The sequence below is a fragment of the Stenotrophomonas sp. KH_052 genome, assembly GCF_057838755.1.
On the sequence record NZ_CM174475.1, the window covers coordinates 3179737 to 3235355 of the forward strand.

The window sequence follows — 55619 nt, forward strand, 5'->3', positions numbered from 1 at the left end:
GGTGACAGTGGCGCGCACCTGCCGCCAATGCGCCTGCCACGCCTGGAACATCAGCACGTTCCACAGGTGGGTATGCCACTTGCGCTGGCCGCCGAGGAACTGCTGCCACAGCGGCTGCACGGCCGCCGCCGACAGCACGCCCTCGCGCTCCAGCCGCGCCGGCTGCAACAGATCTTCGGCCCACGGCCGCAGGTCGCCCTTCAGCCAGTCGCTGACCGGCGCGCCGAAGCCACGCTTGGGCCGGTGCACCATCGACTGCGGCACGTAACGGCCCAGCACGCGCTTGAGCAGCACCTTGCTGGTGGTTTCACTGCGCTTGAAGCCCAGCGGCAATGACCAGGCGAACTCGGCCACGCGCCAGTCCAGCAGCGGCGCGCGCGCCTCCAGGCTGACCGCCATCGAGGTGCGATCGACCTTGCACAGCAGATCGTCTGGAAGGTAGGTCACATAATCGGCCAGCATCATCGCGTCGGCCGGGGTGCCTGCACCGTGCAGCGGGTCGGCCAGGTCGTAGAAACTGCCTGCCGCCTGCGCGCCCGGCACCGCAGCGGCCGGGTCACGCCAGCGCGAAATACGGTTGCGGTACACATCGCCAATGCCACGCGCGCCGGACTCGGCCAGCAGCGCGGCCAGGCCACCGGTACGCGAGGCCTCGCCCTGCTGCTGCGCGCGTGCGCCCATCCAGCGCCGCAGCGGGCCCGGCACACGGCCCAGCATCTGCCAGTTGCGCAGCGCACGCACATAGCGGGTGTAGCCGAAGAACAGCTCGTCGCCGCCGTCACCGGACAACGCCACGGTCACGCCCTGCCGTGCCAACCGGGCGACCAGCGCGGTCGGCACCTGCGAAGCATCGGCGAAGGGTTCATCGAACATCGACGGCAGCTGCGGAACCACCGCCAGCGCATCGGCGCCACTGACGTAGAGTTCGGTGTGATCACAGCCCAGATGCGCAGCCAGCTCCCTGGCCAACGGCGCCTCGTCGTGGCCGGAGCCGGTGAAGCCGATGCTGAAGCTGTGCACCGGCTGCCCGCTCTGTGCCTGCATGAGTGCCGCCACCAGCGAGGAATCGGTGCCGCCGGACAGGAACACGCCCACTGGCACATCGGCCACCATGCGCAGCGCAACTGCATCGCGCAGCAGCGCGTCCAGCTGTTCCTCGGCCTCTTCGATGCGGCCCTGGAACGGCGCGGCCAGCGCCGCCTGCATGCGAGCACGCGCATCCCAGTATGGGCGCTGCGCCTGCTCCGGGCGATGCGCGGCCGCACCCGCCGCTACGGCTTCGGCGTCCAGGCGCAGCACGCGGCCCGGCATCAATTTGTAGCAGCGCTGGTGGATGCTGTGCGGTGCCGGGATGTAGTCCAGCCGCAACAGCAGGGTCAGTGCGTCGCGGTCGATGTCGTTGTCGAAGGCCGGGTGCTGCCACAGCGCCTTCAGTTCCGAACCGAACACCAGGGTGTCGCCGGCCCAGCCGTAGTACAGCGGCTTCTTGCCGACGCGGTCGCGGGCCAGCCACAAGCACTGTTCCTGGCGGTCCCACAGGGCGATGGCAAACATGCCGTTACAGCGCTGCAGGGTGTCTTCGATACCCCACTGCAGGATCGACGCCAACAGCACTTCGGTATCCGAGTGGCCACGGAAGGTGTGGCCCAGCGGCTCCAGTTCGGCGCGCAGCGCGGCGAAGTTGTAGACCTCGCCGTTGTAGGCCATCACATAGCGGCCATCGGCCGAGGCCATCGGCTGATGGCCCAGCGGGGACAGGTCGAGGATGCTCAGGCGGCGGTGTGCCAGCGCGATGCCGGTACCGGCATCGACCCAGCTGCCACCATCATCCGGCCCGCGGTGGTGCAGCGCCTCGCCCATGGCCAGGACCTGCGCCTGCAGCACCTCGGCCGACGCCACCGGCGCCGGCAACAACATTCCCGCCAATCCACACATGCATCAGGGTTCCTGCGCCAGTTCAAGGGCGGCGCCAATCACTGCATTGTCGCTTGGAAGCCCGAACATTGCTGCCCCCGCCAGCGGCGTATAGGTATCGGCTCCACAGACCCGGCGCAGCGGCAGGTGGCCGAAGCCGGCCTCGACCAGTGCGGTGACCACGCCCTCGCCCACCCCGCCGCTGTGGCGGCCCTCGTCCAGCACCAGCACGCGCCGGGCGCTGGCGGCCTGTGCGGCGATGAAGCCGGTATCCAGCGGCACCAGCCAGCGCAGGTCGACCACCCGCACCTGCCAACCCAGCTGCTGCTCGATTGCCCGTACCGCACGCAGCGCCATCGGCACGCCGTTGCCATAGGTGTAGACCACCAGGTCGCCGGCGTCCGGCGCGTAGACCCGGCCCTCGCCCGGCACCAGCGCCTGGCCGGGCGCGGGGTAGTCGAACAGCCACTGGCCATCGCCCGGTTCGTGCAGGTCCTTGCTCATGTACAGCGCGATCGGCTCCAGGAATACCGCCACCCGGCCGTCCACCCGCGCCAGCGCGGCCAGCGTACGCAGCATCATCACCGCATCGTCGCCACGCGAGGGGCAGCCGACCACCAGGCCAGGAATGTCGCGCAGCGCGGTGATCGAATTGTCGTTGTGGAAGTGGCCGCCGAAGCCCTTCTGGTAGCCCAGCCCGGCCACGCGCACCAGCATCGGGTTGCGGTACTGGTCATTGGAGAAGAACTGCAGCGAACACGCTTCGCCGCGCAGCTGGTCGATGGCGTTGTGCAGGTAGGCCAGGTACTGGATTTCCGGGATCGGCAGCATGCCCATGTTGGCCAGGCCCTGCGCCATGCCCAGAATCATGGTTTCGTCCAGCAGGGTGTTGAACACCCGGCGCGGACCGAAGCGGCGCTGCAGGTCCTTGCTGACCGTGTAGACACCGCCCTTCTGCGCCACGTCCTCGCCGAACAGCAGGCTCTGCGGATACTTCGCCAGCAGCTCCTGCAGGCCGTGATTGATCTGGATGGCCAGATGCCGTGGCGGTTGCCGTTCCGGCAGGGCGTCGGCACCGCCATACAGCGCCTCGCGCGCGTCGACGGGCGGCCCTCGCTCGGCTTCAACCTGCACCGCTGCCGGCGTGTACGGAGCCAGCGGCGCCATCACTTCTTCCAATGACTGCAGCCGGGGTCGCCCTTCAGCCTCTGCAGCAGCGGCCATGCAGCGCGCGCGCATCGTCTCGTAGGCAACCTCGATCGCCGCCGCGTCCATCCAGCCTGATTCCAGCGCGATCTGCGCCGAGCGCAGCAGGGGATCCTGCGCCTCGGCCGCACACAGCTCCGGCAACGCCCGCCATTCCACTTCGAAGTCGGTACCGGCGTGGCCCATCAGGCGCGTGGTGCGCAGGTGCAGGAAGGTCGGCCGCCGCGTGCGCCGGCAGTGCTCCACTGCGGCCTGCACCTGGGCGTGGCCGACCGCCAGATCCAGGCCATCGGCGAAGAAATAGTCCAGCCCCGGCTGATGGCTGAAGCGCTCGGCGATCCACCCTTCGGGCGTCTTAACCGAGATGCCCAGGCCGTTGTCCTCGCAGACGAACAGGATCGGTGCCGGAAGCTTCTGGTAGGCCGACCACATTGCGGTATTGAACGCGGTCTGCGCGGTGGCATGGTTGGACGAAGCATCGCCGAACGAGCACAGCACGATGCTGTCGGCCGGGATCGGCAGCGGCTGGCCCAGCCGCTTGCCACTCTCGATGGCCAGCGCAGTACCCAGCGCCTTGGGCAGATGCGAGGCGATGGTCGAAGTCTGCGGCAGCACCCACAACGGCTTGCTGCCCCACACCTTGTGGCGCCCCCCGCTGGCCGGATCATCGGCACTGGCGGCGAACGACAGCGCAGCGTCGCGCAGCGGGTCGATGCCCGGAACCTGGCGCGAACGCTCGGCCATGAACGCGCCGGAGCGGTAGTGCAGGAACGCTGGATCGGTATGCCGGCAGGCGCGCGCCAACAACGCATTGCCCTCGTGGCCGGAGGAACCGATGGTGTAGAAGACCTTGTTCTGCACGCGCAGCACGCGCGCCATCAGGTCCAGCTGGCGACTGGCCAGCTGCGAATCGAACAGGTCGTCGAAGGCAGCGGCGGTGAGCGTGCTGCCCGGCAGGATCGGCGCGTCCGGGGCCGGTCGCGGGCGAGGAGTCCCGCGCCAGCCACGCACTGCATCCAGGAAATTGACATCGCACACTTCGGCGCGGTTGAGCACGCGCATGCGTGCGGGAATCGGATCTGGAACCACAGCGAACATCGAACACCCTCCGTGTCGTTGTTGCATTCCGCCGGGCATGGCCCGGCGCTACCCTGTGGGGGTCACCTTGGCGAGAGTCACGCGGCCTCGAATCGTGAGCGCACTTCGGCGGTCACTGCCGGCATCGGCAGAAAGCGCGGTTGCGCGCGCACGCGCTGCAGCCAGCCGCGCACCTCCGGGAAGAGATCCAGCGCGATGCCACCCTCGCCCGCCACATCGGTGTAGGCGAACAGGGCGATGTCGGCGATGCCGTATTCGCTGCCCGTGAACCACTGCGCCTGCCGCAGGTGCTGCTCCATCACCGCCAACGCGTTGGCGGCGCGCTCGTGCAGGCGCGGCAGTTCAGCGCGGCGCGGTGAATCCAGTGCGGTCCAGCCACGGATGAAGCGCGCCACTGCCACGCAGGGCTCGTGCGTGTACTGCTCGAAGAACATCCAGCTCAACGCCTGCGCACGCTCCCAGCCGTCGCTGGGCAGGTAAGGGGTACCTTCGGCCAGCCAGAACAGGATCGCATTGGATTCAGTCAGCACGCGCCCATCGTCGCGGACGATCAACGGCACCTTGGCGTTCGGATTCAGCGCGAGGAATTCAGCGGTGTGGGTCTGGCCATGGGCGCTGTCCACTTCCACCCAGCGGTAACGGCTGCCGAGCTGCTCCAGCAGCAGGCGGACCTTGTGGCAGTTACCCGAGACCGACATGCCATGCACCGTCAGCGGGATGCGCTCTTCCAGCATTGCCTGCTCCATCGAATCCGGCCGGCGGCCGGCTGCGGGCAGTCTGGCAAGCGCACCGGTGAATGCCAAGCGCGGGTGCAGCATGGCACCCTGGTAGTGCCGGCCGCTGGCCGGCAATCGCACGAATCCTGCCAAGAGGTTGCCGGCCAGCGGCCGGCACTACCGGGCAACGCTCAGCGTGCGCGCTGCCGCCACTGCTCGCGCGACTGCCCCCAGATCTGCATCGGCTTGTCGTTGTACGGCGGCGGCAGCTCACCCATGCGCAGCAGCGTGCTGCCCAGCTTGCGCGCGACCACGCGGGAGTTCTCGTTGTCCTCGGCGATGGTGTGGACCACCTCATCCCAACCCAGCGTGTCGAACGCCCAGTCGATCGCGGCCGTGGCAGCTTCCGGCGCATAGCCCTTGCCCCAGCTGGCGCGACGGATGCTCCAGCCGACCTCGGTGCCCGGCCAGTCCTGCGGCTGCCACGGTCCCATCCGGCCGACCCACTCGCCGCTGGACTTCTCGATCACGCTGAACATCGAGAAACCAAACAGCTGCCAGGCACCCGCAAGGCTGCAGAAGCCCCGCCACGCGACCGAGGGCGGCTGCACACCGCCGAGCGTGCGCATCACCTCTTCGTCGGCGCAGAAGGCCAGGTACGGCTCATAGTCGTCACGCTGCGGTGGACGCAGGATCAGGCGCTCGGTTTCCAGGCGCAGGTCGAAGATGCTCATGCCGATTCCATGTCGCAGTGATGGGAAGGCCCATGATGGTAGACCCACATCCGGCGCGGATGAACATCGGCGTCCCCAACGAAACGGGCCGGCATGTGCCGGCCCGTCAGGTACTGCGTGGTGCGGATGGATTACTGGCGGGTCGCGGCGGTAGCACCGGCGGCCGCGGTCTGCGTGACCAGCTGGCCATCGACCACCGGCAGGCGATCGCTGGCCGGCTTGTTGTCCAGGCGCACGGTCTTCTCTGCACCGTCATAGCGATAGGTCACGTTGTAACCCTTGACCACATCGTTGGTGCCCATGGCGATGCGGTTGCCCGGCTTGCTGGCCATGCGCATGGTGCCGGTGGTGCCGTCCTCGTTGCGGTAGGTCACGTTGTAGCCGGTGACGCGGCTCGACTCGGACGTTGCGGTCTCGGTGTGGCACTGGCGCTCGGTGCGGTTGACCACACGGCCACCCACATGGCGCTTGTCGATCTGGTTGCCGATGAAGCCACCGGCCACGGCGCCAGCCGCGGTCGCGGCCTTCTTGCCGTTGCCGCCACCGACCTGGTTGCCGAGCAGGCCACCGACCACGGCGCCGACCACGGTGCCACCGACGTTGCCATCACGCTCCGGCAGGCGCTCCTGCACCGTCACGTCCTGGCAGACTTCATGCGGGGTCTGTGTGGTGGAGGTCTCACGCACCGCATCGGTACCAATCACAGTGGCATAGGCCTTCTGCTTCTCAGTGATCGGGTCGACCTTCAGCACGTCGGCGTATTCCAGGCCGCGCGGCGCCGACGGGTCGAGCGTGTCAGCACGTGCGCCATCGTCAGCGGCGTTGCCGTCGACCAGGCGCGATTCACCATTGGGGGTTCCGGCGCTGATGGAATCGGGCGACGTGTCGCCGCTCTTCATGAAGGCGGCGGTGGCGATGCCACCGACCAGCAGCGCGCCCGCTGCGACCAGGACAGTTGTAGTTGTGCTTTTCATGACCTGCTCCTTGCGGACCGTCCGCAACGTTCTCGGGGCAGATTGCAGCATGCGCTGCCTGAACGGAATCTCCACATTTCCTGCTCATTCCCGTAACCCATTCAGCATCGGGAAATGCTGGGCCCGTGGTAGCGTTTGCATATTCCCCACGAGGACCCCGCGATGGCCAACCCGATGCTGCTGCCGGTACTGCAATGGGCGCGCCGGCTGCGCTACCCCACCCTGTTCAAGCTGACCGCCGGGTTGTTCGTGCTGACCCTGTTCGTTCCGGACCCGATTCCGTTCATTGATGAGCTGGTGCTGGGCTTCGGCACCCTGCTGCTGGCCAACTGGAAGAGCCGCAACACCTCCACGGCGCCTCCGTCGCTGGAACAGCGTTGAGCCTGCTGGTCGACAGCCACTGCCACCTGGACGCCAGCGAGTTCGACCGTGACCGCGCCGCCGTGGTCGAGCGTGCGCAGGCGGCTGGCGTGCACCAGCAGGTGGTGCCGGCGGTGACCGCGGCCAGCTGGCCGAAGCTGCGCGAGGTCTGCCAGCAGGCCCCGGGGTTGTACCCCGCTTATGGCCTGCATCCGATGTTCCTGGCCGAGCACCGGCCCGGGCACCTGCCCCAGCTGCGCGAATGGATCGAGCGCGAACGCCCCTGCGCGATCGGCGAATGCGGCCTGGATTTCTTTGTCGAAGGCCTGGATGCAGAGACGCAGCAGGCGTACTTCATCGGCCAGCTGGAACTTGCCCGTGAGTTCGAGCTGCCGGTGATCGTGCATGCGCGGCGCGCGGTGGATGCGGTGATCGCCGCGATCCGTCGCATCGGCGGCCTGCGCGGCGTGGTGCACAGCTTCTCCGGCAGCCCGGAGCAGGCTGCGCAGCTGCACAAGCAAGGCTTCCTGCTCGGCCTGGGCGGGCCGCTGACCTACGAGCGCGCGCAGCGCCTGCAGCGACTGGTGCGCGAAATGCCGCTGGAACAACTGCTGCTGGAGACCGACGCCCCGGACCAGCCCGACGCCGGCATCCGCGGCCAGCGCAACGAGCCGGCGCGGCTGGCAGTCATCGCCCGCCATGTGGCGGCGCTGCGCGGAAGGGACCTGGATGCGCTGGCGCAGGCCACGACGGAAAATGCTCGGCGGCTGTTCAACCTGCCCACCTGACCGGTAGCGCCGGGCCATGCCCGGCGGCATTGTGCTGGTCGCGCTGTTCGCTCGCCGGGCATGGCCCGGCGCTACCGATCACGCGTCGGCGTGATCCTCGACCGCTTCGGCCTTGACCTTCTTCGGCTCCAGCAGCATTTCCAACGCCTTGCCCACCGCCGCGAAGGCGAACGCGCCGGTGATGTGGGTCGCCGCGCCCAGGCCGGCACCGCAATCCAGCTTCAGTGCCGCATCGGCCCCCAGGTTCGGGCGGAGGCCACAGACACTGCCGTCGGCCTGCGGGTACTTCACGTTCTCCAGCGAGTACACCGCCGGCACGCCGAAGTAGCGCTTGGCGTTCTTCGGGAAGTTGAACTCGCTGCGCAGCTTCTTGCGGATCAGCGCCAGCATGGCGTCGTGCTCGGTGCGCGAGACATCGCGGATCCGCACCAGGGTCGGATCGGTGCGGCCACCGGCGGCGCCCACGGTCAGCAGCGGCAGCTTGCGGCGGCGGCACCAGGCGATCGTCTCGACCTTGACCCGGAAGCTGTCGCAGGCATCGATCACCAGATCGAAACCACGGTCCAGCAGCTCGGTCATGTTGGACACGGTCAGGAACGCCTGCACCGCTTCGACCTCGATCTCCGGATTGATCGCGCGGCAGCGCTCGGCCATCGCCTCGGCCTTGTTGCGCCCGTAGTTGCCTTCCATCGCCGGCAGCTGCCGGTTGGTGTTGGACACGCAGATGTCATCGGCATCGATCAGGGTCAGGTGGCCGACCGCCGAACGTGCCAGCGCCTCCACCACCCACGAGCCGACGCCGCCCATGCCCACCACCGCCACGCGGCTGCCCTGCAGGCGCTCGAGCGCGCCCACGCCATACAGCCGTTCGATGCCGGCAAAGCGTTGTTTGACCTGTTCGTTCATCGGGCTATTTTAACGTGCAGGCGCCGGTGCCTACAGCGCGCTGGCATCGAACCCACCGTTGCACCGGAGAGCCCGCCATGAACGCCAGCCCGCCCCGCCCCCCGTCCACTGCCTATCGATACCTGTTCGTGCTGTGCCTGGGCCTGCTGATCGGGCTGATTGCCACGGTGATGGTGGGCCGTGCCCTGCAGGCCCGCCGTGACCCGTTCCCGGACAGCCTCATGCAGGTGATGCAACGGCAGTCGCAGCTGCTGCAGCAGGCCCAGCAGCAGAACCGCTGCAGCCTGGCCGACAGCGTTCCGCGGCTGCAGGCCATACGCCTGTTGTCCAACGATCTGGACCTGGCCTTTCCCGGGCTGAAGGACAGTGCGCAGTTCCAGCAGCACGCCAGCCAGCTGCGCGGCAACCTCAACAGCGCGCTGGCTGCGCCGCCCAGCGACTGCACCACCTTGGCCAAAGTGGTGGAAACACTGCAGGCGGACTGCCGTGCCTGCCACCAGGACTTCCGCTGACGCGCATTCATCCTGCAGCCGGTCAGGGCACGCATGGTTGGCGCGTTGTTCACGTTCGAAAGGAGAGGATTCGTCCACCCTGCTGCATGACGCAGTACCACCCAACGCACCCGCCTTCACGGCCAGGAGACGCCCCATGAAGATCCAGCTCATCGCTGCCAGTGCCATCGCAACCCTCGCCCTGGCTGGCTGTGCCACCCCCGGCGGCTACGGTGGCGGCGGTTACAACAATGGCTACAACAACGGCGGCTACGGCAACAACGGGGGCTACAACCAGGGCCGTTGCGCCGACTGCGGCATCGTCACCCGCATCAACACCGTGCAGTCCGGCCGCACCGCGCCCAGCGCCACCGGCGCGATCCTCGGCGGCATCGTCGGCGCCGTGGCCGGCCACGAGATCTCCGACCATACCGGCGGCAGCCGTGGCAACAAGAACATCGCCGCCGCTGCAGGCGCGGTCGGTGGCGCCCTGGCCGGCAACCAGATCCAGAAGAACGTGACCAGCGACACCTACGACATCAGCGTGCGCATGGACGATGGCCGCACCATCGTGGTCAATCAGCGTGACCTCGGCGGCATCCGCGAGAACACCTATGTGCGCGTGGTCAACGGCAAGGTCATCCTGCGCTGATCCACGGCGGGCCTTGGCCAGGGAAAACCAGGCCAACGAAAAAGGCCCGCTTGCGCGGGCCTTTTTCATGCCGACTGGCGGCGGGTATTACACCGGCTGGACCTTGTCAGCCTGCAGGCCCTTCTGGCCCTGCACGACTTCAAAGCTCACAGCCTGGCCTTCCTTGAGGCTCTTGAAGCCCTGGGTCTCGATGGCACGGAAGTGCACGAACACGTCCTCGCCATTCTGCCGGCTGATGAAGCCGAAGCCCTTCGCATCATTGAACCACTTTACGGTACCGGTCTCGCGATCAGCCATCTCACTAACTCCCTTTGACTCTCTCTTGTTGTTGGAAACGCCTGTTGGGCGGCTGACAAGCAAGGGGGAAGCGAGGTGCATCGATGCAGCGGATCGGGAAGATCTTGCTTCATCAGGCCACGATCCACGGTGACCTTGCCAAGCTCAGCGACTGCAACTTAACCCGCCCAAAACGAAAAATCAACTGGCAAAATCTTTCACTGTCAACCCCAAAACGGCGACCATACGGGACAGCATGGGACTCTCATTCATCTTATATCTGCTAGCGGTCATTTTTGTCCTCGTCGGCATCGCCGGGATCATCCTGCCGGCCCTGCCCGGCATCCCGCTGGTGTTCATCGGACTGCTGCTGGCGGCCTGGGCCGACGGCTTCGCGCACGTCGGCTGGCCCACGCTGGTCGCGCTGGGCGTACTGACCCTGCTGTCGCTGCTGGCCGACGTGCTGGCCACCGTGGTCGGCGCGCAACGGGTCGGCGCCAGCCGCAAGGCGTTGTGGGGCACCTTCTTCGGCAGCATCGTCGGCCTGTTCTTCATGCCGATCGGCCTGTTCGCCGGGCCGTTGATCGGCGCCCTGCTGGGCGAGTACTGGCACACCCGCGAACTCGGCCGCTCAACCAAGGTCGGGCTGGCCACCTGGCTTGGCATCCTGCTCGGCCTGGCGCTGAAACTGGCCGTGGTGATCGCGATGCTGGGCCTGTTCGCCTTCGCCTGGTTCCTGTGAGCGCCTCCGTCTTCACGCCCTGCGCACGCCGTGGCCGTGCATAAACCGTGGGGGCTGGCCGTGATCCGGTGCAGCCGCCACACTGTGCGATCCCCGTATTCACCGAAGGGCCTGCTGGAATGACCCTCCCCCCGCTGCTTCCCCGCCTTGCGCCGTTGGCGCTGGCCCTGGCCAGTGCTCCGCTGGCCGCGCAGGAATTCGCGCCCGGCACCGACACCTCGCCGGCTGCCTGTGCCGCCATCACCACCGACGCGGCACGCCTGGCCTGCTATGACCGCCTGTTCGCACACACCCCGCAGGCTACCGCTGCGGCCGACGCCGCTGCCGAGGCGGCCGCGCAGGCCCGTCGCGAAGAGCGCCAGACTGCGCGTGTGAGCCAGGGCGAGGAGAAGCTGCGCGAACGTGTCAGCGACCTGTTCCGTCCGGCAACACCGGACAGCGCACTGGCCAACGCCGGCCGCGGTTCGCTGCTGGACAGCCGCTGGGAACTGGCCGAAGACTCCAAACTGGGCCCGTTCCAGCTGCGTGCGTACAAGCCGGTGTACCTGCTGCCCGCGTTCTGGACCAGCGACCGCAACACCACGCCGCATTCGCCGAACCCGGCCAACACGGTCACCACGCCGCAGGTGCTCGACAGTGCCGAGCTGAAGTTCCAGATCAGCTTCAAGACCAAGATCGCCGAGAACCTGTTCGGCGACAACGGCGACATCTGGGCCGGCTACACCCAGAGCTCGCGCTGGCAGGCCTACAACGGCGAGGATTCGCGCCCGTTCCGCGAAACCAACTACGAGCCGGAAGTGATGATGGTGTTCCGCAACGGCTACTCGATCGGTGGCTGGCGTGGGCGCATGACCGGCATCGCGCTGAATCACCAGTCCAACGGCCGTGCCGACCCACTGTCGCGCAGCTGGAACCGGGTGATGCTCAACATCGGCCTGGACCGCGAGAACTGGGCGCTGGTGCTGCGCCCGTGGTACCGCATTCCCGAGACCCGCAGCGACGACAACAATCCGGACATCGAGGACTACATGGGCCGCGGTGATGCGACCCTGACCTGGAACCGCAACGGCCACGAAGTCTCGTTGATGGCACGCCATTCGCTGCGTACCGGCAGCCGCTCACACGGTGCCCTGCAGCTGGATTACGGCTTCCCGATCAGCAACCTGCTGCGCGGCCACGTGCAGATCTTCGACGGCTACGGCGAAAGCCTGATCGACTACAACCACAAAGCCACCTACGTGGGCGTGGGCGTGTCGCTGCTGGAGTGGTTCTGATGGACGTGACGATCTGGCACAACCCGGCCTGCAGCAATTCGCGCGGCGCACTGAAGCTGATCCGCGATGCCGGCTTCGAGCCGGAGGTGATCGAGTACCTCGGCAATCCACCCGATGTGGCCACACTGCGCCAGGTGCTGGCCGAATCCGGCCTGGACGCGCAGGCGCTGGTGCGCAGCAAGGAAGCACAGTTCACCGAACTGGGCCTGGAAGATGCGGACGAGGCCACGCTGCTGGCCGCGATGGCCGCACACCCGCGCCTGATCAACCGCCCCGTGGTGCGCACGCCCAAGGGCACCCGGCTGTGCCGTCCACCGGAAACGGTGCTGGAGATCCTGTAACGGAAAAGGGGACGGAGGGGATTAAGTCGCTTGTGCACAAACGACTTAATCCCCTCCGTCCCCTTTTCTGGTTACCGCCAGTCGGTGATGCCCTCGCGGCGGTATACCTCGGCGAACGCCGGGCGCGCCTTCATCGACGTGGCATGCACCTTCAGCACCGGCCAGGTGTCGCTGGGCTTCGGCATGTTGCGCGACCAGCGCATCAGCATCACCAGCATGTAGTCGACCACGCAGGGCGTGGCACCCAGCAGATACGGTCCGTGCGCCTGCAGGTGCCTGGCCACATGCTGCCAGGCCGCCTCAAGGCGCTGACGGGCCATCTCGCGGCTCGCTTCGATATTTGCCTCACCTGCCATTTCGTGCGGATAGAACCAGGCCCGATAGGTCGGCTGCAGCGTATTGGCACACCAGAACATCCAGCGGTAGGCATCGGCGCGCTGCGGCGTGCCCAGTGCGGGCAGCAGGTTGGCCTCCGGATGGCGGTCAGCCAGATACAGTGCGATCGCCGCCGCTTCGGTCAGTACCAAGCCATCGATCAGCAGTGTCGGCACCACACCGGCCGGATTCAGCGCCAGGTACTCCGCCGACTTGTGCTCGCGCGCGTCGAAATCCAGCAGCACCAGTTCGTGCTCGATGCCCAGCTCGATCAGCAGCCAGTGCACCACCAGCGCGGCGGTACTGGTTGAACCATACAGCGTGGTGCTCATGCGGAAGATCCTGTGCAGGTGGATCAGCCGATTATGCGCCCACGCGCGCAATCGTCGCTCAGCCGCAGCTGCTCATGCAGGTATCGCGGCCTTCGCTACAGGACATGATCGGCGTGCGTATCGCGCAGTCGTGCGTCTTCAGTTCACAGGAACGGCGCAGCTCGGGGTTGGCAACGTCCTTGCAGCGTTTGTCCGGCGCCGGCACCACCTGCTGTTCGCAGCTGAAGTCATTGCTGCCGATACTGCCCCGCGCCATGCAGCTGCGATAGTCGGCCTGGCACTGCATGCGGCACTGCGAGGAGGCGGAGAAATCCGCACCTTCATAGGATGAGGTTGTACTGCAGCCGGCCAGGGCCAGCAGGGTCGCAACGGCGATGAATCGATGCAGGCCCATGAACACGTCCTGTGTGAGGTCGCGCCGAGCCTAGCAGAGCAGATGCTGCAGGTTCGTTAACCCTCACCACACAACAACGGCGCCACACGGGCGCCGTTGTCTGAAACGAAACGTGCGGAATTACTCCACCACCACCGGAATCTTGCCGATGCGGGCCTGCCATTCGCGCGGGCCGGTCTTGTGCACCGACTCGCCGGTGGAATCCACCGCCACGGTCACCGGCATGTCCTGCACGGTGAACTCATAGATCGCCTCCATGCCCAGGTCAGCGAAGCCGACCACCTTGGCCGCCTTGATCGCCTTGGACACCAGGTAGGCCGAACCGCCGACCGCCATCAGGTAGGCCGACTTGTTGTCACGGATCGCTTCGATCGCCGCCGGGCCGCGCTCGGCCTTGCCGACCATGCCCAGCAGGCCGGTCTGCTCCAGCACCTGGCGGGTGAACTTGTCCATGCGGGTCGCCGTGGTCGGACCGGCCGGGCCCACTACCTCGTCGCGCACCGGATCGACCGGGCCGACGTAGTAGATGAAGCGGCCCTTCAGATCGACCGGCAGTTCCTCGCCCTTGTTGAGCATGTCGACCATGCGCTTGTGCGCGGCGTCGCGACCGGTCAGCAGCTTGCCGTTGAGCAGCAGGGTCTGGCCCGGCTTCCAGCTGGCCACGTCCTCCGGGGTGATCGTGTCCAGGTCCACGCGGGTGCCCTTGGACGAATCGTAGGTCAGCTTCGGCCAGTCCTCCAGCGACGGCGGGTCCAGCATCACCGGGCCGCTGCCATCCAGGGTGAAGTGCGCATGGCGGGTGGCCGCGCAGTTAGGGATCATCGCCACCGGTAGGTTGGCCGCATGGGTCGGGTAGTCGTTGATCTTGATGTCGAGCACGGTGGTCAGGCCACCCAGGCCCTGCGCACCAATACCCAGCGCGTTGACCTTCTCGTACAGCTCCAGGCGCAGCTCTTCAATGCGGTTGGACGCACCACGGGCCTGCAGCTCGGTGATGTCGATCGGCTCCATCAGCGCTTCCTTGGCCAGCAGCATCGCCTTCTCGGCGGTGCCGCCGATGCCGATGCCGAGCATGCCCGGCGGGCACCAGCCGGCGCCCATGGTCGGCACGGTCTTCAGCACCCAGTCGACGATGGAGTCGGACGGGTTGAGCATGGCGAACTTGGTCTTGGCTTCCGAACCACCGCCCTTGGCGGCGACGATCACGTCGACAGTGTTGCCCGGCACCACCTTGACGTTGACCACGCCCGGGGTGTTGTCCTTGGTGTTGATGCGCTTGCCGGCCGGATCAGCCAGCACCGAGGCGCGCAGCTTGTTGTCCGGGTGCATGTAGGCGCGGCGCACGCCTTCATTGGCCATGTCTTCCACGCCCATGGTGGCGTCATCCCAACGCACGTCCATGCCGATTTCCAGGAACACGGTGACGATGCCGGTGTCCTGGCAGATCGGACGGTGGCCTTCGGCGCACATGCGCGAATTGATCAGGATCTGCGCCATCGCTTCCTTCGCTGCCGGCGACTCCTCGCGCTCGTAGGCGGCGGCAAGGTTCTTGATGTAGTCGACCGGGTGGTAGTACGAGATGTACTGCAGCGCGTCGGCGATGGACTGGATGAGGTCTTCCTGCTTGATCGATGTCACGACTTGCTCGCTTGCTGGAGGCTGGCGGGGTAATCCCCCATTTTACCCCCTCCCCGGCCGCGGGTAGAGTCGGTGGGGTCAGATCCCTTTCCCCTGGAAAGGGATCTGACCCCAATCCCGCTGAGATCCGGCCTGTAACCCTCTGTCACGCCGCGCCCCGCTGGCGCGTCCTTGCCCACATGAACGCCGAAACCGCTTTCCAGACCCACCGCCCGCGCCTGATGGCGCTGGCCTACCGCCTGCTCGGCAGCCGCGCCGACGCCGAAGACGTGGTCCAGGATGCCTGGCTGCGCTGGTCCAGGGCGGACCCGACCAGCGTCCGCGATCCCGAGGCGTGGCTGGTCACCACCACCACCCGGCTCGGCCTGGACCGGCTGCGCGCGGCCAAGCGCGAGCGCGTGCACTACGTCGGCCCATGGCTGGCCGAGCCGCTGGCGGTCAGCCTGGAGCCGGATCCGGCGCCCGGCCCGGCGCAGCTGCATGCGCTGGCCGACGACATCTCGGTCGCCTTCCTGACCCTGCTCGAACAGCTCGGCCCCGAGGAGCGCGCCGCCTTCCTGCTGAAGGAAGCCTTCGACCACGACTACCGCGAAATCGCCGAGCTGATCGGCCACAGCGAAGCCAACTGCCGCCAGCTGGTGCACCGTGCCCGGCAGCGCCTGCAGTCTGGGCGGCCACGCTTCAATGCCGATGCCAGCCAGCACCGGCAGCTGCTGGCACGCTTCATGGACGCCTCCCAACGCGGAGACAGCGAGGGGATCCAGGCCCTGCTGCACGCCAATGCGGTACTGGTTTCCGACGGCGGCGGCGTGGTTACCGCCGCGGTCCGCCCGCTGCTCGGCGCCGAACGCATCGGCCGCCTGTTCTGGGCCATCGCGCGCCGCGGTGCGGTGCATCCGGCGCAGCTGGGCTACGTCAACGGCGAGCCGGCGATCCTGCGCTTCATCGGTGATCGCCTGCACTCGGTCACCACCATCGAGGTGGTCGCTGGCCGCATCGCCAACGTGTACAGCGTGCTGAATCCGGAAAAGTTGCCGGGGGTTGTCACGCGCGGCGACACTGCGGCGTCCTGGTAGTGAAAGGCGGCCATCGTGGCCGCCGTGGAGCCGAAAATGTCCGACCACGCCTCTCCCCGCGTCCCTTACACCCGCCTGGCAGCCGAGGCCTTCAAGGGCCTGCTGGCCACCAGCCAGGCCGTACATGACAGCTCGATCGATCCGACCCTGATGGAACTGGTGTTCCTGCGCGTGTCGCAGCTCAACGGCTGCGGCTACTGCATGGACATGCATGCCACCACGCTGCGCAAGGGCGGCATCGAGCCGCGCAAGCTCGATACCCTGCCGGCCTGGCACGAAAGCCGCTTCTTCGATGCGCGCGAGCGTGCGGCACTGGGCTGGGCCGAGGCACTGACCCGCTTGACCGACGGTGCGCCGTCGCAGGCGGCGTTCGATGCGCTGGCGCCGCACTTCGATGAGAAGGGCATCAGCGACTTGAGCATGGGCATTGCGGTGATCAACGCCTGGAACCGGCTGGGCGCCGGGCTGCTGCCGCCGCTGCCGTAAAGGGAGGCAAGCCGGGCCAGGCAGGTTCTGCAGCTGTTGGTAGGTGTCGACCTTGGTCGACACGGTAGATCCACGCCATGCGTGGATGTGGTGGGTCGGATCCCTTCGCATTACGAAGGGCTCTGACCCGATCCGGGCAGATGAGGTCAGAGCCCTTTGCTCCACAAAGGGATCTGACCCCGGTGTCGGCCACACGGCTGCACTGACCCCATCTGCACGCGTCGGGCGCGCACAATACGCGCATGCCTGCTACCCCCACCGCCGGCGCTGCCGCCGCGAAGAAGCCCAGCCTGCGACAACGCTTCAAGGCGATGCGCAACCTGCCACCGTTCCTGCGCATGGTCTGGAAGACCAGCCCCACGCTCACCCTGGCCAGCCTTGGCCTGCGCCTGATCCGTGCGCTGCTGCCGGTGGCGATGCTCTACGTCGGCAAGCTGATCATCGACAGCGCCCTGCACCTGAGCCAGCACGACGCTGGCTTCCCGCCGCTAGGCGAGGCACTGTCCAGCGGCATACTGAATCCGCTGCTGGGCCTGCTGGCGCTGGAATTCGGCCTGGCCATCGCCTCGGATCTGCTCGGCCGGCTGGTCAGCTACGCCGATGCCCTGCTCTCGGAGCTGTTCGCCAACGTCACCAGCATCCGGCTGATGGAGCACGCTGCGACGCTGGATCTGGAGGATTTCGAAGACCCGGACCTGCAGGACAAGCTGGACCGAGCACGGCGCCAGACCATGGGCCGGATGAACCTGATGAGCCAGTTGTTCGGCCAGGTACAGGACGCGATCACCGTGGCCAGCCTCGCCATCGGCCTGCTGGTCTATGCGCCGTGGCTGATCCTGCTGCTGGTGCTGGCGCTGGTGCCGGCCTTCATCGGTGAATCGCACTTCAATGCGGCCGGCTACAGCCTCAACTTCCAGTGGACGCCGGAGCGCCGCCAGCTCGACTACCTGCGCCAGCTGGGTGCCAGCGTGGAAACGGCCAAGGAAGTGAAGATCTACAACCTGCATCGCTTCCTAGTGGAACGCTATCGCAGGTTGTCTGTAGCACTCTTCCAGGCCAACCGTGCACTGGCACGGCGGCGTGCGTTCTGGGGCACGCTGCTGGCTGCGCTGGGCACGCTGGGCTACTACACCGCGTACGCCTACATCGCGTGGCGCACGGTGCGCGGCGACTTCTCGATCGGTGACCTGACCTTCCTCGCCGGCAGCTTCCTGCGCCTGCGCCAGCTGCTGGAAGGCCTGCTGATCGGTTTCTCGCAGGTGGCCAGCCAGGCGCTGTACCTGGATGACCTGTTCTCGTTCTTCCAGATCCAGCCGGAAATCCATTCGCGCGAGGGCGCGGTACGCGTGCCGCAGCCGATCCGCCAGGGCTTCGTGTTCGAGAACGTCGGCTTCCGCTACCCCGACGCCGAACAGTGGGCGGTACGCCACCTCGATTTCCAGCTGCAGGCCGGCGAAGTGCTGGCCCTGGTCGGCGAGAACGGCGCCGGCAAGACCACCCTGGTCAAGCTGCTGGCGCGGCTGTACGAACCGGACGAGGGCCGCATCCTGCTCGATGGCCGCGATCTGCGCGACTACGACCTGGACGACCTGCGCGCCAACCTCGGGGTGATCTTCCAGGACTTCGTGCGCTACAACCTCAGCGCCGGCGAGAACATCGGCGTCGGCCAGGTCGAGGCGATGGACGATCAGGCACGCATCGCCGACGCCGCGCGGCGCGGCATGGCCGAGGAAGTGATCGACGACCTGCCCGGCGGCTACAACCAGCTGATTGGTCGCCGCTTCAAGCAGGGCGTGGACCTGTCCGGTGGCCAATGGCAGAAGATCGCCATCGCCCGTGCATGGATGCGCAATGCGCAGGTGATGATCCTGGATGAGCCAACGGCGGCGCTGGATGCGCGAAGTGAGTTCGAGGTGTTCCAGCGGTTCAGGGAACTGGCGGATAATCGCACCGCAGTGCTGATTTCCCACCGCTTTTCCTCGGTACGCATGGCTGATCGCATCCTGGTGCTGGCCGATGGCCGGATCGAGGCCAGCGGCACCCACGAGCAGCTGATGGCCGAGGGCGGTCGTTATGCCGAGCTGTTCGAGCTGCAGGCGGCCGGTTACCGCTGAGAACGCCTCTCGTTCCGCCTAATGAGAACCTGTCTCATTTGAGATAGAATCACCCCGACGACTTCCGATAGATACGCCCATGTCCTCCGCTTTTGGCGCCGAAACGGTGCTTGAGGTCCGTCATTGGACCGATGCCTACTTCAGCTTCACCCTCACCCGCGACAGCGGTTTCCGCTTCGAGAACGGCCAGTTCGTGATGATCGGCCTGGAAACCGAGGCGCGGCCGCTGCTGCGTGCGTATTCCATCGCCAGCGCCAACTGGGAAGAGCATCTGGAGTTCTTCAGCATCAAGGTGCAGGACGGCCCGTTGACCTCGCGCCTGCAGCACATCAAGCCGGGTGACAAGGTGCTGGTCGGCAAGAAGCCCACCGGCACCCTGCTGATCAGCGATCTGCACCCCGGCAAGAACCTGTATCTGCTGGGCACCGGCACCGGCATGGCGCCGTGGCTGTCGGTCATCAAGGACCCGGAAACCTACGAGCGCTTCGAGAAGGTGATCCTCTGCCACGGCGTGCGCTACGAGAAGGATCTGGCCTACCGCGACTATTTCGAGAAGGAACTGCGCGAGCATGAGTTCCTGGGCGAGATGATCGGCGACAAGCTGCTGTACTACCCGGCCGTCACCCGCGAGCCGTTCGCCAACCAGGGCCGCCTGACCCAGCTGATGGCAAGCGGCGAGATGCAGCGCACCCTCGGCCTGCCGGAGCTGAGCCCGGAGAACGACCGCGCGATGATCTGCGGCAGCCCGCAGATGCTGGCCGACCTGCGCAGCGTGCTCGATGCCCGTGGCTTCCAGGTCTCGCCGCGTATCGGCCAGCCGGGCCACTACGTGTTCGAGCGCGCGTTCGTCGAGAAGTAAGCAAAAAAGGGGACGGAGGGGATTAAGTCGTTTGTGCACAAACGACTTAATCCCCTCCGTCCCCTTTTTGGGTTCATCTCACAGCAGCGCTTCGATCTCGCCGCGCAGCTGCTCCGGCTTGGTGGTGGGCGCATGCCGCGACACCACCTGCCCCTGGCGGTCGACCAGGAACTTGCTGAAGTTCCATTTGATGCGGGCGATGCCCAGCAGCCCGCGCTTCTCGTGTGACAGCCATGCCCACAGCGGGTCGGCACCCTCGCCATTGACCTCGATCTTCTGCGACAGCGGGAAGCTGACCGGGTAATCGATCGAACAGAACTGGCGGATCTGTGCGGCATCACCGGGTTCCTGCGCGCCGAACTGGTTGCAGGGAAAGCCGATCACCACCAGGCCGCGATCACGATAGTCCTGCCACAGCTGTTCCAGCCCGGTGTATTGCGGGGTGAAGCCACAACGGCTGGCCACGTTGACCAGCAGCAGCGGACGGCCCTGGTACTGCGCCAACGCCTGCGGCTGGCCGTCGAGGTCGCGGAAGCTGAAGTCGTAGGCAGTGGTCATGGCAGCGGGCCGTGGGCGGTGAATGCATGGTACCTGCGCCCAGCCCCGGCAACATGCCTTTTGACACAAGTGCGGGCGCCGCGGGCCGGGTTACCCTCGGGCCCTTGTTTGCCTTACCGGAGTATCGACCTTGACCACCCGCCTTGCCCTTGCCGTGGCCATGACCCTCGGCCTTGCCCTGCCCGCCTATTCGGCCAGCGCCGCCGCCCCGGCCACCGCTGCCAATGCCCAGCAGGCCAATCCGTTCTTCGCCGACAGCCCGCTGCCGCTGCATTTCCCGCAGTTCGACAAGATCAAGGACAGCGACTTCGCCCCGGCCTTCGACGCCGGCATGGCGCAGCAGCTGAAGGAAGTGGAGGCGATTGCCAACAACAAGGCCAAGCCGACCTTCGACAACACCATCATCGCCCTGGAAAAGAGCGGTGACACCCTGGACCGCGCGACCACCGTGTTCTTCAGCCTGGTCGGCGCCGACACCAACGACACCCGCAAGAAGCTGCAGGCCGACTATTCGGCGAAGTTCGCCGCGCACAGCGATGCGATCGCGCTGAACGGCAAGCTGTTCGCGCGCATCCAGGCGCTGTATGACAGCCGCGCCACCCTGGGCCTGGACGCTGAAGGCGTGCGCTTGGTCGAAAAGTACTACGACAACTACGTGCGCGCCGGCGCCAAGCTGTCCGAGGCCGACAAGACCAAGCTGAAGGAAATGAACGCGGAGCTGGCCAACCTCGGCACCAAGTTCAGCCAGAACGTGCAGTCGGAAGTGAACGCTTCGGCGATCACCGTCAATGACGTCAAGGAACTGGACGGCCTGTCCAAGGAGCAGATCGCCGCCGCTGCCGAAGCTGCCAAGGCCCGTGGCCTGGACGGCAAGTACGTGATCACCCTGCTCAACACCACCGGCCAGCCGCCGCTGACCAACCTGGCCAACCGTGCTCTGCGCCAGAAGATCTACGAAGCGTCCACCACCCGCGGCAGCCGTGGCGGCGAGTTCGACAACACCGCGCTGGTCGCGCGCATCATGCAGCTGCGCGCCGACAAGGCCAAGCTGATGGGCTTCCCGAATTTCGCCGCCTACAACCTGACCAACCAGACCGCCAAGACCCCGGAAGCGGTCAACGCGATGCTGGGCAAGCTGGCCCCGGCCGCCGTGGCCAATGCCAAGCGCGAAGCCGCCGACCTGCAGGCGATGATCGACAAGGAACAGAAGGCCGCGCGCAAGCCGACCTTCCAGCTGGAACCGTGGGACTGGGCCTTCTACAGCGAGAAGGTGCGCCAGGCCAAGTACAACTTCGACGAGTCGCAGCTGAAGCCGTACTTCGAGATGAAGAACGTGCTGGAGAACGGCGTGTTCTACGCCGCCGGCCAGGAATTCGGCCTGACCTTCAAGCAGCGCACCGACCTGCCGGTCTACCACGATGACGTCACCGTCTACGACGTGTTCGACGCTGACGGCAGCCAGCTGGCGATCTTCATCTTCGACCCGTATGCACGCGCCTCCAAGCGCGGCGGTGCGTGGATGAACTCCTACGTCTCGCAGTCCAAGCTGACCGGCTTCAAGCCGGTGGTCGCCAACCACCTGAACATCCCGAAGCCGCCGGCCGGCCAGCCGACCCTGCTGACCTGGGACGAGGTGAACACCACCTTCCACGAGTTCGGCCACGCCCTGCACGGCATGTTCTCCAACGTGAAGTACCCGTACTTCTCGGGCACTTCGGTGCCGCGTGACTTCGTCGAGTTCCCCTCGCAGGTCAACGAGATGTGGTCGGATAATCCGGTCATCCTGAAGAACTACGCCAAGCACTACCAGAATGGTTCGGCGATGCCGCAGGCACTGCTGGACAAGGTGCTGGCCGCTGCCAAGTTCAACCAGGGCTTCGCCACCACCGAGTACCTGGGTGCGGCCATGCTTGATCAGCGCTGGCACCAGATCAGCGCCGACCAGGTGCCGGCCGCCAAGGACGTGATGGCCTTCGAGCGCGCCGCGCTGGAGAAGGACGGCATCTACTACGCGCCGGTCCCGCCCCGCTACAAGACCCCGTACTTCAGCCACATCATGGGCGGCTACTCGGCCGGCTACTACGCCTACATCTGGTCGGAAGTGCTCGACGCCAACACCCAGAAGTGGTTCAAGGACAACGGCGGCCTGAGCCGCAAGAACGGCGACCACTTCCGCGCCACCCTGCTGTCCAAGGGCGGCAGCGTGGATGCCATGCAGCTGTTCCGCGATTTCGCCGGCCACGAGCCGCAGATCGAACCGCTGCTGGAAAAGCGTGGCCTGACCGGCGCCGGCAACTGATCGCCCGCGCGGTAGCCTGAAACGAAAACCGCCCGGGAGACCGGGCGGTTTTTTGTTGGGGCATCCACGCATGGCGTGGATCTACTGGAGTGCGTCATGTGTGGATCGATGATGCCGGGGTTCGTGGCGCGAATGGATCGTGCCGACCAACGGTCGGCACCCACCAGTAGATCCACGCCATGCGTGGATGCTCTCCGGTCACCGCCGAAACAGTCGCTCCCACCACCGTCCTTTCGGCGTACCGGGCGTGGCAGCGGCAGTCGATGCGATATCCGGGTGCGCTGCCACGAACTCCGCCAGCTGTGCCGCCGCGGCCTCCGCATACAGCATCGCGCCATCCGGCGCGCAGTTCAGCAGATTGCTCAAGCTGGTCGATGCATTGAGATCCATCGGGTTCGGCTCGACCACCTCGCTGGCCTCCAGCAGTCCACAGCCCTTGGCGATGGCATCATCGACAACACGCCAGAAAACGACCAGGCGTCCATCGGAGAACAGCTCCTCCAGGCGCGCAGCCAGTGCGCTGTCCACTGCATGATCAGCGCGTAACTGCTTCAGCCGGGCATGCGTGATGAACACGCCACCACCATAGTTTTCACGTAGATGGTTGCTGGCGGCAGCATCCGCCCACTGCAACGGCACCAGTTGCCGCCAGTCCGCGAAGTAGCGGGCGACCACCGGATCGTCGATGAAAAACGAAAGGGCGCTCCCGCGGAGATAGTGATACCGCCGAAAGTGGCCGGCCACGATCGCCAGGTACAAAGCGTGCCCCTTCTCGAAAGGCACTTCTGCGCTGATCGAGCGAGCCTCCTGGATGCGCTCCTGCAGCTGCTCCATGTAGAACGGCTCGATCTGGAACCGCTGCTGCAGCTCGGCGACCAGCGCGCCATCCTCAAGCACACGGAAATAAATGTCACGGATCTCGGATTCCGCAATCGGATGATAGGTGATGTCCCAACCCATGCTGCGATGCCTTCAGTGAAGCGGTGATGCCGCTGGTCGACAAGTCTAGCGCCCACGTCACTCCAGCCAGGCACAGCGCCGACAACGCTCGCGCATGACGTCAAGCGATGTCGCTTCTTCCACGATCCGCACCATCGGTCGCGCAGGGCAGAAGTGCAGCCTCAACGCGGCGCCACGTACCCACCCGGCACGCCCTCCGGCGACAGCACCAGCTGCCACAGCTGCGCGTGCCGGCAACGGAAGGTGGCCATCGACCCGGCCAGGTAGAAGCGCCACATGCGGCGGAAATGCTCGTCGTAACGTTCGTCCAGCCGCGGCCACGCTGCTTCCACGTTGCGCCGCCAGGCCTGCAGGGTCAGGTCGTAGTCGGTGCCGAAGTTGTGCCAGTCCTCCAGCACGAAACGGCCTTCGAACGCCTTGGTGATCTGCACCGCCGATGGCAGCATCGAGTTGGGGAAGATGTATCGCGCGATCCAAGGATCGGTGCGATGCCGCGAAATGTTGGTGCCGATGCTGTGCAACAGCAGCAGGCCGCGTGACGACAGGCAGCGCCTGGCCACCTCGAAGAAGCTGGCGTAGTTCTTGTCGCCGACGTGCTCGAACATGCCGATCGAGAAAATCGCATCGAACGGCTCGTCCAGTTCACGGTAGTCCTGCAGGCGGATCTCGATCGGCAGGCCGGCGCATAGTTCGCGCGCGAACTCGGCCTGCTCCTGCGAAATGGTCACACCTACTCCGCTGACGCCGTAGCGCTCGGCGGCAAACTTCAGCGCTTCGCCCCAGCCGCAACCGATATCCAGCACACGCTGGCCCGGGCGCAGGCCCAGCTTGCGGCAGACCAGGTCGAGCTTGGCTTCCTGCGCAGCGTCGAGATCGCCGGCATTGCGCCAGTAGCCACAGCTGTAGACCAGGCGCTGGCCAAGCATGGCCTGGTAGAGATCGTTGCCGAGGTCGTAGTGGCGGCGACCCACCTCGTAGCTGCCCTGCCCCACCTGCAGGTTGAACAGGCGCGCCTTCAGTGCATCGGCCACTTCGCGCCAACCGTGCACCCGTTCGTCCAGGTGCGCCTGCATCAGGTGGACAAGGAAGTCGTCCAGGACGTTGGCATCCCACCAACCGTCCATGTAGCTCTCGCCGAGGCCAAGCGAGCCGTGCGCCATGACCCGCGCGAAGAAGCGCGGGTCATGCACCTGGATATCCTGTGGCTGGGTACCGCCGATGCGGACCCCGGCTTCCTGCAGCAGGCCGGCGACCCGCTCCTGCAACCCTGTATCCACGCCACCTCCTCGACTGCGGTCAACCGCGTGCGAACAGCTCCACGTAGTCCTTGGCCACGTGCGGCAACAGCACCGCCGCCGGTACATCGGCGGTCTGGGTGCCGTCCGAGTATGGACCCACCTGGTACGGCGGGAAAACAAAGCGCAGCGCGGTGATCTGCCCCTTGTCGTCGGTGAGCGGCTGGAACTGGCTGAAATTGTCGGCCTGCGGGCCGGTGCCGTCGGCAATCATGCGCGATGCGTTGCGCAGCGATTCCTGCAGCTGGGCCGGATCCATGTCCTCACCGCTGAGGCGGGTGGCCACGCGTTCGCGCAGCTGGTCGGCGACGAAGTCACTGATCGCCTTCCAGCCCTTGGCATCGGCCACCAGCTTTTCGGCGCTGAGCATCTGCTGGTGCTGCGGCAGCCACACGAAGCGCGCCACCAGCGGCTCACCGTGGGCGCCACCGGTATAACGGCTGCCATCGGCACTGACCACCACCAGCTGCGGGGTTTCCAGCAGCTTCTCGAAGCTCAGCGACAGCTCGTAGGGCATGGTCGGCTTGTCGTTGCCCAGCCCGTCCAGCGCCTGCTGCAGATCGCTGCGTGCATTGGTGGCGTAGCCTTGCAGCGCGCGCGCCAGGCCCGGGTAACGGTCGATGCCGGCCGGATAGCTGATGCCCACCACTTCGCGCTCGTTGTTCTCGATCACATCGCGCAGGTCCAGCGGCGCTTCCGCAGCCGGCGTTTCACCTGCCGCAGTGGCCTCGGCGGCAGGCGCCGCGTCGGTCGCCGCTGCCGGCTCGCTTTCACGCTGGCAACCGGCCAGCAACAGCACGCCCACCACGCCGGCCAGCACGCTGCCGTGCAGTGGCCGGTTGTTTCCAATCTTCATCGGGATCCCCTGTTCATGTTTGTACATCATCGCCTGCCATGGCTGAAGCGTGACCCGCTGGCGTTCAGCCAACGAGCAGGTCGTGATACTCCTCGTGCCGCTGCAGGAAGGCCTCGGCGTACGAACACGCCGGCACTACCTTGTACTTCTGTTCGCGGGCGAAACGCAGCGCGACGCGGGTCAACTCACCGGCAATGCCACGGCCGGCGATCGGCTCGGGGACTTCGGTGTGGGTGATGACCATGCGCCTGCGCTTGATCTGGTAGTCGAGCACCGCCAGCTGTCCTCGCACGCGGGCGGTGAAGCGGTGGCTGGCCAGATCATGTTCGACCTCGTAGGCCAGACCGGGGGGCGTGACCGAAGCCATGGAGCTGTCTCCTGCGACGACTGCGTGGATGGTGCGCAGCCGGGCGCCATGATCGCGTGAAGCCTGAACAGGGGCAAGTCCGATCCATTCACGTCAGTTCCCGACCCTCAAGCTGGAGGGCGGGCGGCCGCTATCGCATGTGGAGGGGTACGGCCAGGCTGGCACGACCCTTGCGACCGTTGACCATGCGCACCACCGTGGAGGCTCCCATGCACCCCAGCGATACCCATTCCGATACCGACCGTGCCCTGCTGGAGGGCCTGCTGCAACTGGCGGTGGAAGGGCAGACCGAAGACCAGGATTTCCAGCGCATCGGCGAGGAGGTATTCGCTCGCCTGCAGGACACCTACGGCCAGCAGACCCGCGCCTGAACAGGAGCGGGGGCCAACCCGGGGCCGGATCCAGCGGACCCGACCCCAGCCACCTTCAACCGCCGCCGAGGCGGAAAGTCGGGTTGGAGAGTTCGCGCAGGAAGTGGTTGAAGATGCTCGGCTGCATGGCCAGCATGAAGATCACGCCGAATGCCGCGCCGGCCAGGTGCGCACTGTGGTTGATGCGGTCGCCGCCACGCTTGTCCATCCAGATGCTGTAGCCGACGTAGAACGCGGCATACACGATGGCCGGTGCCGGGATGAAGAACACCAGGATGATCGACCACGGCTTGATCAGGATGAAGGCGAACAACACCGCCGACACCGCACCCGACGCACCCAGGCTCAGGTAGTTCGGGTTCTTCTGGTTCTTCAGGTAGCTGGGCAGGATCGAAACCACCAGCGCACCGATGTAGAACGCCGGGTAGGTCAGGTAGCTGCCGGTCAGCTGCACCATCACGCTCTCGATGAAGCCCCCGAAGAAGAACAGGGTGATCATGTTGAAGATCAGGTGCGACCAGTCGGCATGGATGAAGCCATAGGTCACCAGGCGGTCGTACTGGCGGTGGCGGTCCACTGCCGGCGGCCACAGGATCAGGCGGTCGGCCAGCTTGCGATTGTTGAACGCCATCCACGACAGGATGGCGGTGACGGCGATCAACAGCAGATTGACGGGGGTCATGTCAGGCTCAGGCGCTACGGTAGTTGTCGACCATACGATAGCGTTTTGCGTACCAACCGAAAGCCAACGCCGCGATGAAAGCGAAACCGGCGAAGAAGAACATCAGGAACGCCGCCTCGCTCAGCCCGGTTCCGGCAATCTGGTGGGTCACCGTGTCGTTGCGCACCGCGGCGTTGGACAGCAGTACCCACAGGTTGCCGATGGTGGTGGTCAGGTTCCAGAAGCTCATTACCACGCCCTTCATGGCCTGCGGCGCCTGGCTGTAGGCAAACTCCAGGCCGGTGGCCGAGACCAGCACCTCACCGAAGGTCAGCAGCGCATACGGCAGCATCTGCCAGAAGATCGACATCGCATTGCCGCCATCCATCACCACCTGGATGCCACCCACCACGATCCAGGCCAGGCCACTGAAGGCGATACCGGCGGTCATGCGGCGCAGCGCGGTCGGTTCGAAACCGAAGCGGCGCAGGGCCGGGTACAGCACCAGGTTGTTGAACGGAATCAGGATCATCACCAGCAGCGGGTTCAGCGCCTGCATCTGCGAGGCGGTGAACCAGCTCGGCATCTGCATCTGCTGGCCCTGCAGGACCCAGGTCGAGGCCTTCTGGTCGAACAGCGAGAAGAACGGCGTGGTCAGCGCGAAGATCACCAGCACACGCAGCACCGAACGCACGCCTTCCACGGCTTCGGCCGGATGCTGGCCGCGGGCGCGGTCCAGCTGCAGCCAGGTGCCGCCACCGATGCCAGCGAGGATGGCGACCAGCGCCAGGCACAGGCAGATCACAATGCCGAGCGAACCGACCAGGCCGAACGAGGCTGCCGCCAGCACCAGGCCGAGCACAGCGATCACCAGGCCCGGACGCCCCTGGCCGGCGACGCGCGCGGTCAACGCGGTGCGTACCACGTTGGCGAACGAATGCGGGTCCTTCGGCGGCAGCGGCACCAGCACGTAGCGCTTGCGGCCCAGCCAGAACACGAAGGTGGCAATGAACATCAGGATGCCCGGGATGCCGAACGCCCACTGCGGGCCCCAGTTCTTCAGCACCAGCGGGATCAGCAGCGAGGCGAACAGCGAGCCGAAGTTGATGATCCAGTAGAAGGCGTCGAAGACGATCTTGGCCAGGTGCTTGTTGCTCTGGTCGAACTGGTCGCCCATGAACGAGGCCACCAGCGGCTTGATGCCACCGGCACCGAGCGCGATCAGGCCCAGTCCGAGGAAGAAGCCCTCGCGGCTGTTCTCGAACAGCGCCAGGCACAGATGGCCGGCGCAGTAGACCAGGCTGAACCAGAGGATGGTGTGGTACTTGCCGAAGAACCTGTCGGCCAGCCAGCCACCGAGCAGCGGGAAGAAATACACGCCGATCATGAAGCTGTGCATGATGTCCTTGGCTTCACCGGCACGGCCTTCCGCAGTGATTTCCTGCAGCAGCAGCGAGGTGATCAGGAACTGCACCAGGATGTTGCGCATCCCGTAGAAACTGAACCGCTCGCAGGCCTCATTGCCGATGATGTACGGGATCTGGCGCGGCATCTTTCCCTGGCCGGCGATGGGGGCAACTGCGTCGTGGCTCATCCTGTAAGGCAATCCTGCAAAGCGAAAGGCGCAAGATTACCGGAAGCAGGGCTTGCGAAGCACGCTGCAGGGCTGCATGACAACGGTGCCAATCCATGGCAGGCAGCGACACTCCGTGTCGGAAGTCACGGCACCTGCACGACAAAAGCGTAAACTTATCGTTATGCGCCCCCTCGCCCCCGCCCGTCTCCTGCTCAGTTGCCTGGTGCTGCTGATGGCGTTGCAGGCACAGGCGCGGCCGCAGGCAACGGCCACCGCCAGCGAGAGCGAGCCCCGGCAACTCACCGTGGCCGCGCTGGAACTGCCCAGCCGCGATGACGCGCAATGGAAGTTGCGCCGTGAGCAGGTCGCACAGTTGCTGACCGATCTGCAGCCGGACGTGATCTCGGTGCAGCAGGTGCTGCAGCAGCAGGGCCGCAATCCGGCCTGCTGGCTGGCCAGCCGGCTGCGCTACAGCTGCGACTTCGTTACCGCCGATCCGCCCAGCCAGCCGTTGCGGCATGGCAACGCGATGCTGACCCGGCTGCCGGTCAGCGAGGATGGCGTGACCCTGCTGCACCCACCCGGCACCTTCAGCGCCGCCGGCATGATGCGGCTGAAGCTGGGCGAGGCACTGGTCAACATCTATGTGGCACGGCTGCGCCCGGACCCGGACGAGGCCACCGCCCGCCAGCATCAGACCAGCGACCTGATGACCTGGATCGGCGCCACCGCCGAGGGCATGCCCAGCCTGATCGCCGGCGATTTCTCCGCCAACACGGTGGAACTGGTGCGCAGTACGCCCGGCTTCCAGCCGGCCCGGCGCAATCCCGGCGGCCGCGCCGAGGCGCCTGCGGCCAGTGGCGGTGGCACCAGTGGCCATGGCCTGGATGTGCTGTTCCAGGTCAAGCATTTCGGCGGCATCCGCCAGCAGCCGATCCTGCTGCCAGCCGACGGCGACCTGCCCGGCCTGCGCCTGGGCGTGATGGCCACCCTGCGGCTGCAGGGTGATACGGCCAAGGCCGAATAGGTAGTGCCGGCCGCTGGCCGGCTCCTCGGGTACCACACGATTGCCGGCCAGCGGCCGGCACTACCGCATGACTCCTGCAACAGAAAAGGCCGGGGTCTCCCCCGGCCTTCTCAGTTCATCCCGTTACCGCGATCAGGCGATCGCTTTCTGGTAACGGCGCTCGACTTCGTTCCAGTCGATGACGTTGAAGAACGCGCCGATGTATTCCGGACGACGGTTCTGGTACTTCAGGTAGTACGCGTGTTCCCACACGTCCAGGCCGAGGATGGGGGTGTTGCCTTCCATCAGCGGGCTGTCCTGGTTGCCGGTGCTCTCGACCACGACCTTCTTGTCCGGGGTCACGCTCAGCCACGCCCAGCCGCTGCCGAAACGGGTCAGCGCCGCCTTGGTGAAGGCGTCCTTGAACTTGTCGAAGCCGCCCAGGTCCTTGTCGATGGCCTTGGCCACGTCGCCCACCGGGTTGCCGCCAGCATTCGGAGCCATCACGGTCCAGAACAGCGAGTGGTTGGCATGGCCGCCACCGTTGTTGCGCACCGGACCCTGCAGGTTCTCCGGCAGCGACTTGAGCTTCTTCACCAGTTCTTCGACCGGCAGGTCAGCGTACTCGGTGCCTTCCAGCGCCGCGTTGACGTTGTTGATGTAGGTCTGGTGATGCTTGGTGTGATGGATTTCCATCGTCGCAGCATCGATATGCGGTTCCAGCGCGTCGTAGGCGTAGGACAGCTTGGGCAGGGTATAGGCCATGATGCATCTCCTGATTGCGAGGGCACCCGACGGTGTCGGGCGTTGCGCGGTGAATGATGGGGACAGAGCGCCAGATTACCAAGGGGGATGTAAAGGAAATTGCGTCCTGCCGGTGAGCATGACGGCAATTGTTACGCAGCGGTGACGCATCGCCTTCCTCATGCACCGTGCAGCGCACAGGCGCTACAGTGCGTGCACCACCCTCGCCCGCCACTGCCCATGCGCAACCCCCGGCTGCTGATCACCGCCATCGCCCTGCTCGTGCTCGGCCTGGTCGTCAACCATTTCATGCAGCGGCCTCCGGCGCCGCAGTTCGCACCGGACCTGCAGAGCGCGCCCGCTGCACGCACAACGCCTGCACGCAGCAGCAATGACAGCGGCCTGCCGGCCTTCCTGCCCGCCGAGGCACGCCAGACCATTGCCCTGATCCAGCGCGGCGGTCCGTTCCCGCATCGCCAGGACGGCAGCACCTTCGGCAACCGCGAGCAGCGCCTGCCGCAGCGACCGCGCGGCTACTATCGTGAGTACACCGTCGATACCCCCGGCGCGCGCACCCGTGGCGCTCGTCGCATCGTCACCGGTGGCGATCCGCCGGAGGCGTGGTACTACACCGACGACCACTACGCATCGTTCCGCAGTTTCACCGTACCGGCCCCGGGAGCGCAGTAATGAGCCACGACGATTTCGGCCTCGGCCTGCACGACATCAACAATGCAGGCGTCTATGCCATCGACAGCGACGACATCAGCGCACTGGCTGCAGCGATGCGCGATGCCGGCCTGAAGGTGATCCGCATCGACCTGGATGGCGTGGCCGACAAGCGCACCCTGCTCGCCCGTCTGGCTGCGCAGCTGGATTTCCCGGCGGGATTCGGCGGCAACTGGGATGCGCTGTCGGACAATCTGCGCGACCTGCAGTGGCTGCCGGCCAACGGCTATGCGCTGTTCCTGGCCGATGTCGACGCATTCCGTGCGGCCACGCAGAAGGATTTCGATACCCTGCTGGACGTGATGGACGAAGCCAGCCGCGACTGGGTCGGCCGTGACGTACCGTTCTGGGTGTTCCTGTCGCAGAGCGCGTGAGGTCGATGCCCCGGTAGATGCCGACCTTGGTCGGCATGCGCTGATGCCTTGGTAGATGCCGACCTTGGTCGGCGTTTCTGTGCCAACCAAGGTTGGCACCTTCCAAAGCGCGAGCCGCCCAGCGTGCGGGGCGCGGCCCCCTGCCTAGCGGCTGCCGTTATCTTCTTGCAGCTCTTTCTTGAACGGGATGTCCGGCGGTGGTCGCGCCACGGCCGGCTGGTCCTGCATGTTCGGGTTGGTCAGCCCGCAGCCGCCGCCCGCCTGCAGGATCGAGATCACGCAGGAGATCTTCGAATTCGTACCCGGCAATGGAATCTCCATCGCCTTGATGCCCTTGCGCACCCATTCGGCCAGCAGCGATTCCTGCGGCACCCAGTACTTGTCGAACGAGGTGGGCGTGTAGTCGTAAGGCGGTCGCTTCAACCAGGTGCCCGATTGCGCGATGCGCTCCTTGCTCCAGCCATCGTTGGCGCCACCGGGCGCACCGCGCTCGGCACGACCCTCGCCTTCCTGGCCCGGCACGCGGACGCTGCCATCGGCATTGAAAAGGCCACTGCCCTTGCCGGCGGTGCTGGCCTGGCGGGCGCCATTGTCGGCGCCGTCATGGTTGCGGCTTGACGCGCCCCAGTCATCACCCTTGGCGGGCGTGGCCCAGTTGCCCGGATTGGGCGCCGGGCGCGCCCCAGCCTGAGCCGGGGTCGTGCTGGATGCAGCAGGCCGCGCAGTACTGCTGCTCGCCTGCGTCGCGCTGCCATTGGCTACCGGCGCGGGCGTTGCCGCGGGCGCATTCCCACTGGAAGACGATGGGGCCGCCGCCGGTGCCGAGGCTACTTCGCGCTCGCGCACCTGTACGTCACGACCCGCCGGCGCATGCACCGCCGGTTCACGACCGGCGACGGTTGCCATCCGCACCTGCGGATCGACCACCGCCTGCACTTCACGCTCGCGCACTTGCACGTCGCGCTGCGGCACGCGCACCTGCACGTCGGCCGTGCGCAGCGGCTGCGGCGCAACCGGCGCGTCGACCGTACTGACTTCGCGCTCCTGCACTTGGATCTCGCGCAACTGCGGCGATCGCACCGCAACCTCAGGCGCCTGCACCGTAGTGGGCGTCGGCGTTGCCTGCACTGGCTGCACGCTGCGCTCGTGCACCGTGGGCGTGGTATCGCGCGGCACGATGCTGACCTCGGTGCGCGGCACGCTGACCGGTGGCACCACGAAATCGGTGCTGGCCTGGGCCACTTCGGTAGCCTGCACCGGCGACGGCGGCGGCGCGGCAACCGGTGCGGGTTCGGCTTCGGCCGGCGGCGACGGCATGCTGGCTGTCGGTGCTGGAGCCGGTGCGGGTGCGGGCGACGACGCGGCCGCAGGACGCGGCTCAGGTGCAGTCGCCGTCCCTGCTTCCTGGCCGACGGCAACCTGGCCGGCCTGTGCCGCCGCAGCCGCCTCGGCACCCGGCTGATCGCCCCCGCCTTCCTGGCTCGCGCGACCCACGAACTCCACCTGCACACGCTCGCCTTCGGCACCTTCCTGCTCCGGCTCGGTGGTGCGGATCACGGCAACCCACAGCAACAGTACGAAGAACAGCAGGTGCAGCAGCGCACTGGCCAGTGCCGAGATCCAACGCATCCAGCGCTGGTCGCGCGGCGCCGCATCCCAGTCCTGCCAGAACAAGCGGCGCAGCGCCTGCCAGGGGGACAACGCAGGCAACCGGCCAGGCGGGCCAGGCAGCGGGCGCGGCAGCAGTACCGCAATGACATCGCGGGCGTGCAATGGTCGCGGCAGCGGGCCCAGCGAGCGCAGCCACAGCGCCCAGCCATACGGCAGGCGCGTGGTTTTTTCGAGGACGGCGCTTGGCTGCTGGCGCGCCAGCAGAAGATCGATGAGTTGCTCGGCCCGGGTCAGAGGCACGCGTCAGCGATCAGGCGGCGTTGCCGCGAGGAATATACGGCGCGTGGCCACTGTCGTGGTCGGTCGCGTCACGCACAGCGGTGACGCCCGGCACGCGGCCCATCAGGGTCTTCTCGATACCCTGCTTGAGGGTCACATCGGCCATGCCACAGCCCTGGCAACCACCACCGAAGCGCAGCAGCACCACGCCTTCAGCCGAGACTTCCTGCACCGCTACCTTGCCGCCATGCGACGCCAGCTGCGGGTTGATTTCGTTTTCCACCACCCAGTGCACGCGCTCCACCAGCGAGGCGGCATCACCGGGCGCTTCGCCCTTGATGCGCGGTGCCTTGATGGTCAGCTGCTGGGCGCCCGCGGTACCGGCGACGATGTCGATCTCGGCACCGTCAAGCCAACCCACGCTGGCTGCATCGACGTAGAGGGTGAAGCCATCGCAGTCCACCGCCCACTCGTCACCAAGCAGGTCGCTCGGCTCGGCGAACTCCAGCCGGGCATCGGCGCGCGGGGTACCGGGATCGACCGCGCTCAGGCGCACGCCCATGCCGGGCGCGCCCTCGCGTTCGATCAGCTTGCGGAAATGGGTCTGGGCAGTGTCGGAGATCTGGATCATCAGGCTATTCTAGCCAAGTAAGCGTCAGCCGCTCATTCGGTTTATACACCGTCCGGCGCATTGTTCAGTCAACACGAGGTGGAGATTCCCATGGCCGACCTGATTCCGCTGGCCCAGGCCCGTTGCGTGCCGCGCAAAGGCAGCGACCACAAGCTCGGCGAAGCCCGCCTGGCCGAACTGTTGCCGCAGGTTCCCGGCTGGGAGCTGAGCGAGGGAGGCCAGGCGCTGCTGCGCACCTTCCGCTTCAAGAACTACTACGCCACCATGGCCTTCGTGAACGCGCTGGCCTGGATTGCCCACCACGAGGACCATCACCCGGACCTGGGCGTGCACTACGACCGCGCGGTCGTGCGCTTTTCCACCCACGACGTGGGCGGCCTGAGCGAAAACGACTTCATCTGCGCGGCCAAGACTTCGGCCCTGACGGAGCAACTGCCATGAACGTACGCCTGCTGAGCCTGTCCCTGATCGCTGCGACCGGCCTGGCCGGTTGTGGCGCGTCCGAACCGGCGGCCCCGCCACCGCCGCCGCCGACCGAAGTGGCTGCGGTTAAGACGCCGCCGCCGCAGTACCCGCTGGAACTGGCCTGCATGGGCGTGGGGGGTACCAGCACCTTCAAGGTGACCATCGGCACCGACGGCAAGCCCAGCGAGGTCGCCCTGCTGACCGGCGCCGGCAACCCGCAGCTGGACGAACTGGCCAAGACCGCGGTACAGGGCTGGCAGTTCAACGCCGCCACCCGCAATGGCCAGCCGGTGCCCGCCACCATCCAGGTGCCGGTCAGCTTCAACCCGCCGCAGCCGAAGCCGGACCAGTGCTTCGCGGTCGAAGAACGCCTGCGCCGCGGCGGCTGATCGCCCGCACCCGACGAGGCCAGCCGACGCCCGCCTCGCCCTTGCCGCCCCGGCCCTGTCCGGGGCGGTTGTCTGTTGACCAGGATCGCGTCGGTACATGCTGCAGATTCCCCCCGAAAATGTCTGGATCGCGCTGGCGGTCACCCTCGCGGCCGGCCTCGCCACCGCCATCGGCAGCCTGCTGGTGCTGTTCTCGCGCCGACCCAATCCGCGCCTGCTGGCGTTCGGCCTGGCCTTCGCCGGCGGCGCGATGGTCTATGTGTCGCTGTCGGAGATCCTCAACAAGTCCATTGCGTCGTTCGCGCTGGCCTATGGCGAGCGCACCGGCTTCACCTACGGCACCCTGGCCTTCCTGCTGGGCGTGATCGTGATCGTGCTGATCGACCACTTCATCCCCAACCCGCATGACAGCCTGGACAAACAGGACCCGGCGTTCCGCGAGAACAGCCGCGAGTACCTGAAGCGTGTCGCCCTGCTGACCTCGATCGCGATCACCGCGCACAATTTCCCGGAAGGACTGGCAACGTTCTTCGCGACGCTGGAGAGCCCGTCGGTGGGCATGCCGCTGGCCTTCGCCATCGCCATCCACAACATTCCCGAGGGCATCGCCATTGCGGTGCCGGTGTACTTCGCCACCCAGAACAAGTTCTACGCGTTCAGTGCCAGCCTTCTGTCCGGCCTGGCCGAACCGGTGGGTGCGGCGCTTGGCTACTGGCTGCTGTCCGGATCACTGTCGCACGCCACCTTCGGCTGGGTGTTCGGGCTGATCGCCGGTGTGATGGTGTTCCTGGCGCTGGATGAGCTGCTGCCGGCGGCCAAGCGCTATGCCAAGGGCCACGAAACGGTGTATGGGCTGGTGGCAGGCATGGGCACGCTGGCGATCAGCCTGGTGCTGTTCAAGTGGTGAGCGGCCCCGCAAGCCGCATCCACGCATGGCGTGGATCTACCGGCCCCAGGTAGCGCCAGGCCATGCCTGACGGCAGTGACCGGCACCACCTTCAGCGAAGCCGGTCCAGCGCCTCGACCAGCTCATCGGCCAGCGGCGCGCTCAGCACGTAAGGGGTCTTGCCCGCGTCCAGCGCGAACTCCAGCGAGGCTGCGTGCAGGAACAGGCGTTTCAGCCCGATCTGCTCACGAAGCCGCTTGTTCACTGCCGGATCGCCGTATTTATCGTCACCGGCCACCGGATGCCCCAGATGCTGGGCGTGCACGCGGATCTGGTGGGTGCGACCGGTTTCGATGCGCACCTCGCAGTACGAATGACCACCGCGACGCTCCAGCACGCGGAAGTGGCTGATCGATTCCTTGCCGATCGCATTGACCTGCACATGGCGCTCGCCGCCCTGGCGCAGGCCCACGTGCAGCGGCGCATCGACGGTCATCACGCCGTCGGGCATGCGCCCGGCCAGCAGGGTCAGGTAGCGCTTGCGGATACCGGCACCATGGTCTTCACGCAGCAGTGCCTGCAGCTCGCTCAGTGCCGAGCGCTTCTTGGCCACGATCAGCAGGCCCGAGGTGTCGCGATCCAACCGATGGACCAGCTCCAGGGTCTGCCCCGGGCGCAGGGCGCGCAGGGTCTCGATGGCGCCGAAGCTGATGCCGCTGCCGCCGTGGCTGGCCACACCGGTTGGCTTGTTCAGGGCCAGCAGACGGGCATCCTCGAAGACGATGGCCTGCTCCAGGCGGCGCATGAACGCCTCCGGCGGACCGGCCTTGTCTCCTTCCTCAGTGAGACGAACCGGCGGCACGCGCACCTCGTCACCGGCCTCCAGCTTCCGCTCGGCCTTGGCGCGGCCGCCATTCACCCGCACCTGGCCGCTGCGCACCAGCTTGTAGACCAGGCTGCGCGGGGCGCCCTTCAGTTGGCCGAGCAGGAAATTGTCCAGGCGCTGGCCGGCGCGGTCGGCGGGAACGGTGATCATGCGCACGGAAGGCTTGTCGCCAGCGGGCTTGGTGGGGTCTTGGGCGGTCATCAGGCTGTTTATTCTGTTACACTCGGGGGGCGATATAAGGGATTGATTTCGTTGGAAGTTACTCAGGGCCAGAAGCCCAGCTTCCGACGAATCCGGCACAGTGCGCGACCACCGCCCGCGGGGCGGCCATGTTAGCGGCTCACCGGCCTTCCCGGCCATCGCCGGATGTCTGACACACAACCGTGCTGAACATGTCCCGCGTGGCGCTCCAGCCTGGCTGACAGCTGCCTGCGGCCTGTAACACCCCAAAACCCATAAGAGTGAAGCGCTCCCGCGGCCTGCCGTGGTGTCGTAGCGCTGGAAACCCAAGCCGCCCTCCCCGCGCTTGCGCGAATGGGCGGCGAACCGTGTCCAGAGGCGAAACCCCATGGCGTTCCGCGCGGTAGCCGCTTGCGAGGAACGCAACAATGAAGCGAATGCTGATCAACGCCACGCAGGCTGAAGAGCTGCGTGTTGCCATCGTGGATGGCCAGTCGTTGTATGACATCGACATCGAACAGCCGTCGAAGGAACAGAAGAAGTCCAACATCTACAAGGGCCGGATCTTCCGCATCGAGCCCTCGCTGGAAGCGGCCTTCGTTGAATACGGTGGCGGCCGCCATGGCTTCCTGCCGCTGAAGGAAATCTCCCGCGACTACTTCCAGGCCGGTGTCGACCACAACAAGGCCGGCATCCGCGAGCTGCTGAGGGAAGGCCAGGAAATCGTCGTCCAGGTGGACAAGGAAGAGCGTGGCAACAAGGGCGCTGCCCTGACCACGTTCATCTCCCTGGCCGGCCGCTACATGGTGCTGATGCCGAACTCGCCCAGCGCGGGCGGTGTCTCCCGTCGCATCGAAGGCGAAGACCGGGCCGCCCTGAAGGACGCCCTGGACAAGCTCAATATCCCCGACGACATGGGCGTGATCATCCGCACCGCCGGCGTCGGCCGCGATGCCGAAGAGCTGCAGTGGGATCTGGATTACCTGCTGAACGTCTGGCGCGCCATCGCCGAAGCGGCGCTGAGCAAGCCGGCCCCGTTCCTGATCTACCAGGAATCGCGCCTGATCGTGCGCGCCCTGCGTGACTACCTGCGTGCCGACATCGGCGAGATCCTGGTGGACACCGAGGAGATGTACGAGCACGCCAAGGAGTTCATGCAGCAGGTGATGCCGCAGACCCTGCGCAAGCTCAAGCATTACAAGGACGACATCCCGCTGTTCAACCGCTTCCAGATCGAATCGCAGATCGAGGGCGCCTACGAGCGCAACGTACGCCTGCCGTCGGGTGGTTCGATCGTGGTCGACCAGACCGAAGCGCTGACCGCCGTCGACGTGAACTCCTCGCGCGCCACCAAGGGCAGCGACATCGAGGACACCGCCTTCCAGACCAACCTGGAAGCGGCCGAGGAAGTGGCCCGCCAGCTGCGCCTGCGCGACCTGGGAGGCCTGGTGGTCATCGATTTCATCGACATGGCCTCCAACAAGCACCAGCGTGAGGTCGAGAACCGCCTCGCCAACGCGCTGAAGTACGACCGTGCACGCGTGCAGGTCGGCCGCATCTCGCGCTTCGGCCTGCTGGAAATGAGCCGCCAGCGCCTGCGCCCGAGCCTGGGCGAGTCGAGCCAGATCGTCTGCCCGCGTTGCGACGGCCACGGCCGCATGCGCAGCGTCGAGTCGCTGTCGCTGTCGATCATCCGCGTCGCCGAAGAGCACGCGATGAAGGAGAACACCGGGCAGGTGCTGGTGCAGGCCCCGGTGGAGATCGCCAATTACCTGTTGAACGAGAAGCGCAGCGCTCTGCGCGAGATCGAGCAGCGCCATGAGGCGCCGATCGTGATCGTCGCCGATGAGCAGCTGCACACCCCGCACTACGCCGTCACCCGCCTGCGCGACAACGAGCTGGGTGAGGAAAGTGGCAGGCCGAGTTACCAGCGCGGCACCCCGCGCAAGCTGCCGGTGCACGCGCTGACCAAGGGCCAGCTGAACATCCCGCCGCCGATGGTGACCCAGGTCAAGCACAACTCCCCCGCCCCGGTGCGTGAGGAAGTTGAGCCGGCTGCAGCCCCGGCTCCGGCACCAGTGGCCGCGGTCGCTCCGGCCGCAGCCGCCAGTGGTGGCGTCGTCGGCTGGCTGAAGCGCATCTTTGGCGGCGAGCCGGCACCGGCGCCCGCACCGGCTCCGGCCGCACGCCAGCCGCAACAGGACGGTGGCCGCCGTGACCGCAACAAGGATCGCAACAAGGACCGCAAGGACCGTCGCGATGACAGCCGCGGCAACGGCAATGCGCAGCAGCAGAAGGACGGCGGCAACCGCAAGGACCGCGGTGAGCAGCGCAAGGACGGCCGCCAGGGTGGCAACGGCGCCAATCCTGGCACTGGTAATGCCCTGCAGCAGCAGGGCAAGCAGAAGGATCAGCAGAAGGACGGCCAGCAGCAGCCGCAGCAGAACAAGCCGCGCAACGAACCGCAGGCCCAGAACCCGCAGCAGCAGCCGAAGCTGAAGCAACCCCGGCAGCCGCGTCCGCAGCAGGACGGCGACAAGCCGGCCGAGAAGCCGCAGCGCAACGCCGCCGAAGCCGCTGCTGAAGGAGCACCCGCGGCCGCTGCGGTGACCGCGACGGCGGTCGTCGCCAATACCGTGACCGCGCAGGAAGCCACTGCACCGGTTGCGCCGGTTGCCACTGCCGCACCGGTGGACGCCGCACCGGTGGTCGAGACCGCCATGGCCGCAGGCACCGAGGCTGAAGCCGCTGTCGTGACCGGTGAAGAGGCCACGGCCGAGGCCACGGGCGACCAGACTGGCGAAGGCGCGAGCCGTCGTCGTCGTGGCCGTCGTGGTGGCCGCCGTCGCCGCCGCGGTGGCGCCGAGAACGCGACCGGCAATGACGCCCTGGGCGACGACCAGGACGACGGTGACGAAGGCGATGACGCCGACGGCACCGAACCGAACGTCGGCAACACCAGCGAAGCCGCTCCGGTCGCCGTCAGCCAGCCGGTCCGTTCGCAGCCGGAGTTCGATTTCGACGACGAGGCCGAACCGGCCGCCGTCGAAGCAGAGAAGCCGGCCCGTGCCGCCGCAGCCGTCGTGGCCGCGCCGGTCGCGGTGGTAAGCAGCGCTGTGGTCGAAGCCGCCGTTCCGGCCGTCGCCGAGACCGCAGCCCCGGTTGAGACCATTGCCAAGCCCGAAACGGCGTCCTCGCCGGTGCAGACCAGCATGCTCGACGCCATCGACGCAGCCACCCCGGCACAGCCGGTCGTCGTTGCCGCCCCGGTGGCAGAAGTGAAGCCGGTCGTGGAAGACGTCGCTCCGGTGATCGAAGCGAAGCCGGTGGTGGTTGAAGCCGCTCCGGTGGTTGAGTCGAAGCCGGTGGTGGTTGAGGCGGCTCCGGTCGTGGAATCGAAGCCGGACGTTGTTGAAGCCGCCCCGGTGGTTGAAGCGAAGCCGGTCGCGGTTGAAGCTGCCCCGGCGGTTGAAGCGCCGCAGGTCGTCGAGACCGCGCCGATCGCTGAACAGCCGGTCGCTGCGGTAGTGGTGGAAGCCGCGCCGGTGGAAGCCGCTGCACCGGTCGCCGAGGCGGTGGTGACGCCGTCGATCGACCCGGTCGCCGATGGCCACGCCGATGCGGCCGCCCAGGCTGCTGAAGCCAAGACCGACGAAGAAGACGAAGAGGCTGCCAAGCGCACGCCGCCGGCAAACTGATCGATCTTTGATCGCGTGAAAACAAAACGGCGGGGATCGATGATCCCCGCCGTTTTTGTTTGTGCGTTGGGTAGAGGCCGACCCTGGTCGGCGCTGCTGGTTCGTGCCAACCAAGGTTGGCACCTACCGAAGTGTGTCTGCGTCAGGGGCTCGGTGCGAATTGCAGGCGGGTCCACACACCGTAGTGGTCCGAGGCCCAGCGGCCGCTGTCGTCGGGCTGGTCGAACAGGATCTTCGCCTCGCGCGCCACCATTTCATCCTGCTGGAAGAAGATGTGGTCGATCCGCGATGGCGCCTGGTAATAGTGGCGGTTGAGTGTACTGACCCCGGCCAGGTCGGTGTTGACATGCACGCTGCCGTAGCTGTCGCCATAGCGGCTGCGCAGTTCGCTCAGATCGCCGGCATCCACCAGCGCGTTGAAATCGCCTGCGATCACCACCGGTGCCGCAGCGGAAGTGGCCGTGATGAAGCGCAGCAGATCCTCCACCTGGGTGCGACGGATGCGTTGCCCGCTTTCATCGCTGCGCTCATTGAGATGGGTGGCATAGACGTTCACTGGCCTGCCATCGACGTCGATGCGCAGATGGGCGACGGTGCGGTAGTCATCCAGCGGCAGCAGCAGGTGATCGTTCCGGGCCAGCACCGGGCGCCGGGTCAGCAGCGCATTACCATAGCGCTTCGGGGCCCCGACCGGATCGGTGGAAACGAACAGATACGTGTAGCCGAGCTGGCTGGCCAACCACTGCGCCTGGTTGCGCAGGGTACGGCGCTGGATCACCTCCTGCAGGGCAATCGCATCGGGCTGCAGGCGCTTGAGTTCGGCAACGATGCTGCGCCGGCGGCTCGGCCAGTCCTCGCGATCATGATGCAGATTGAAGGTGACCATGCTCATGCCCGACGCATGGGCGGTATCGGCCGGCAACGTCGTTGCCGGCGTTGCCGCCGCCATCGCGAGGCCTGGCAGTGCCAACGCGACGGCCAGCCCAAGGGCACGCACGACCGTGCGCGCCCTCGTCCCCTGTTGCTTCATTGTTACTGTCCCTTGCGTTCGGCGCGGCGTACCGCGCTTGGCACTTCAATCTCGACCCGTGCCGGCAACTGGTGCACGTGCAGTTCCTTGTTGACCCACTCGGCCGTTTCGCCGTTGATGGTCGCCTCGCCCGGATCACCCGCGTATGGCCACGGCAGCACCACGCCGCCGACCGGCGGCACCAGGCCCGGTTGCACCTCCAGCACCAGCTGCTTGTCGCTGCGCTGCAGGCGATAGTTCAGCTGGCCCTGCGGCGTGCGCAGGCCCTGCACGGCAATGCCCTCGCCCTGCAGCCACGCGCTCGGCACGCCCGCGGCCAGCACCAGCGCGTCGTCCATGTCGCGGTGGTAAGCAAACATGTCCAGCGCCGAGCGCACGAAGTCCGAGGCCACCCAGGCATGCGGCAGGTCGCCGACGAAGAACGGCTTGCGCGGCGTACGCGAGACCACTTCGGCCCACTGGTTCCAGGCCTGCGGTGCGCGATCCTTGAAGAAGAACTCGGTGGCCTGCCAGGCACGGTCGCGCCAGCCCAGGCGCACGAACGCGGCCACGTTGCGCCACTCGTACGGGGTGTAGTCCTTCCACTCGCGCTTGCCGTCGCGACGGGCAACGAACTCGTTCCAGTAGCGTTCGAAGGTCGCCTCCAGCGCCTGCTGCGGCAACCTGCCCTGTTCGCCGCCCGGGGCCAGTGCGATGGTGGTCGACGTCGCGTCGAAGTCACCCAGCTCGGCCGAACCCGGGAGATAGTCGATGTTGTGCTGCTGCATCGCCGACAGCAGCGACGCCTGCAGGTCATCGCGGAACTGGTCGCGCGATTCGGCAATCTGCATCGCCTCAACCTTGCCCAGCTGGGTGGCCAGCTGCGCCGCATCCTTGTAGCCGCGCAGCGCCCAGAAGTTGTCCCAGTACGAGTGCATCGGCTTGGCCGAATAACCCTCGTGGCTGATCGACGCCGGCATCATCCCGTAGAAGGCAGGATTGCGCGCGCGGTTCTCCTCGGTGCGTTCGCTGGCGCGCAGCTGCTCCATGTAGCCGTAGGCGCCCTGCACATGCGGCCACATCAGCTCGGTGAAAGTACTGTCGCCGGTGTAGCGCCCGTACTCGGCGATGCTGTAGATCAGCTCGCCATGGCTGTCGTTCTCCGGCACCGGGTCGCTGCCGCGTGCATCGACGCAGCACGGCACCTTGCCGTTCTCGAACTGGTAGGGCGCGTACCAATTGATGTAGTCGCGCACCGCATCGCTGCGGCCCATGCGCAGCAGGCCTTCGGAAATCATCGCGCCGTCTCGGATCCAGCTGCGCGCATATGACCGCGTGCCCGGCTGCAGGCGCGGGCCAACACGCGAGATCAGCATGTGCGCGACTGCAGTACGCAGGGTATCGACCAACGCCTGGCCGGCGGCCGGCACCTGCAGCGACACCACGCCCAGTTTCTGTCGCCACTGTTCGGCCACCTGCGCCTGTGCCTTGGCCACGTCCAGGGCCTGCGGTGCCCAACCACCGGTCTGCGGCAGCACCACCGCCACTTCGCGGCTCTGGCCGGGCTCCAGCTTGATCGTGTACAGCAACGCTCCGGAGGCCATGCCGGTGCTGTCCTTCACCATCGTGGTGGCCGGATACTTCCCCTCCGCCAGATGCATCGCATCCAGCTTGCCGTCGAAGGTGCTGGCGAAGCGTGCGTCCGGCACCTGCAGCGGATAGATGCGCGGCTCGCCATTGATCCGCACCAGCTGCTCGCCGACATCCAGCGCATCGATACGGCTGAAGCCACCGACGGTGTTGAGGAACTGTGTCGGCGGGTTGACCTGCCAGGGACGGATCGCCAGCGCCAGGGTGTACTCGTGCGCGACCTTGTCCGGGTTGCTGAGACGATAGCGGCCGATCAGCTGCGCGCGCTCGGGAGTACCCTGCACGAAGCTGGTCACCGCCAGGCCGGCCTTCTCATGCACCCAGTCGACGTTGGCGATCGGCAGGTAGTGGTCCTGCAGCGATTGGGTGATGGCAACCTTGGACCAGTCCAGCAGCTTGCCATCGAGGCGGATGAACGGTTCGATGCTGAAGCTGCCCTTGGCCGGCTCCAGTGCGCCGTCCTCGCTGATCAGCGCCTGCTCCTGGCCGCCATCGAGGCCCAGCAGGGTCCAGTACGGCTGCTCGCCCACGTAGGCACGCGGCAGCGACCCGCGCGGCAGGTCGGCGGCCACCGAAGACAGGAATGCGTTCGGGGTCGCGGCGAAGGCCAACGGCTTGAGCGCGATATCACGGATGCCGTAGCGCCAGTTCGGGCCATCCTGCAGGTCGAAGCGCACGTAGCGTGCATCGGTATCCGGCAGCGCCAGCCAATCACGGCCACCGGCACCACTGGTCACCTCACGCACGGTGCGCCAGTCACGGCCATCCTCGGACGTGCGCACGGTGTAGCGGCGGGCCTCCAGGTTCGGCAACCAGTCGATCACCGCGCCACCGATCTCGCGGCTCTTGTGCAGGTCCAGGCTGATGGTCTGCTGCTTGACCCCGCCACTGATCCAGAAAGTATCGCTCCTGCCGTCGATCATGCGGTCCTGCAGCGCCATCGCGGTATCTGCGATCACCGACGGCACCAGCGCCGAATCATCCTGCGGCGGCAGGCCCTGCAGGGTCAGTTTGTCGAAGCACACCGTGCCGCGCCCACCGACCTTGCTGTAGAGGGTGAATTCCACCGCCGCGCTGCGCGACATCTCCTTCTCGGGCGACGGCCCCCAGGCCTTGTCGATCTGTCGGCGGCGGTACTCGACCGGTGTCCACGCCTTGGGGAACGCATAGCCGGGACGGTTGACCCACCAGACGTTGTCGCCGCTGGCGTCGATCAGCTTGAACTGCAGGTCGTTGCCCGGCGAGTCACCGCGCAGCTGGAAGCCGAAGCGATAGTTGACCGGGTATTCGATGTTCAGCGCGCGACGGATGCCGACATAGCCGGAAACCTTGTGGAAGTCGTAATCCAGGCACAGCGCGCGGCCACCGCCGGCACCGCTGACCGGCCGCAACGAACCGCTGACCTGGTCGGACAGCACCAGCTTCCAGGCACTGATGTCGTCGAAGTCGTCCAGCACCTTCGGTGCCGGCAGCGCCGGTGGTGCGGCGATCGCCAGGGAGGTCCACAACAGGCCCAGTCCAACGGCGATCGCTCGCTTCATCCTTTGACGCTCCCCAGCAACAGACCTTGGATGTAGTACCGCTGCAGCACCAGGAACAGTGCCAGCACCGGAACCACGGTGACCACCGCGCCAGCCATCATCATCTCCACGTCCATGATGTGCTCGCGCGAGAGGGTGGCCAGCGCCACCGGCAAAGTGTAGTGCTCCTGGTCGGTCAGCACGATCAACGGCCACATGAAATCGTTCCATGCACCCATGAAGGTGAAGATGGCCAGGGTCACCAGCACCGGCTTGAGCATCGGCAGCACGATCTGGAAGAAGATGCGCAGCTCCCCTGCCCCATCTATGCGCGCCGCTTCCAGCAGTTCGTCCGGGATCGAACGCGCGTACTGGCGGACCAGGAAGATGCCGAACACGCTGGCCAGCGCCGGCACGATCACGCCGCCGAAGCTGTTGACCAGGCCCAGCTGCTTCATCAGCAGGAACAGCGGCAGCATCGCCACCTGTGCCGGGATCACCAGTGCGGCCATCAACACCTGGAACAGGCGTTCGCGGCCGACGAAGTTCAGCTTGGCGAACGCATAGCCGGCCATGGTGTTGAGCAGCAGCGAGCCGAGGGTGATGCCCACCGACACCAGCAGGCTGTTGGCGAAGTTGCCGCCCATCCCGGTGCGCGCGAACAACTCATGGTAGTTGCGCGTGGTGATGCTGGACGGCAACAGCGGCGGTGGGAAGTGGGTGGCCTCGCCCTGCGGCATGAACGAAACCGAGAGCATCCACAGCAGCGGCGCCAGGCTGACCAGGGCCAGCACCAGCAACGCACCATTGATCAACCACGGGTACCAGCGCGACTGGCCGATTTCACGACTCATACCAACTGCCTCTTGCGGCCGAAACGCAGCATCACGGTGGTCACCGCCAGGATGATCAGGAACAGCAGGAACGCCACTGCAGAGGCGCGTCCCAGGTTCCACCACTTGAAGCCTTCCTCGAACATGAAATACAGCACGCTGACGGTGCTCTGCAGCGGGTCGCCACGGGTCATCACGTAGGGTTCGGCGAACAGCTGGAAGTAGCCCGAGACCGTGATCACGCCAACCACCAGCAGCACCGGGCCAAGCATCGGCAGGGTGATATGCAGGAACTGCTTCCAGCGCGAAGCGCCGTCGATGCGTGCGGCCTCGTACAGGTCATGCGGGATCGCCTGCAGGCCGGCCAGGAAGATCACCATGTTGTAGCCGAAGTTCTTCCACACTGCGAACAGCATGATGGTCGGCATCGCCCAGTTGGGATCACCCAGCCAGTCGATCGGGCTGATGCCCAGGTGGCCCAGGCCGTAGTTCACCAGGCCGTAGCTGGTATGGAACAGGTAGCGCCAGATCACCGCCACTGCCACCAGTGTGGTCACCACCGGCGCGAACAGCGCGGTGCGGAACAGCGCCTTGAAACGCGCGGCAGGTGCATTCAGCAGCATGGCTGCGCCGAGCGACACGCCGATCGACAACGGCACGCCGATCAACACGAAGTAGGTGGTGTTCCACAGCGACTTCCAGAACATCGGCGTCTGCAGCAGATCGATGTAGTTGCCGAGGCCGACGAAGCGCAGGTTGCTGCTGTCGGCCAAGGCATACAGGTCGAAATCGGTCACGCTCAGCGCCAGCGCCGAGGCGACCGGCAGGCCGAAGAACATGCCCAGCACGATCAGCGAGGGACCGGCGAAAACCCAGCCGGCAAGCGAGGTACGTTTCATTGCGCGCTCCCGGCGGCCACGGCACTGCTCGATTGCGGCGACGGCACGCGCTGCTGCAGGCGTTGTTGTTCATGCATCCAGCGGCGCTTGGCCAGCACCTTGTCCACGCGCTGGTCCAGCTCTTCCACGGCCTTGTCCTGCGCCAGGCCACCACGCACCACCTTCTCGGTGACGATGCGCATTTCCTGCACGATGCGCTCCCATTCAAGCACCTTCGGCGTCGGCTTGACCCGCTCCAGCTGGTCACGGAACGCAGCGGCCAGCGGATCGTTGGCCAGCGACGGCGCGTTCCAGGTACTGCGGCGCGGCGGCAGGTCGCCGATGATCGAATGGAAGCGCGCCTGGATTTCCGGTCGCGACAGGAACTCGATCAGCTTCCAGGAGGCTTCCTTCTGCTGCGACTTGCGGAAGATCACCAGGCTGGTGCCACCGGCGATGCCGGCGCCCGGGCCGTCCGGACCCGGCAGCGCGGCGGTGCCCCACTGCCCTTCCAGCTCCTTCGGCTGCAGCTTCTTGAACTCGCGGATATTCCAGGGGCCGGAAATGTAGAACACGTTGAAGCCACGGAAGAACTCGTCCCAGACGTTGGAGATCTGCGTCTCGGACATCTTCGGCGCCCAGCCCTGCTCGAACATGTTGGCGTAGAAGCCCAGTGTGCGACGGAAGCCGGGGCTGGAGAAATTGCCACGGGTGTCGTCGTCGCGCAGCAGCGGATCCGGCTGCTGCAGCGCCAGCGACAGTTGCTGCTCGAACTCGTTGATCGGCATCAGCACCGCATAGCGGTTCGGGCCCTGCATGCGCTTGATCGCCGCCATCTGCTCGTTCCACTCCTGCCAGGTGCGCGGCGGGTGGTCATAGCCGGCCTTGGCCAGCAGGTCCTTGCGGTAGTAGATCAGGCGGGTATCGACATACCACGGCACGCCGACCAGCTCGCCGTGGATCACGTTGGTATCCCAGATGCCCTGGAAGTAGTCCTTCGGGTCGACCACGGCCGAGCGCTGCACGAATGGCTGCAGCGGCGTCAGCGCGTCGAGTTCGGCGAACTCCGGCACCCAGGTGTTGCCGAGTTGGCACACGTCCGGCAGGCCGTCGGCGGCGAACGCGGTCAGCAGCTTCTCGTGCGCGGCCGTCCACGGGATGTTCTGCACATCCACCTTGATGCCAGGATTCTCGGCTTCAAACTCGTGGATCAGCTCGCTGACCACCTCGGCTTCGCGGCCCATTGCCCAGAAGCGCACGGTAGTGGTGCCCGGCTCGGTGCGGGCGCAGCCGGCCACGGCCAATACGGCCAGGGCAGGCAGCGCCCAGCGGCGCAGGCGGTCGATCCAGTTCGGCATCGGGTTACTTGCCCTGGCCTGTGGTGCGGTTGGCATTGTTCTTCTGTTCCTGCGCGGCAGCCGCGCGTGATTCGGCGATACCCACCGCGCGTGCCGCCGCGGCCTTTTCGTCTTTCTGCAGTTCCAGCGGCTGGAAGGAGCCTTCCGGTGCCAGCCAGCCACCACTGAACCCGGCCCGCTCCAGGCCCTTGCGGATGTACGGGTTCTTCTTCATCACTTCCCAGACAAAGTCATCGCGGTAGTTGGCGATCATGGTCAGGATCGGGCCCTGGTCGATGGCGATGTAGTCGCTGGCGACCCAGCCACGATCCGGCACCAGGCGACCGGTCTTGATCGGGATGTCGTAGTTGAAGCTAGGGTTGAACGAATCCAGGAAGCCGTAGCTGGAATAGATGTAATCGCCAAAGCGCTTGTGCATCTCCAGCGTGGCCGGGATCACCTGTTCCGGGGCGAACACCACCGAGGCGATCGCGGCGGTGGGGGCAATGGTGCCGTCATCGAAATTCTCGCGCAGGCCGGCGCCGCGCGAGGAGTAATGGCGGAACTGGCGCTGCTCGCCGCGGTAGTCCTGGGTGGTGTTCTGCGGTCCGTCACTGGCAGTCAGGCCCCACACGTTCTCGCCATATTCCTTCCACTGCATCGGGTTGGCGATGGCGTACTCGCGCTGGGCCAGCGCGGCCGAACGGCTGTTGAGGAAATAGGTGCTGCCGCGCTCGCGCATGTACGCGTCCTGGATGTCGCGGAAGTCGATCCAGACGTGGCTGTACTGGTGGCCGAACAGCGGGCCGAACGACAGGTATTCCTGGCCCTGGTACACGCCCCAGTCGTTGTCGTAGGTGCGTGTCCACACGGTCCACGCATCCGGGCTGACCGGGTGCGTTGGCGAACCCAGGGCGAGGATGTAGACCATCATCGCCTCGTTGTAGCCCATCCAGTCATGGTCGATGAAGCCACTCTCCGGGAACCAGCCCATCGAGATCAGCGGCGCACGCTGCTGCAGCCACGGCCAGTCGACCTTCTTGTACAGGGTGTCGGCGATCTGCCGGATTTCCTTCTCGCGCGGATCGTCGCCGTCGTAGTACGACTGTGCGAACAGCACGCCCATCATCAGCAGCGCGGTATCCACCGAGGACAGTTCAACCCAGCTGTCGTAACGACGGCCTTCCTGCATGTCCAGGAAGTGGTAGTAGAAACCCTTGTAGCCGGCCTTGCCGGTGCGCTGCGGGCCCATCGGCACATCGCGGAAGAACTTCAGCGTAGTCAGCGTGCGGTCGATGGCCTGGTTGCGGCTGACCCAGCCGTTCTCGATGCCGATCGGATAGGCGGTCAGCGCGAAGCCGACCGAGGCGATGCTGGCGAACGGCCGCGACGGATAGCGGTCCGGGGTCAGGCCGTTGATTTCATTGGTGGTGTCCCAGAAGAACTGGAAGGTACGGCGCTCGATGTCATCGAACAGCGGCGGCAGGACCGGCTTCATCGGCCGCGGCGGCGCGTCGGCCTCGATCAGGATCACCGGCGGCCGCGGCTTGGCAGGCTCCTGCTGGGCCGGCTGGCAGGCAGCAACGGCCAGGCTCAACGCCGCGGCGGACAACAGATGGCGTGCCTGCATGGCGCGGTTCCTCCGGTGGTCTGATCGATGGGAAAGCATACCGTCCAATGATCTGAAATCGTTTACAAGATTCGTTCTTAAAAAACCACGAAAAACGTGGTTTGACACCGCGATCATTGCCCACGCCGCTGCCCCCTGTCCGGCAGCGGCGTGGGCAATGGACCGGCGCGGGGCCGGCCATTGCCGTTTTTTCATCCTGCCGATGCCGCCGGCGAACCGGCGGCATCGGGGTATTGCTTCAGGCGGATCCGCTTAGAAGCGGAAGCCCACTTCCGCCTTGATCTGACGCGGCGTACCGATGATTTCGCCGGTCTCGTTGTAGCTGGCCTGCAGCTTGCCGTTGGTCTTGACGTAGTTGTAGGTGGAGAAGTTGTCGAAGTTGAACACGTTGATGATGTCGATACGCGCGTACAGCTCGGTATCGCCCGGCATCTTGAACGTCTTCGTCGCCTGCAGGTCAACCGAACGGTAGCCGAAGATCTTGCCACCCACCAGGAACTTGCCGGTGGCGTTGGGCACGGCCGCCTGCGGAGTCGGCAGGGTGTAGCCGCTGGCCTGCATCACCGGGTACCAGTCGTTGACGGCGGTCGGGGTTGCCAGGGTGATCTTGCCACCGAAAGTGATGCCCCAGAAGCCCGCGTACGAACCGGTCACCACCAGGCGGTGGCGCGGTGCGCCGTTGGAGCGGATGGTCGGATAGTCACCGATCAAACCGCGGTCAAACGCGTACTTCTCGTTGATGTCGCGGTTGTGGCGGGCGGTGGTCCAGGTGTAGGCAATCGAGGTGCCCCAGCCACTTTCCTTGGTGAACGGCTTCTGCGCCGACAGCAGGACCTGGGTGGCACGGGTCTTGATGCCCTGCTGGCCAATGATCAGGCTGCCGAAGCCCGGCACGTTGCAGCTCCACGCCTGGCTCAGGCCCGGGTCGCTGCCGCCGCACAGGCGCGGGTCATCGAAGAACTGGCCGGTCGGGTAACGGTTGCCCAGGGTGAAGGCGAAACCGTCGTAGCTCAGGGTACGTGCGATGGTCGCATCGGTCAGCCACTCGCCGATCCGGTTGCTCATACCCAGGCTGAACTGGTCCGAATACGGCGCCTTCAGCTTGTTGTTCAACAGATCGACTTCCAGACCGGCATTGCTGGTCGCACCGACCAGCGACTGCAGGTTGCCGATACCGTTGAGCAGGTTCGGGTTCCAGTCATAGCAGGCGGCCTGGCCGTTGATGCAGTTGCCGGTGGCCGGGTTGCGGAAGTAGATGGTCGGCTGCGGCAGGGCCAGCTTGGTGGTTTCCAGCTGCAGGTTGTCGAACAGGTCACGGTCGTAGGAACGGCCGGCGCCACCGTGGATCACATGCTGCTCGTCGGCATTGATGTCATACGAGAAGCCCAGGCGCGGCTGCCAGGCATCCTTGAATGCTTTGCGGTTATGACCGTTGCTGATGTAGTCGCTGATGTCCAGACCGCCCAGCGCCAACGAATCAGCGTAGGTCTGGCCGGCAGGCGCACGCGGATCCTGCGAATAGATGGCGTCGACCACCTGCTGCGGGGTTACGAAGTTCAGGTAGGTCGGGGTCTTTTCGTAGTCCCAGCGCAGGCCGATGTTCAGCTGCAGGTGGTCGTTGACCTGCCAGTCGTCCTGGATGAACACGCCGTACTGCTTGGACTTGGAACGGACTTCGCCGGACACTCCCGACACGCCGGTTACCGGCTTGACGAACTGCGCCTTGTACGGAATCGAATCCGGGAAGTCCGGATCGCCCAGGGAGTAGGTGAAGGTCGGGTTGATCTGTGCCGCATCGGAGGCGTACAGGTCGATCTGCTTGTACTTCACGCCCATCTTGATGGTGTGGTCGCCGGCCCACTGGATGCCATCCAGGGTCAGGTTGTCTTCGATCGACCAGCCCTTCTGGCCCTTCACCTGCGAATCCAGTGCCGAGGCGCCACCAATCTTCACCACGGTGCGGTCTTCGGGACCGTCCGGCGCGGTGTAGGTGATGCCGTTGGCCAGGGTCAGCGGGGTCGGGTTGTTGAACGAATCTTCGTGGGTGACCATCAATTCGTTGTAGTAGCGCTCACCGCTGTGGTTCCAGCGCAGGGCATAACGACGGTCGGTGTTGACCACTTCACGACCGGCCTGCGGCGAGGTCTGGCCACTGAACTGCGACTGGGTTTCGTCGCGGTCCTGGAAGGTCAGCTCGATGCGATCATTGTCGGTCGGCTCGAAGTCGATCTTGGCGAAGATCAGGTCCTGCTGGAACGGCTGGCTGGCCGGGCCAAGACCAGCGGCGCCGGCGGCCGGCAGCAGACCTGCAGCACCGGTGACCGCGCCATCAGGCGCGATGGTGACCGGCAGGTCGAAGCGCTTGGCTTCGTAGGTCACGAAGAAGTGGGCCTTGTCCTGGATGATCGGGCCACCCAGCGCGAAGCCGTATTCCTTCTCGGCCGAATCCTCCTTGCCCTTGTTGGGCTGGCGCTCGGCCGGGGTCATCGCGCGCATGCTGTCATTGGTGTAACGGTAGAACGCTTCACCCTTGAACTCGTTGGTACCGGACTTGGTCGCGGCGGTGACGGCAGCACTGGAGACCTGACCGTACTCGGCCTTGTAGTTGCCGCTGATGACCTTGTACTCGCCAATGGCCAGCTGCGGGAACGGATTGCCGGCGCTGCCGGACTGGCCCGCCACGCCGCCGCCCTTCACGTAGCTCTTCTGGCCCACGCCGTCGATGTAGACGTTGGTGCCGTCGGCATTGGTGGCACCGCCGCGCAGCGAGGTGTTGCCCTTGGCATCACGGGTGAAGATCAGGCCCGGCACCGCGTCGGCGAATTCCAGGAAGTTGCGCGAGACCTGCGGCGTGGTCTGGATCTGCTGCAGGCTGACGGTCTTGCCGACTTCGGACGTGCGCACTTCCTGCAGCAGGGTCGGCGCGACAACGTTGACGGTGTCCAGGTTGGTGGCCGCGGTCGAACCCGGGGTACTGCTGGCGGCACCGGCGAAGTTCAGGGTCGCGGTCGAGGCCACGGTGACGGTGACCTTCTGGGTCTGGCCATTGGCGACCACGTCGTAGGTGCCCGGGTCCAGGCCCATCAGCGAGTAGCTGCCATCGGCACGGACGGTGCCGCGACGGACGGTGCCGGTGGCCACGTTGGTGGCGGTGACTTCAGAACCGGCTTGGGCGCCGGATACCTGGCCGCGCAGGCTGGCATTGGCCGACTGCGCCATGACGTTCGGAGCGGCGGCCAGCATCAGGCAGCTGACCAGTGCGGTGCTCAGCAGCCGGCGCGCCGGCGTGCGGAAGGTGGTGTGCATCATCAACTCAATCTCCGGGTGGCGGTAACCGCTCGCGCGGTCCCTGCGATCAATCAAAAAAGAAGGAACGCCTCTGGCTTCAATGGCCCGATGGCGGAGTGGTGGAATCGCGAACTATCAAGCGGGGAACCAGGGTCTGCTTGTCCCCTGTCCCGTCCGTGGAGGTGCCGTCCATCAACTGCAGCAGGCGCGTCATGGCCCGGTCGCCGAGCTCGGCGATGCTGACCTGCATGGTGGTCAGCGACGGGTGGACGAAACGCGCCAGTGGAATGTCATCGAAACCCGCCAGGGCGACATCGGTCGGAACACGGACACCGGCCTGCGTGAATGCATACAGGCATCCCAGGGCCATCATGTCGTTGGCGGCGAACACGGCATCAGGCAGCGCTCCGGCTGCCAGCAACTCCTGACCGGCGCGATGGCCGGAAGCTTCGTCGAAATCACCGGGCAGCTCGATGCCCTCGGCGCCACCGCCAAAAGCCGCCAGCGCGTCACGGAAGCCGCGCAGGCGCTCGCGCGCGTCGAAGTTGAGATCCGGGCCAGAAATGAAAGCGATGCGACGGTGGCCGGCGTCAAGCAGATGGCGGGTCATCGCCATCGCACCGGCATGGTCGTCGATGCTCAGCACCGGGTGGTCCTGCCCGGGCAGATAGGTGTTGATCAACACCGTCGGCAACGACTGCGGCAGGTTGTCGGTCAGGAAACCGGGGCTCTCGGCATAGGGCGAGAGCACCAGCAGGCCGTCGACGCGGCCGCGCATGGCGCGCAGGGCCGCGCCCTGCTGCTCCTGGTCACCGTGGTAGCTGGACACCAGCAGGTGCTGGCGACGGCTACGGGCGACATTGTCGATGCCACGCATCAGTTCGGAGAAGAATTCGCCGTACAGATCAGGCAGTACCACGCCCACCGTATTGGTGCGGCGGCTGCTCAGGCTGCGGGCGGCGGCGTGCGGGGTGTAACGCAGCCGTGCGGCCACCTCCAGCACAAGCTGGCGGACCGGTTCGGCGACATTTTCATGCCCGTTGAGCGCGCGGGAAACCGTGGCCACGGAGACCCGGGCTTCGCGAGCGACATCTTTGATTGTGATAGCTGCCTTGTTCACGAAGCCGCCCTCCACGGCTTGGACCTACCAGCATTGGCGCGGAATGTAAGCGTTTCCATCTGGGCTTGTAAACAGTCCGTTAGGCGAATGTCCCGAAATGGACATGGAAATCTGTCTGCAGCGAGCCCCGCAGGGACCCGCCAGGACAGCGTGGGACAAGGGCTCAGCCCTGTTCTGACGGGGTCTGCGCGCGGATGGACAACGCGTGGATATCGGTCTCCATCATCGTCCCCAGCGCGGCGTACACCGCGCGATGCCGGGCCAGCGGGCCCAGTCCGGCGAAGCGTTCACTGACCACATGCACGTTGAAATGGCCGCGGCCATCGCGCGCACCGGCATGGCCTGCATGGCGATGGCTGTCGTCTTCGATCTCAAGCACGCTCGGCGCCAGCGCATGCTGCAGCGCATCACGCATTCGCGAGATCCGTTCCGCGTTCACGGCAACACCTTCCGGAACGGTCGCACCTGCACGCGGGTGTAGACGCCGGCGGCCACGTACGGGTCGGCGTCGGCCCAGGCCTGGGCCTGCAGCAGCGACTCGAACTGCGCGATCACCACCGAGCCGCTGAAACCGGCCGGGCCGGGGTCTTCACTGTCCACCGCCGGGCACGGCCCGGCCAACAGCAGGCGACCCTCGTCGCGCAGCGCGTGCAGGCGCGCCAGGTGTTCCGGCCGGGCCTGCAGCCGTTGTGCCAGGACATCCTGGCCGTCATACCCTTCAATCACATACCACACCGGCATTTCCTCGCTTGCGTTGTCGGTGCGCTGATTCTAGCCAATGCGGCCCTTGGCCCGGCCGCGGCTGGACACTGGCGCGGCAAAGGCTTACCCTAGACTCCATTGCGCGTGGCTGGATGCAGCAGCCCGTCGGTTTTTGCGGCCAACGCAGCCCCCGACGACCGTCCCGCTGTTTCAAAGGGGCCACGTAGACGACCTCCCCGTAGTCCCGTCGCTGCCGATTCCTGCGGCGCGTCCTGCTGTTTGATATGTGTGGAAGCGCGCCGAACCCGGCGTGCCTGGTGCCCTGGGGCTCCGTGGCGTTGGCCCGGTGAACCCGGTGCCGCGACTGGTCCGTTGCAATCCTGATGTCCATTAGATGACTTCCGAACTCGCGCTCGACGCGAACCCGCCAACCCGGCCGCCCGCCCCCCAGCAGCAGGAAATGCCGCTGGCCGTGGTGCATGGGCAACCGGTCCTGCAGATTCCGCAGGACCTGTACATCCCGCCGGATGCGCTGGAAGTCATCCTGGATGCCTTTGAAGGCCCGCTGGACCTGCTGCTGTACCTGATCCGCCGGCAGAACCTGGACGTGCTGGACATTCCCGTCGCCGAGATCACCCGGCAGTACGTGGAATACATCACCGTGATGCGCGAGCTCCGTTTCGAGCTGGCCGCCGAGTACCTGGTGATGGCCGCGATCCTGGCCGAGGTGAAGTCGCGCATGCTGCTGCCGCGCCCGGTCAGCGAGGAAGGCGATGAGGCCGACCCGCGTGCCGAGCTGGTACGCCGGCTGCAGGAGTACGAACGTTTCAAGCAGGCTGCCGAGGACATCGACGCCCTGCCCCGCCAGGACCGCGATACCAGCCTGGCCCATGCCTTCATGCCCGAACGGGCGACGGTGAAACTGCCGCCGCCGGTCGACCTGAAGGAAATGCTGATGGCCCTGCACGACGTGCTCAAGCGCGCCGAGCTGTTCACCGGTCACGCGATCAAACGCGAGGCGCTGAGTGTCCGGCAGCGCATGGGTGAAGTACTCGGCCGGCTTGAAGACGGCAAGTTCTACCGCT

52 protein-coding genes (2 of these 52 only partly in view) are annotated in these 55619 nt (G+C 66.1%); 21 read left to right on the forward strand and 31 right to left on the reverse strand.

Going from position 1 to position 55619, the window contains the following annotated elements:
• The 5 genes from asnB to AC3ITW_RS14685 all read right to left on the reverse strand — a co-directional run.
• Nucleotides 1-1935 carry the 5' portion of an asparagine synthase (glutamine-hydrolyzing) gene (gene asnB / locus AC3ITW_RS14665; RefSeq protein WP_012511586.1) on the reverse strand. Its footprint begins 9 nt before the window's first position, so 1935 of the gene's 1944 nt are visible here — the first part of the coding sequence; it begins with the start codon at nt 1933-1935; the stop codon falls past the left edge of the window.
• A gap of 3 nt (nt 1936-1938) precedes the next feature.
• Nucleotides 1939-4218 carry a thiamine pyrophosphate-dependent enzyme gene (locus tag AC3ITW_RS14670; protein ID WP_489389674.1) on the reverse strand — a complete coding sequence of 760 codons (2280 nt, stop codon included), beginning with the start codon at nt 4216-4218 and terminating at the stop codon, nt 1939-1941.
• Between the two features lie 77 nt (nt 4219-4295).
• Nucleotides 4296-4952: a glutathione S-transferase family protein gene (locus AC3ITW_RS14675; RefSeq protein WP_012511588.1), complete on the reverse strand. Its 657-nt coding sequence runs from the start codon at nt 4950-4952 to the stop codon at nt 4296-4298.
• Between the two features lie 173 nt (nt 4953-5125).
• On the reverse strand, nt 5126-5668 hold the full coding sequence (locus tag AC3ITW_RS14680; protein ID WP_012511589.1) for a GNAT family N-acetyltransferase: 543 nt from the start codon (nt 5666-5668) through the stop codon (nt 5126-5128).
• A 131-nt stretch (nt 5669-5799) separates the two neighbouring features.
• Nucleotides 5800-6642 (reverse strand): glycine zipper 2TM domain-containing protein, encoded by an 843-nt coding sequence (locus tag AC3ITW_RS14685; protein WP_006377367.1) that lies wholly within the window; start codon nt 6640-6642, stop codon nt 5800-5802.
• Nucleotides 6643-6804: 162 nt separating this feature from the next.
• On the opposite strand from AC3ITW_RS14685, the gene AC3ITW_RS14690 reads away from it, so the two are divergent.
• Nucleotides 6805-7023, forward strand: a complete 219-nt coding sequence (locus AC3ITW_RS14690; protein WP_006377368.1) for a DUF6116 family protein — start codon at nt 6805-6807, stop codon at nt 7021-7023.
• Nucleotides 7020-7790 carry a TatD family hydrolase gene (locus tag AC3ITW_RS14695; protein WP_012511590.1) on the forward strand — a complete coding sequence of 257 codons (771 nt, stop codon included), beginning with the start codon at nt 7020-7022 and terminating at the stop codon, nt 7788-7790. The genes AC3ITW_RS14690 and AC3ITW_RS14695 overlap by 4 nt, the downstream gene beginning before the upstream one ends.
• 78 nt (nt 7791-7868) lie before the next feature.
• Here AC3ITW_RS14695 and AC3ITW_RS14700 read toward each other — a convergent pair whose 3' ends face one another.
• Complete coding sequence (locus AC3ITW_RS14700; RefSeq protein WP_006377415.1) at nt 7869-8696, reverse strand: tRNA threonylcarbamoyladenosine dehydratase; 828 nt, start codon at nt 8694-8696, stop codon at nt 7869-7871.
• Nucleotides 8697-8773: 77 nt separating this feature from the next.
• On the opposite strand from AC3ITW_RS14700, the gene AC3ITW_RS14705 reads away from it, so the two are divergent.
• A complete protein-coding gene (locus AC3ITW_RS14705; protein ID WP_006377416.1) occupies nt 8774-9208 on the forward strand; it encodes a cytochrome c in 435 nt (144 codons plus the stop codon).
• A gap of 136 nt (nt 9209-9344) precedes the next feature.
• Nucleotides 9345-9839, forward strand: coding sequence for a glycine zipper 2TM domain-containing protein (locus AC3ITW_RS14710; protein WP_006377417.1), 495 nt, complete (start codon nt 9345-9347; stop codon nt 9837-9839).
• 87 nt (nt 9840-9926) lie between these two features.
• Here the strand turns inward: AC3ITW_RS14710 and AC3ITW_RS14715 are convergent, their stop codons facing one another.
• Nucleotides 9927-10136 carry a cold-shock protein gene (locus AC3ITW_RS14715; protein ID WP_006377459.1) on the reverse strand — a complete coding sequence of 70 codons (210 nt, stop codon included), beginning with the start codon at nt 10134-10136 and terminating at the stop codon, nt 9927-9929.
• Nucleotides 10137-10371: 235 nt separating this feature from the next.
• Here AC3ITW_RS14715 and AC3ITW_RS14720 point away from each other — a divergent pair, with 235 nt between their 5' ends.
• From AC3ITW_RS14720 to arsC, 3 genes are all read left to right on the forward strand, one after another.
• Nucleotides 10372-10857: a DUF456 domain-containing protein gene (locus AC3ITW_RS14720; protein ID WP_006377462.1), complete on the forward strand. Its 486-nt coding sequence runs from the start codon at nt 10372-10374 to the stop codon at nt 10855-10857.
• A gap of 119 nt (nt 10858-10976) precedes the next feature.
• Nucleotides 10977-12131 (forward strand): phospholipase A, encoded by a 1155-nt coding sequence (locus AC3ITW_RS14725; protein WP_012511591.1) that lies wholly within the window; start codon nt 10977-10979, stop codon nt 12129-12131.
• On the forward strand, nt 12131-12472 hold the full coding sequence (arsC, locus tag AC3ITW_RS14730) for an arsenate reductase (glutaredoxin) (RefSeq protein ID WP_049420898.1): 342 nt from the start codon (nt 12131-12133) through the stop codon (nt 12470-12472). The genes AC3ITW_RS14725 and arsC overlap by 1 nt, the downstream gene beginning before the upstream one ends.
• Before the next feature lie 71 nt (nt 12473-12543).
• On the opposite strand, the gene AC3ITW_RS14735 is transcribed toward arsC, so the two are convergent.
• The 3 genes from AC3ITW_RS14735 to AC3ITW_RS14745 all read right to left on the reverse strand — a co-directional run bounded on the left by AC3ITW_RS14735 (nt 12544) and on the right by AC3ITW_RS14745 (nt 15211).
• Entirely contained in the window at nt 12544-13179 is a 636-nt protein-coding gene (locus AC3ITW_RS14735) for a glutathione S-transferase family protein (protein ID WP_489389675.1), read from the reverse strand.
• Nucleotides 13180-13237: 58 nt separating this feature from the next.
• Entirely contained in the window at nt 13238-13573 is a 336-nt protein-coding gene (locus AC3ITW_RS14740) for a hypothetical protein (protein ID WP_006377485.1), read from the reverse strand.
• Between the two features lie 120 nt (nt 13574-13693).
• The gene (locus tag AC3ITW_RS14745) at nt 13694-15211 is read right to left on the reverse strand and encodes a fumarate hydratase (protein WP_006377486.1); all 1518 of its coding nucleotides are present in this window, start codon (nt 15209-15211) and stop codon (nt 13694-13696) included.
• Nucleotides 15212-15390: 179 nt separating this feature from the next.
• On the opposite strand from AC3ITW_RS14745, the gene AC3ITW_RS14750 reads away from it, so the two are divergent.
• The 4 genes from AC3ITW_RS14750 to AC3ITW_RS14765 all read left to right on the forward strand — a co-directional run bounded on the left by AC3ITW_RS14750 (nt 15391) and on the right by AC3ITW_RS14765 (nt 19746).
• Complete coding sequence (locus AC3ITW_RS14750) at nt 15391-16287, forward strand: RNA polymerase sigma-70 factor (protein WP_154354781.1); 897 nt, start codon at nt 15391-15393, stop codon at nt 16285-16287.
• Between the two features lie 36 nt (nt 16288-16323).
• Nucleotides 16324-16773: a carboxymuconolactone decarboxylase family protein gene (locus AC3ITW_RS14755; RefSeq protein WP_012511595.1), complete on the forward strand. Its 450-nt coding sequence runs from the start codon at nt 16324-16326 to the stop codon at nt 16771-16773.
• Nucleotides 16774-17015: 242 nt separating this feature from the next.
• Nucleotides 17016-18887, forward strand: a complete 1872-nt coding sequence (locus AC3ITW_RS14760; protein ID WP_006377523.1) for an ABC transporter ATP-binding protein — start codon at nt 17016-17018, stop codon at nt 18885-18887.
• A gap of 79 nt (nt 18888-18966) precedes the next feature.
• Complete coding sequence (locus AC3ITW_RS14765) at nt 18967-19746, forward strand: ferredoxin--NADP reductase (protein ID WP_012511596.1); 780 nt, start codon at nt 18967-18969, stop codon at nt 19744-19746.
• Nucleotides 19747-19824: 78 nt separating this feature from the next.
• On the opposite strand, the gene AC3ITW_RS14770 is transcribed toward AC3ITW_RS14765, so the two are convergent.
• Nucleotides 19825-20304, reverse strand: coding sequence for a glutathione peroxidase (locus AC3ITW_RS14770; protein ID WP_032971418.1), 480 nt, complete (start codon nt 20302-20304; stop codon nt 19825-19827).
• Nucleotides 20305-20434: 130 nt separating this feature from the next.
• Between AC3ITW_RS14770 and AC3ITW_RS14775 the strand changes: the two genes are divergently transcribed.
• Nucleotides 20435-22603: a M3 family metallopeptidase gene (locus AC3ITW_RS14775; RefSeq protein ID WP_489389676.1), complete on the forward strand. Its 2169-nt coding sequence runs from the start codon at nt 20435-20437 to the stop codon at nt 22601-22603.
• A 198-nt stretch (nt 22604-22801) separates the two neighbouring features.
• Here the strand turns inward: AC3ITW_RS14775 and AC3ITW_RS14780 are convergent, their stop codons facing one another.
• From AC3ITW_RS14780 to AC3ITW_RS14795, 4 genes are all read right to left on the reverse strand, one after another.
• Entirely contained in the window at nt 22802-23563 is a 762-nt protein-coding gene (locus AC3ITW_RS14780; RefSeq protein ID WP_006377581.1) for a hypothetical protein, read from the reverse strand.
• Between the two features lie 161 nt (nt 23564-23724).
• Complete coding sequence (cfa, locus tag AC3ITW_RS14785; protein WP_012511599.1) at nt 23725-24840, reverse strand: cyclopropane fatty acyl phospholipid synthase; 1116 nt, start codon at nt 24838-24840, stop codon at nt 23725-23727.
• A 19-nt stretch (nt 24841-24859) separates the two neighbouring features.
• Nucleotides 24860-25741 (reverse strand): DUF3298 and DUF4163 domain-containing protein, encoded by an 882-nt coding sequence (locus AC3ITW_RS14790; RefSeq protein WP_012511600.1) that lies wholly within the window; start codon nt 25739-25741, stop codon nt 24860-24862.
• A 37-nt stretch (nt 25742-25778) separates the two neighbouring features.
• The gene (locus AC3ITW_RS14795; RefSeq protein ID WP_006377679.1) at nt 25779-26081 is read right to left on the reverse strand and encodes a GNAT family N-acetyltransferase; all 303 of its coding nucleotides are present in this window, start codon (nt 26079-26081) and stop codon (nt 25779-25781) included.
• Between the two features lie 209 nt (nt 26082-26290).
• On the opposite strand from AC3ITW_RS14795, the gene AC3ITW_RS14800 reads away from it, so the two are divergent.
• Nucleotides 26291-26452: a hypothetical protein gene (locus tag AC3ITW_RS14800; protein ID WP_012511601.1), complete on the forward strand. Its 162-nt coding sequence runs from the start codon at nt 26291-26293 to the stop codon at nt 26450-26452.
• Between the two features lie 55 nt (nt 26453-26507).
• Here the strand turns inward: AC3ITW_RS14800 and AC3ITW_RS14805 are convergent, their stop codons facing one another.
• The gene (locus AC3ITW_RS14805) at nt 26508-27134 is read right to left on the reverse strand and encodes a rhomboid family intramembrane serine protease (RefSeq protein WP_006377680.1); all 627 of its coding nucleotides are present in this window, start codon (nt 27132-27134) and stop codon (nt 26508-26510) included.
• Nucleotides 27135-27141: 7 nt separating this feature from the next.
• Entirely contained in the window at nt 27142-28707 is a 1566-nt protein-coding gene (locus AC3ITW_RS14810; RefSeq protein WP_006377682.1) for a POT-type proton-dependent oligopeptide transporter, read from the reverse strand.
• Between the two features lie 163 nt (nt 28708-28870).
• Here AC3ITW_RS14810 and AC3ITW_RS14815 point away from each other — a divergent pair, with 163 nt between their 5' ends.
• Nucleotides 28871-29716, forward strand: a complete 846-nt coding sequence (locus AC3ITW_RS14815; RefSeq protein WP_032971448.1) for an endonuclease/exonuclease/phosphatase family protein — start codon at nt 28871-28873, stop codon at nt 29714-29716.
• Between the two features lie 132 nt (nt 29717-29848).
• Here the strand turns inward: AC3ITW_RS14815 and AC3ITW_RS14820 are convergent, their stop codons facing one another.
• Nucleotides 29849-30460 (reverse strand): superoxide dismutase, encoded by a 612-nt coding sequence (locus AC3ITW_RS14820; protein ID WP_414606363.1) that lies wholly within the window; start codon nt 30458-30460, stop codon nt 29849-29851.
• 219 nt (nt 30461-30679) lie between these two features.
• Between AC3ITW_RS14820 and AC3ITW_RS14825 the strand changes: the two genes are divergently transcribed.
• Nucleotides 30680-31129, forward strand: coding sequence for a guanyl-specific ribonuclease (locus AC3ITW_RS14825; RefSeq protein ID WP_180889269.1), 450 nt, complete (start codon nt 30680-30682; stop codon nt 31127-31129).
• Nucleotides 31129-31542: a barstar family protein gene (locus AC3ITW_RS14830; RefSeq protein ID WP_006377729.1), complete on the forward strand. Its 414-nt coding sequence runs from the start codon at nt 31129-31131 to the stop codon at nt 31540-31542. Before AC3ITW_RS14825 ends, AC3ITW_RS14830 begins: the two co-directional genes overlap by 1 nt.
• 144 nt (nt 31543-31686) lie before the next feature.
• Here the strand turns inward: AC3ITW_RS14830 and AC3ITW_RS14835 are convergent, their stop codons facing one another.
• Together AC3ITW_RS14835 and AC3ITW_RS14840 are read right to left on the reverse strand one after the other, a co-directional pair.
• Entirely contained in the window at nt 31687-33453 is a 1767-nt protein-coding gene (locus AC3ITW_RS14835) for a ribonuclease E domain-containing protein (protein ID WP_197584976.1), read from the reverse strand.
• Between the two features lie 10 nt (nt 33454-33463).
• Nucleotides 33464-34063, reverse strand: a complete 600-nt coding sequence (locus tag AC3ITW_RS14840) for an NfuA family Fe-S biogenesis protein (protein WP_006377738.1) — start codon at nt 34061-34063, stop codon at nt 33464-33466.
• Nucleotides 34064-34153: 90 nt separating this feature from the next.
• On the opposite strand from AC3ITW_RS14840, the gene AC3ITW_RS14845 reads away from it, so the two are divergent.
• The 3 genes from AC3ITW_RS14845 to zupT all read left to right on the forward strand — a co-directional run bounded on the left by AC3ITW_RS14845 (nt 34154) and on the right by zupT (nt 35824).
• Nucleotides 34154-34504 (forward strand): 4a-hydroxytetrahydrobiopterin dehydratase, encoded by a 351-nt coding sequence (locus tag AC3ITW_RS14845; protein WP_006377739.1) that lies wholly within the window; start codon nt 34154-34156, stop codon nt 34502-34504.
• A complete protein-coding gene (locus tag AC3ITW_RS14850) occupies nt 34501-34917 on the forward strand; it encodes an energy transducer TonB (protein WP_012511608.1) in 417 nt (138 codons plus the stop codon). Before AC3ITW_RS14845 ends, AC3ITW_RS14850 begins: the two co-directional genes overlap by 4 nt.
• Before the next feature lie 97 nt (nt 34918-35014).
• Entirely contained in the window at nt 35015-35824 is an 810-nt protein-coding gene (zupT, locus tag AC3ITW_RS14855) for a zinc transporter ZupT (protein ID WP_006456115.1), read from the forward strand.
• A 91-nt stretch (nt 35825-35915) separates the two neighbouring features.
• Here the strand turns inward: zupT and AC3ITW_RS14860 are convergent, their stop codons facing one another.
• Nucleotides 35916-36890: an RluA family pseudouridine synthase gene (locus AC3ITW_RS14860; RefSeq protein WP_100434994.1), complete on the reverse strand. Its 975-nt coding sequence runs from the start codon at nt 36888-36890 to the stop codon at nt 35916-35918.
• 407 nt (nt 36891-37297) lie between these two features.
• On the opposite strand from AC3ITW_RS14860, the gene rne reads away from it, so the two are divergent.
• Entirely contained in the window at nt 37298-40567 is a 3270-nt protein-coding gene (rne, locus tag AC3ITW_RS14865) for a ribonuclease E (RefSeq protein WP_489389677.1), read from the forward strand.
• Between the two features lie 142 nt (nt 40568-40709).
• Here rne and AC3ITW_RS14870 read toward each other — a convergent pair whose 3' ends face one another.
• The 10 genes from AC3ITW_RS14870 to AC3ITW_RS14915 all read right to left on the reverse strand — a co-directional run bounded on the left by AC3ITW_RS14870 (nt 40710) and on the right by AC3ITW_RS14915 (nt 54567).
• On the reverse strand, nt 40710-41597 hold the full coding sequence (locus AC3ITW_RS14870; protein ID WP_100434996.1) for an endonuclease/exonuclease/phosphatase family protein: 888 nt from the start codon (nt 41595-41597) through the stop codon (nt 40710-40712).
• 2 nt (nt 41598-41599) lie between these two features.
• The gene (locus tag AC3ITW_RS14875; RefSeq protein ID WP_197584974.1) at nt 41600-44767 is read right to left on the reverse strand and encodes a discoidin domain-containing protein; all 3168 of its coding nucleotides are present in this window, start codon (nt 44765-44767) and stop codon (nt 41600-41602) included.
• The gene (locus AC3ITW_RS14880; protein ID WP_006378064.1) at nt 44764-45600 is read right to left on the reverse strand and encodes a carbohydrate ABC transporter permease; all 837 of its coding nucleotides are present in this window, start codon (nt 45598-45600) and stop codon (nt 44764-44766) included. The genes AC3ITW_RS14875 and AC3ITW_RS14880 overlap by 4 nt, the downstream gene beginning before the upstream one ends.
• Entirely contained in the window at nt 45597-46478 is an 882-nt protein-coding gene (locus tag AC3ITW_RS14885; RefSeq protein WP_032129770.1) for a carbohydrate ABC transporter permease, read from the reverse strand. The genes AC3ITW_RS14880 and AC3ITW_RS14885 overlap by 4 nt, the downstream gene beginning before the upstream one ends.
• Nucleotides 46475-47815 (reverse strand): sugar ABC transporter substrate-binding protein, encoded by a 1341-nt coding sequence (locus AC3ITW_RS14890; protein ID WP_489389678.1) that lies wholly within the window; start codon nt 47813-47815, stop codon nt 46475-46477. The genes AC3ITW_RS14885 and AC3ITW_RS14890 overlap by 4 nt, the downstream gene beginning before the upstream one ends.
• A gap of 4 nt (nt 47816-47819) precedes the next feature.
• Nucleotides 47820-49424 carry a glucoamylase family protein gene (locus AC3ITW_RS14895; RefSeq protein WP_010486724.1) on the reverse strand — a complete coding sequence of 535 codons (1605 nt, stop codon included), beginning with the start codon at nt 49422-49424 and terminating at the stop codon, nt 47820-47822.
• Between the two features lie 252 nt (nt 49425-49676).
• A complete protein-coding gene (locus AC3ITW_RS14900; protein WP_489389679.1) occupies nt 49677-52733 on the reverse strand; it encodes a TonB-dependent receptor in 3057 nt (1018 codons plus the stop codon).
• 76 nt (nt 52734-52809) lie between these two features.
• Nucleotides 52810-53847 carry a LacI family DNA-binding transcriptional regulator gene (locus AC3ITW_RS14905; protein WP_032129774.1) on the reverse strand — a complete coding sequence of 346 codons (1038 nt, stop codon included), beginning with the start codon at nt 53845-53847 and terminating at the stop codon, nt 52810-52812.
• A 148-nt stretch (nt 53848-53995) separates the two neighbouring features.
• Nucleotides 53996-54271, reverse strand: coding sequence for a BolA family protein (locus AC3ITW_RS14910; RefSeq protein WP_434060509.1), 276 nt, complete (start codon nt 54269-54271; stop codon nt 53996-53998).
• Nucleotides 54268-54567, reverse strand: coding sequence for a YciI family protein (locus AC3ITW_RS14915; RefSeq protein ID WP_032129789.1), 300 nt, complete (start codon nt 54565-54567; stop codon nt 54268-54270). The genes AC3ITW_RS14910 and AC3ITW_RS14915 overlap by 4 nt, the downstream gene beginning before the upstream one ends.
• A gap of 361 nt (nt 54568-54928) precedes the next feature.
• On the opposite strand from AC3ITW_RS14915, the gene AC3ITW_RS14920 reads away from it, so the two are divergent.
• Nucleotides 54929-55619, forward strand: partial view of a segregation and condensation protein A gene (locus AC3ITW_RS14920; RefSeq protein ID WP_489389680.1) — the 5' portion only. Its footprint extends 215 nt past the window's final position; the window shows 691 of its 906 coding nt (coding positions 1-691); the start codon lies at nt 54929-54931; its stop codon lies off the right edge, out of view.

What these genes read in the sequence shown, in the direction of transcription:
- AC3ITW_RS14755 (WP_012511595.1), top strand. Translation starts at nt 16,324, where the DNA reads ATGTCCGACCACGCCTCTCCCCGCGTCCCTTACACCCGCCTGGCAGCC.
- AC3ITW_RS14690 (WP_006377368.1), top strand. Translation starts at nt 6,805, where the DNA reads ATGGCCAACCCGATGCTGCTGCCGGTACTGCAATGGGCGCGCCGGCTG.
- AC3ITW_RS14890 (WP_489389678.1), bottom strand. Translation starts at nt 47,815, where the DNA reads ATGCCGAACTGGATCGACCGCCTGCGCCGCTGGGCGCTGCCTGCCCTG.
- AC3ITW_RS14825 (WP_180889269.1), top strand. Translation starts at nt 30,680, where the DNA reads ATGCGCAACCCCCGGCTGCTGATCACCGCCATCGCCCTGCTCGTGCTC.
- AC3ITW_RS14830 (WP_006377729.1), top strand. Translation starts at nt 31,129, where the DNA reads ATGAGCCACGACGATTTCGGCCTCGGCCTGCACGACATCAACAATGCA.
- AC3ITW_RS14740 (WP_006377485.1), bottom strand. Translation starts at nt 13,573, where the DNA reads ATGGGCCTGCATCGATTCATCGCCGTTGCGACCCTGCTGGCCCTGGCC.
- AC3ITW_RS14705 (WP_006377416.1), top strand. Translation starts at nt 8,774, where the DNA reads ATGAACGCCAGCCCGCCCCGCCCCCCGTCCACTGCCTATCGATACCTG.
- AC3ITW_RS14670 (WP_489389674.1), bottom strand. Translation starts at nt 4,218, where the DNA reads ATGTTCGCTGTGGTTCCAGATCCGATTCCCGCACGCATGCGCGTGCTC.
- AC3ITW_RS14795 (WP_006377679.1), bottom strand. Translation starts at nt 26,081, where the DNA reads ATGGCTTCGGTCACGCCCCCCGGTCTGGCCTACGAGGTCGAACATGAT.
- AC3ITW_RS14800 (WP_012511601.1), top strand. Translation starts at nt 26,291, where the DNA reads ATGCACCCCAGCGATACCCATTCCGATACCGACCGTGCCCTGCTGGAG.
- AC3ITW_RS14845 (WP_006377739.1), top strand. Translation starts at nt 34,154, where the DNA reads ATGGCCGACCTGATTCCGCTGGCCCAGGCCCGTTGCGTGCCGCGCAAA.
- AC3ITW_RS14675 (WP_012511588.1), bottom strand. Translation starts at nt 4,952, where the DNA reads ATGCTGGAAGAGCGCATCCCGCTGACGGTGCATGGCATGTCGGTCTCG.
- zupT (WP_006456115.1), top strand. Translation starts at nt 35,015, where the DNA reads ATGCTGCAGATTCCCCCCGAAAATGTCTGGATCGCGCTGGCGGTCACC.
- AC3ITW_RS14805 (WP_006377680.1), bottom strand. Translation starts at nt 27,134, where the DNA reads ATGACCCCCGTCAATCTGCTGTTGATCGCCGTCACCGCCATCCTGTCG.
- AC3ITW_RS14735 (WP_489389675.1), bottom strand. Translation starts at nt 13,179, where the DNA reads ATGAGCACCACGCTGTATGGTTCAACCAGTACCGCCGCGCTGGTGGTG.
- AC3ITW_RS14680 (WP_012511589.1), bottom strand. Translation starts at nt 5,668, where the DNA reads ATGAGCATCTTCGACCTGCGCCTGGAAACCGAGCGCCTGATCCTGCGT.
- AC3ITW_RS14765 (WP_012511596.1), top strand. Translation starts at nt 18,967, where the DNA reads ATGTCCTCCGCTTTTGGCGCCGAAACGGTGCTTGAGGTCCGTCATTGG.
- AC3ITW_RS14760 (WP_006377523.1), top strand. Translation starts at nt 17,016, where the DNA reads ATGCCTGCTACCCCCACCGCCGGCGCTGCCGCCGCGAAGAAGCCCAGC.
- AC3ITW_RS14750 (WP_154354781.1), top strand. Translation starts at nt 15,391, where the DNA reads ATGAACGCCGAAACCGCTTTCCAGACCCACCGCCCGCGCCTGATGGCG.
- AC3ITW_RS14710 (WP_006377417.1), top strand. Translation starts at nt 9,345, where the DNA reads ATGAAGATCCAGCTCATCGCTGCCAGTGCCATCGCAACCCTCGCCCTG.
- AC3ITW_RS14870 (WP_100434996.1), bottom strand. Translation starts at nt 41,597, where the DNA reads ATGAAGCAACAGGGGACGAGGGCGCGCACGGTCGTGCGTGCCCTTGGG.
- AC3ITW_RS14815 (WP_032971448.1), top strand. Translation starts at nt 28,871, where the DNA reads ATGCGCCCCCTCGCCCCCGCCCGTCTCCTGCTCAGTTGCCTGGTGCTG.
- AC3ITW_RS14790 (WP_012511600.1), bottom strand. Translation starts at nt 25,741, where the DNA reads ATGTACAAACATGAACAGGGGATCCCGATGAAGATTGGAAACAACCGG.
- AC3ITW_RS14860 (WP_100434994.1), bottom strand. Translation starts at nt 36,890, where the DNA reads ATGACCGCCCAAGACCCCACCAAGCCCGCTGGCGACAAGCCTTCCGTG.
- AC3ITW_RS14880 (WP_006378064.1), bottom strand. Translation starts at nt 45,600, where the DNA reads ATGAGTCGTGAAATCGGCCAGTCGCGCTGGTACCCGTGGTTGATCAAT.
- AC3ITW_RS14725 (WP_012511591.1), top strand. Translation starts at nt 10,977, where the DNA reads ATGACCCTCCCCCCGCTGCTTCCCCGCCTTGCGCCGTTGGCGCTGGCC.
- rne (WP_489389677.1), top strand. Translation starts at nt 37,298, where the DNA reads ATGAAGCGAATGCTGATCAACGCCACGCAGGCTGAAGAGCTGCGTGTT.
- AC3ITW_RS14820 (WP_414606363.1), bottom strand. Translation starts at nt 30,460, where the DNA reads ATGGCCTATACCCTGCCCAAGCTGTCCTACGCCTACGACGCGCTGGAA.
- AC3ITW_RS14875 (WP_197584974.1), bottom strand. Translation starts at nt 44,767, where the DNA reads ATGAAGCGAGCGATCGCCGTTGGACTGGGCCTGTTGTGGACCTCCCTG.
- AC3ITW_RS14840 (WP_006377738.1), bottom strand. Translation starts at nt 34,063, where the DNA reads ATGATCCAGATCTCCGACACTGCCCAGACCCATTTCCGCAAGCTGATC.
- AC3ITW_RS14700 (WP_006377415.1), bottom strand. Translation starts at nt 8,696, where the DNA reads ATGAACGAACAGGTCAAACAACGCTTTGCCGGCATCGAACGGCTGTAT.
- AC3ITW_RS14715 (WP_006377459.1), bottom strand. Translation starts at nt 10,136, where the DNA reads ATGGCTGATCGCGAGACCGGTACCGTAAAGTGGTTCAATGATGCGAAG.
- AC3ITW_RS14895 (WP_010486724.1), bottom strand. Translation starts at nt 49,424, where the DNA reads ATGCAGGCACGCCATCTGTTGTCCGCCGCGGCGTTGAGCCTGGCCGTT.
- AC3ITW_RS14780 (WP_006377581.1), bottom strand. Translation starts at nt 23,563, where the DNA reads ATGGGTTGGGACATCACCTATCATCCGATTGCGGAATCCGAGATCCGT.
- AC3ITW_RS14685 (WP_006377367.1), bottom strand. Translation starts at nt 6,642, where the DNA reads ATGAAAAGCACAACTACAACTGTCCTGGTCGCAGCGGGCGCGCTGCTG.
- AC3ITW_RS14720 (WP_006377462.1), top strand. Translation starts at nt 10,372, where the DNA reads ATGGGACTCTCATTCATCTTATATCTGCTAGCGGTCATTTTTGTCCTC.
- AC3ITW_RS14900 (WP_489389679.1), bottom strand. Translation starts at nt 52,733, where the DNA reads ATGATGCACACCACCTTCCGCACGCCGGCGCGCCGGCTGCTGAGCACC.
- AC3ITW_RS14850 (WP_012511608.1), top strand. Translation starts at nt 34,501, where the DNA reads ATGAACGTACGCCTGCTGAGCCTGTCCCTGATCGCTGCGACCGGCCTG.
- AC3ITW_RS14770 (WP_032971418.1), bottom strand. Translation starts at nt 20,304, where the DNA reads ATGACCACTGCCTACGACTTCAGCTTCCGCGACCTCGACGGCCAGCCG.
- arsC (WP_049420898.1), top strand. Translation starts at nt 12,131, where the DNA reads ATGGACGTGACGATCTGGCACAACCCGGCCTGCAGCAATTCGCGCGGC.
- AC3ITW_RS14810 (WP_006377682.1), bottom strand. Translation starts at nt 28,707, where the DNA reads ATGAGCCACGACGCAGTTGCCCCCATCGCCGGCCAGGGAAAGATGCCG.
- AC3ITW_RS14885 (WP_032129770.1), bottom strand. Translation starts at nt 46,478, where the DNA reads ATGAAACGTACCTCGCTTGCCGGCTGGGTTTTCGCCGGTCCCTCGCTG.